Here is a 46,710-nt window from a genome sequence, read left to right as displayed (position 1 = left end):
GAACTAAGTCGCTGCGCGACGGCCTGCCAAGGCTGTGCGCAGCGTTTTTACTTTTAGAAAGGCGGTAGATAGTGACTCCTAAAAGGAGTATTGTTTAAGTTACCACACCAAAACAAAACCACTACTTCCGCCTATGAAAAGATTAACATTTTCTGTATTTCTTCACAACTCTTTACTGCTGAGAGTCCGCCCTCCTCCGGAAGAATGTTTTTTATCACTGAAAATATTTAATTCTGGAGGATTTTTAATGAATAACGAAATTAGAAAGCAACTCAAAGAGGAGTGCTTTATCAGAAACTTATCACCGCGAACCTGCAGTATATATGAGTATCATATCAGCAAATTTATCGCATGGAATGATTGCGAAAACATTGATGAGCTGACTATTTACAATGCCCGCGACTATATACTGGAGAAACGTAAGGATGGGAAAACGACGGGATATTGCAATGGTATTAATTCTGCGCTCACATTTTTTTATAAGCATATACTCCATCAGCCATGGAACCACGACATTGTTCCACGCATGAAGCTGGAATGGACTCTCCCACAAGTCTTAACCCGCTCTGAAATAGAAAAGCTTGTAAATACAGCCAAAAACACCCGAAACAAAGCAATCATTGCATTGATCTATTCATCTGGATTAAGGGTAGGTGAAGTTGTGAAGCTTGCTCCTGGTGATATATATATGTCCACTATGCAGATTCATGTCCGTAACAGCAAAAATCATGGTGATCATTGGAGCATTCTTTCAGAACGGACGCTTGAACTTCTAAAGCAATACTGGCATGAATGCCCGGAGGAAAGAGACACTCTATTTGTTACTCTTCGCAAGCCTCATAAGCCTTTGAAAACAGGCGGTATCGAGATCATGCTAAAAAGAATTGGTGCAGAAGCAGGGATTGATGTACACCCTCATATCCTACGCCATTCTTTTGCTACACATCTTATAGAAAATGAAACGCCCAGAGAGTATGTACAGACTCTGCTAGGACACAAATCTCCTTCGTCCACTGCCATTTACGTTCATGTGACGAATAAAGCAATTATGGGAGTCAAGAGTCCTTTTGATCTTCCAATAGAGGAAGATGCTTCAAAAGACAATGAGGGCAAAGGGGATGAATAACGTGACCATACAGGATGTATTTGAGCAGTTCCTGCCTATGGTCGCTGACAGATCATTTTCTGATGAGCAATTCAGAGCAATCCAGTGTATAAGATCCTGCCGCACTGCAGAAATGGGTGCGCATGTAAGTGAGTGTGAATCCTGTCATTCAAAGTTTATACATTACAACTCCTGCAAGAACAGGCACTGCCCCATGTGCCAGGCAATGGAAGTTGATGAGTGGATAGACCTTCGACGTGAAGATGTACTGGATGCGCCGTACTTCCATACTGTATTTACTGTGCCGGGGCTTTTGTATCCTTTGATCTACTCCAATCAGAAGCTTCTTTATGATGCACTCTACCATGCAACTAATAAGACTCTGTCCGAGCTTTCCAAAGATACCAAACATTTTGGCGCAAAGATAGGCTACATCTGTATTCTTCACACATGGGGATCCAAGCTTAATTATCATCCGCATATTCATACGATAGTTCTGGGTGGTGGACTTGATGCCAAGAATCATTGGAAGGACAAAGGAAATAAATTCTTCTTGCCAGTTAAGGTTATGTCAGCTGTCTTCAAAAGATACTATCTAGAAGAACTTAAATACCTTTATGAGTCCAAGAAGCTATCTTATACCGGTGGAGCTGAAAAGCTAAGGAATACCTATGAGTTCAAAAGTCTACTTGATAAGCTCTACGCCATGGATTGGGTTGTTTATTCCAAGCGAACATTCAAAGGAGCACAGGAAGTCTTTAAATACCTGGGTAAATATACTCACAGAATTGCTATAAGCAACAGTCGAATTCTAAGTATAGATTCTGAGAATGTAACCTTCGCGGCAAAGGACTACCGTGTAGATGGCAAGTACAGGCCTATGACTATCTCAGGAGAAAAGTTTGTGTCTCGCTTTCTTCTGCACATACTTCCTAAAGGATTTGTAAGAATACGCTACTATGGGTTACTTGCCTGCAGATGCAAAGCACAGAAAATGACTCTATGCAGGAATCTTCTTGGATGCGAGCAGTATCTTTCCAGGCTCAGAGGTAAGACAACTGCTGAAAAAATCAAGATTCTTTACAACCATGACATTTGCAAATGTTCCAAATGTGGTGAACCTCTCATCACTTTTCGCTTGGACGGCAGATATATGCTTTGTTGAATAAATGGATCTCATATCGATAGACAAGCCTTTTCACGAAGGCTTATTTTGCGTGGAATAAAGACTGTATTTGAGAATGACTGATGTCCTTTAGCCGGAAACAATGATAAGATTTATATAGATGGTGGCAGATTGAAATTCCACAGCCCCCCGGACGCGACTTAGTTCACTCTGATGAAAATCGGTCTGAAGCCCAAACAAAAGGACAGATTTAGGATATATGAAGTCTGTTTTTTTGTTTGGTCTTACACCGATTGTTCACGTTACTATATAATGGCTCACCATGTAAATATACTTTAAATACAGCAAATAATCTACGCTTATTTCTGTAGATACGCGAAAAAAGAAGCTCCCCAAAAAAAGGGAGCTTCCTGAAAAAACTATCAAACTGTTGAATAGCCGTATCCATTGCAGATCGCATCTACAGGAGTTCCTGCCTTGCAAAGTGGGCAGTTATCGTGGCTGTAACTAGCATAATCAGGAAAATCACGCAATGAAAACAGCGATCTGATTGCTACGTTCTCTATCTGTGTTGCAATTGAGAATACAGCGGAGATACCTGCTGGTTCTCCCTTATAAAATCTAATGGAATCAAGAGCCGTCTTAAGAGTTCCTCCAGTCGTTATAGAGTCTGTAAGGATCAGCACCTTTTTACCATCTATCATGTGCTTGTTATTCTCTCTGAACATCATCTGGCCATTAACATTAGTCTCCGGCTGGGTAATATACATGGTCTTATGGGAATTCATAGAAATTATCCCTGCCTGGGTAAGCTTGTTAGCAAGATAAGCGCCAACAACTTCCATTCCGTTAAGGCACAAGATAGTATCTATAACTTCTGATGCCAGATACATCTCAGCCAGCGCTTCACCTGTTGCCCTGGCTTCCTTCATTCTGGCCTTGGTATCGCACAGGTCCATATAGTAATTAACATGAGAATGTGGTGTTACAAAATGTCCTGGTGTAATCCTTAAAATAACATCACTGTGTCCTGAGTACTGAACCTTTTCGTAGTTCTGCATTATGCGTACCTCCCCATTTTTAGGTCCTAGACTATGTGTAACACATTAATCATATCATTATTTCGTATGCTTTACCACTTATATTCGCTCATTCTTTTTTGTCTGCCTCTCGAAGCTTCTTTATACCTTCAAGAGCTGTTTTATATATAAGCGCCATATGCCTTGATGCTGGATCACTCATGTCGCATTTACTCTGCATCAGCTTAAAATGCTGGATTGCTTCGTCGATGACTGATTTTGAAATAACATATCCGTCACAATATAAAGTACCAGTCTCAGGATCGTATCTTGACTCCTCAAATCTGGTTTTAGCGTAATCTCCAGCGCCCATACTGGCCGCAAGCTGATTGATTAAGTCTGATCTGCTATCTGCCATACCAAAATCTCCTTTCACAGGAAAATTTTATCATATATAAGTACGGCAAAACGTTAAATTTTTATAATATTTCTAGGGTTCAGATGCCTACTGACCTAACCCTTAACACGTCAACTTCTCCGCTTATTATCTTGATTCTCTTCTCAGACGCATTAAGGTCAAAATAGTTATCTGAGAGCAAAAGATCATCATTGCCATTGCGAATTTCAACGCTCTTTGCATAAGCATCTGAAGAGATGACGATTTCATCTCCTTCAAGCCTTGCCTTAAGGTGCGGATCAGCAAACTTAAAGTGCTTGGGTGGGCAAAAGAGCACAGTTCCCTCAGAGATGACATTGCCATCTTCGAGCAACTGATAGCTTACATAATTTTCATGAAGGTCAGCCTGATCCATGTTTATTTCATCAAGCCAGTTTGTAGAAAGAGCCGCAGCATAGAGCTCTTTTTTACCTTCTTCGATAACAGCTGCTTTTGAATCTCTGAGCTGCCATCTGACCTCAAGATCCTTTCCATCCATGGTTTCATTTTGGACATTTAGTTTAATAGATTTAACAATAGGATCCGCATCATCGTTGACAGATACTCTCTGATCAAGATAACCTCTTTCCTCACAGGAAATAAGTACTGGCGCAAAGAACCTCTTAGCATAGTACTGAAGTGCCTTCCATCTGCCCTCATAATCTATTGATGCCCAGGAAGCTACAGGCCAACAGTCATTGAGCTGCCAATATACTGTGCCCATGCATCTTCCCCTGTTTCTTCTAAAATGTTCAACCCCATATCTGATAGCATCTGCCTGCAAAAGCTGTGAATAATAGACAAGCTCATCAAGACTCTCAGGATAAAGATATGTCTGGCTCATATAGTTCATGATCTTGCCGTTAGCAGCGCTATTTCTCTGATGTTTCTCCATCACGTAGGAAAAGATATTTCTATCCTCAGGTTCTGTGAAGGTTTCAATAGTCTTTACAGCTGGGAAAGACTGGAATCCAAACTCAGAGAGATATCTGAAATGGAACTGGCGATAAGCTGTAAATGGCTGATTACCATGCCAAACCTCCCAATAGTGGGCATCTCCCCTATTCTCATCATTAGGATTATCAAATCCTCCACCAGATGAAGGGCTTGCTGGCCAGTAATAGGTCTGCGGATCCTCCTTTTTCAGAAGCTTAGGGAAAAGATATTCATACATCTTGACGTAGTCTGACTTTAAGGTAAATTTCGCTCCCCAATGCTCCTGGCCTACAAATAATTCCATCTCATTGTTACCACACCATAGTCCCAGACTTGCATGATGACGAAGTCTTCTCACATTATCAATGACCTCTGCTATGATATTCTCTTCAAAATCCTCTGACAGTCTGTATACAGCGCAGGCAAACATAAGATCCTGCCACACAACAAGGCCCAGCTCATCGCAGATATCATAGAATTCATCCTCTGGATAATATCCACCGCCCCAAACTCTTATGCAGTTAAAGTGAGAATTTTTGCAGTGAGTAAGAAGTGTCCTGGTTCTTTCTTTATTAACTCTGCTAAGGATATTGTCCTGAGGGATATAATCTGCTCCCATGGCAAATATCTTGACTCCATTTACAACATGGCAGAACTCTTCACCATACTCGTCCTTCTCCCTGGAGATAGTCATTGTCCTTAGACCAATTCTCTTTTCCCAGACATCAAGGACATCGCCCTTTGCATTTCGAAGACTAGCCTTAACAGTGTAAAGAGGCTGTTCTCCATAGCCATTTGGCCACCAGAGCTGAGGTGTTATAAGCTCTACTGTCTCGTTGGAATTGATCTCATCAGCAATAACCTTGCCCTGGGGATCTGTTACAGTAACAGTTGTTATATAATTATAATTTCCTTCATTTCTGGCATCAAATGACAGTGTAACACATCCATTATGATGATCCTGTCTGACATAGAAGGATTCAAATCTTGTCTCGTTAATTCCTACAAGTGACACTGGGCGCATTATTCCTGCATCAGGAATCCTTGGGCCCCAATCCCATCCGAACATATAATGAGCCTTGCGGATCTTAGGGAAGCCCTTAGAACAATCTTCTGAGCCCAGAACAGGGTCTTTCTTGAATTCTTCTCTTATAAATTTGTTAGGAGAATGAAATACAATCCTAAGGTCATTTTCAGCCTTTAAAAGCTCTTTTACGGCATATTCATATGTTCTATGCATATTGCATGGGTTTCCTAATAAAACGCCGTTAAAATAGACGTCTGCAATTGTATCAAGCATCTCAAAACGAAGAAGCACCTGGCTGCATAAAAAGAGTTCATCTGCTTCCTCAAGGGTAAAGCTCATCTTGTACTCATAGTCGTATTCCATAAGTGCAAGGGCCTTGTCCTCATTATCTCTATAATAGGGATCTTCCATCAATCCATTATTCATAAGATCTGTATAGACGGTTCCTGGCACAGTAGCTTTGTACCAGTTATCCTGGTCCATTCTGCGCATAGTCCAGTTATCATGTAGATTTCTTGTGATCATATCTTGTTCCTCTCTTTGGAATATATATATCAGAACTATTATACACACTAGTTGCGGTCTAAATCTATCCATTAATACTTCATTTTTGGTACAAAATAGGATAAGATATAGGTGTTTGTTATAAGGGGTATTTATCGGGAAAGGAAATATTTCTAAGCTATGGGAAAAAGATCGATCAGGGAGAACAAGAACATCTATTTCGAGAGCCGTGAAGCGGCTGGACTTACCAGAGCACAGGCCAGTGAACTTATTGGAACTATAAGTGAGAGCCGACTTGAGAAAATGGAGACTGGCAAGACTGCCATTTATCCAGAGGACGTTGTAGATATGGCTCTTGCCTACAAGAAACCTGAACTTTGCAACTACTACTGTACACATGAATGCAGGATTGGACAGGAAAATGTTCCTGAGGTTAAGCTTTCATCTCTTTCAGAGATTGTACTTGGCATGCTTTCTGCTCTTAATTCATTGGACAAGCAGAAGGAAAGACTTATCGACATTACTGCTGACGGCGAGATTTCAGAGGATGAGCTTCCTGATTTTGTAAATATACAGGAGCAGCTCAACCAGATTGACCTTACTGTAGAATCTTTAAAAATCTGGATGGCCAACACAATCGCAGAAGGCAAGATAGATAAGAACAAGTTAAAAGAAGCTGCAGAGAAGCGCAAACGCGCTCGCTGATTCTTTTAACAAATTTCATATTAGGGAATCTGAAAAATAAGAGCCTGGCTGATATTGTATGATCAGTCAGGCTTTTTTCTTTTATTGTATTAAATCATTCATTACTCATCATCAATGTCAAAGACTTTATTAACAGCAGTGATAACGTCAGAAGATGTAAAAGGCTTTATTATAAAGTCCTTGGCTCCGCGCTTTATTGCCATAACTATCATGTTCTCGTACTTTTGGTCAGAACACATGATAACATTGGCCTTAGAGTCATATTTTATGACCTCTGTAAGCGCATCAATGCCATTCATTTTGGGCATATTAATATCCAGGATCATAAGATCCGGCTTTTTCTCTTTATAATACTCCACAGCCATAGCTCCGTCTGTGGCTTCTCCAACGATCTGAAATTTCTCAGGATCAAGGGCTGATTTAAGCATTTCTCTCATAAATGTTGTATCGTCGGCCAGAAGTATTTTCCTCTTCATAAGAACTCTCCTTTACGAATTAACACAATGCCTAAATATATTATGACTACTATTACATCAAATTTACAAATAAAATATTGATAAATTAGTCTCCAATATCCTGAACCTTATATGTCACACCATCTACCACCACTTCAGTAACTTTTTCGTTAGAGCTAAAGAGCTTTTCATCTACATAGTTAAACTTATCAGGGGTCTCTCCCTTGACCAACGCATCCACCAGAGCCTTAACCCTTGGCCCATGCAGAGGATTACACTCAGCAATGCAGGAAATCTTACCATCCTTGGCATAATCGAGAGCCTCCTTGTTGACTCCGTCAAAGGAAACCACCATGATCTCGCCGTTTCTAATGTCTGAGCCAACCTTTTTACCGGCTTCTTCCAGGGCATCAATTGCGCCTATAGCTTCGTTATCGTTCTCGCAGTAGACAATATTGATATTGTCAAACCTCTCCAAAAGAGCTGCCATAACTTCATAGCCCTTGGTTTCAGTAAATTCACCGGATACTTCCGCCATAAGATCCCATCCGTGCTCTCTTGCTGCATTAGCAAGGCCTCTGCTCCTTCCAATCTGGGCTGTGGAGCCTATTGTTCCCTGAATATTCACGATATGAACATCAGAAGGAGCCATGTTGATACTCTTTGTATAGCTGTCTATCCATGCAGCCATCTTCTTGCCCTCAAGCTCAAAGTCTGAGCCCACCCAGCAGGAATAAAGAGATTTATCAGCCACATCCACTCTTCTGTCCACTAAAATTACAGGAATACCAGCATCTCTTGCCTCAGAGAGAACAGAATCCCAGCCGCTTTCGGTTACTGGTGCCAGGACAATATAATCCACTTCCTGCTGGATAAAGGTTCTGATAGCTGTTATTTGATTGGTCTGCTTCTGCTGGCCATTTTTGTATATGAGAGAGTATCCCTCCTCGGGGACAAAACTGCTCTGCATGGAAATAGTATTAGCACTTCTCCAGTCAGATTCAGCCCCGAGCTGTGAAAATCCAACAGTTATAAGGCCGCTATCCTCCGTGATCTCTTCAGTTACCTTATCTTCCCTAACAGTACTGCTCCCGCAGCTGGCTATTACAGCCACGCCCAGGAGCAGTGCCATTGCTATAGTAGCAACTTTTTTCATATAAGTATTATTCCCTCAACTCTTCAAGGCTTTTCTCTTCTGGATCATTACTACACTCTGGATCAGCAGGAATAAACAAAGCATTGCAGCATTTGTAATACCTGTCCACCATGCATCATCAAGTCCGGCTGTTGAAACGATTGTCTGGATAGTCTCAAGAGAGAGAACACCAAATAAGGTTCCAATAATGTTTCCAACACCGCCTGTAAGCATTGTTCCGCCAATGATTGAAGATGCGATCGCATTCATCTCATACCCCATAGCGTGGCTGGCAGAACCAGAACCTACATGAAGGAAGTAAACATATCCGCCGATACCTGCCAAAAGGCCACTGATAACATGAGACATGAACTTTGTTCTTCTGACATTTATTCCGAGCATAAGAGCACTCTGCTTGTTTCCACCTACTGCGTAGAAGTTTCTTCCAAGCTTTGTCCAGCGAAGTACCACAAACAATATTACCACAATAACGAGGGCAACGATTACACCAATTTCAATCTGAGCTGGAAGATAGTTACCTTTTTTGTTATAAACACCAAGACCTGGTACAACAATCTTTGTATCTTTCAGCGCTACAAGAACAGGATTCTGTACGTTATGAGGTGCTGTATGTACTTTTGTAGTCATACCTCTTGCAAAGAACATTCCCGCCAGCGTGACAATAAAGGGCTGAATATCGAAATAAGCTACAAGGAAGCCCTGAACAACACCAAAGGCAAGACCTATAGCCAGAGCAATTGCCATTGATACCCAGATGTTTCCGCCTGTCTCACTATCAAGATATACAGCGCAGCACATAGAAACCAGCGCCATTACGCCTCCAACGGAAATATCAATACCGCCAGTTATCATTACAATACTAAGTCCACAGGACACGATAATAAGTGATGAATAGGCATTTAAAATATCAAGGAATCTCTGGGGTTTGGTAAAACCTCCTCCCATGAATACAATTGCTCCAATGTACATTACAAAGAATACTACGATTGTGATTGTGAGCAGCAAGGTTGTGTCATTTACCCTTGTAAAAAATTTACCTTTTTCTACTTTAGTCTTTTTCATTTAAGCTGCCTCCTTTCTTGCTGGAGCCAGTTTTTTAAAGAATCTTCCAATTCCATCTCTTACTGTTGGAGCTGAGATTACTACAAGAGCAATAACAACCAGCGCCTTGTAAACTGATAACTCCTCAGAAGGAACATCAAGCTTGTAAAGTGTTGTTGTCAGGAACTGAATGATGTATGCGCCCAGGATTGAAGCCCACATATTAAACTTACCACCTGAAAGAGCATTACCACCAAGGGCAACCGCAAGAATTGCGTCCATCTCTATATCTTTTGCTATAACAGAGTAATTGATGGTTGAAAGTCTGCTGACCTTGATGAGAGCAGCAACTGCAACGCAAAGTCCCAGGATAACAAAAGCCAAAATCTTGATAAATACTGGATTAATGCCATTAAGTCTTGCTGACTTCTCATTGATACCAACAGACTGAGTATAAAGTCCAAGGTTGGTAAACTTGAGAAGCAACGCAATAATAAGCATACATCCAAGCATGATAAATACTGTAGTTGGAATCGGAATTCCAGGTATTACTCCGCCAAAGTATGAAAACTTGGGATCTGGAACGATTGGAAGCTCATTATGGTTGATCCAGGCTGCAATAGATCTTCCAGCTGTGAAAAGAATCAACGTAGCTACCATTGGCTGTATTTTGAAGACAGCTACCAAAACACCGTTAAACAGACCGCAGGCCATACCAACAAGGCAAGCCACTAAAAATGCAAGAAGTACTGAATGTGCATTTTCCTCTGGGTGAGCTACGCCTCCACAGATGATCCTGAGCATTGCTGAACCAGCAATGGCAATTGTTGCTCCAACAGAGATATCCTGTCCTCCTGAAGCAGCTGTAACAAGTGTCATACCTATAGCCAGAATACCAAGTTCTGAACCGAAGTCCAGAATAGTTATAAGGCTTCCTGAAAAAATAAAATTACCTGCGTTATTGTATCCAGGTGTGATCTTGAAGAACGCTGGGTCATGTACCAGGTTGATTATCACAAGGATTACTACCGCCAAAAGCGGGATAAAGAGCTGGTGTCTGACCACCCGCATTAAAAAGCCAAGCACTGTTGGCCAAATTTTCTTTTTCTGCTTACTCATACCTTACTCTCCCCTGCGATAGTGCTCATAATCTTATTCTGGGTCAGATCTTCGCCAGAAAGCTCGCCTACCACCTTTCTATCTCTCATAACAACGAGCCTTGAGCACGTTCTAAGCATTTCATCTGTCTCAGAAGAAATGAAGGTTACACTCATTCCCTCTTTTGCCAGTTCCAGAACAAGCTTCTGGATATCAACCTTGGTTCCTACGTCGATTCCTCTGGTAGGCTCATCAAGGATAAGATACTCAGGATGCATAAGGAGCCATCTTGCCAGAATAACTTTCTGCTGATTTCCACCTGACAAGGACTTTATAGGTGTATCTGCAGAAGCAGTCTTGATATTCAGCTTACTAATATATTCCTGAGCAAATTTGTTGGCCTGAGCCTTGCTAAATGGCTTGAAGAAACCGGTCATTACCTGCAAAGCCAGAATAATATTATCCCTTACGGAAAGATCTCCGATAATACCATCGTTCTTTCTGTCCTCCGGAAGATAAGCAATTCCGTTCTTCATGGCATCCTTAGGCTTGCCTATCCTGATCTCCTTGCCATGCATCTTTACTGTTCCGCCGATGACTCTGTCAGCGCCAAATATAGCTCTTACGCACTCACTTCGTCCGGAACCGAGAAGTCCGGTAAATCCGTTAACTTCTCCCTTTTTGATATGGAAATCGAAAGGCTTTATTCCAGCCACACTCTGCAGCTGTTTTGCCTCAAATACCATTAAATCCTTGTCCTTGCCGTCGTATGCGCCACCTTCGCCTTTGATGTCTGAGAGGTCATCCATCTCTTTTCCCAGCATCTTGGCAACCAGCTCTACTCGTGGAAGATCCTTGATCTCATATTCTCCAACAAGCTGACCGTTACGAAGAACTGTGATCTTGTCGCATACTTCATAAACCTGATCCAGGAAGTGGGTAACAAAGATGATTCCTACGCCCATGTCCTTAAGATCTCTCATAAGTCCAAAGAGCTTTTCAACTTCCTGCTCATCCAGTGAAGATGTAGGCTCATCAAGGATTAGAACCTTACAATCCATATCTACAGCTCTGGCAATGGCAACCATCTGCTGAACCGCGATCGAACAGTTTGCAAGCTGCATTGTTGCTGTTGCCGGAATGTCTAATTTCTTAAGAAGAAGCTCGGCTTCTCCGTTCATTTCTTTCCAATTGGTAAAAGCTCCCTTGCCTCTACCGATAAACATATTTTCTGCCACCGTCAGGTTTGGACACAGAGTAATTTCCTGATAAACAGTACTGATCCCCAATCTCTGAGCATCCTGAGGCGAATGTATCTGAACTTCCCCGTGATCTTGCAGGCTTATAGTTCCCCCATCCTTGGGATATACACCTGTAAGCACCTTTATAAGCGTGGATTTTCCAGCACCGTTTTCGCCCATAAGAGCATGTATTTCTCCTTTGTTCAAAGAAAAATCCACATTCTGGAGAGCTTTGACGCCAGGGAATTCCTTTTTTATGCCCCGCATTTCCAACACTCTTGATTCTTCCATAATTCCACCCTTTGCAAACTAGATTTCATTTAGAAAAATAGCGGTGCGGGGAGTCCGCACCGCTTTCGTTTTACTGCATATTAGATCCCATAGTTATCAACATCGTCCTGAGTAATTGTTGTTGCGTCGAAGCCCTTCTCGTCCATGATGATTGTCTTCTGTGAAAGTGTTCCGCCACTCTCAAGAGTCTTGATGATGTCATCAATGTAGCTAGCCTGGAAAGGATTGCATTGTCCATCATAGTTCCAGTTCTGTGCAAGAAGCTCTTCAAGTGCCCACTTGTTGCAGTCAAAGCCCATAACAACAACGTCTTTTCCAACACCGTGTGAGATACCAGCTGCGTCAAGAGCTGCTACAGCGCCCTTAGCCATATCGTCGTTCTCAGCATAGATTACGTTGAACTTTTCGCCAGAATCGATAACTGACTGAACGATCTGCTGTGCCTTCTCAGCGTTCCACTCAGCTGTCTGCTGCTTAACGATGTTCCAGTTAGCTTCTGCAGATGCCTTAGCATCAAGAGCACCACTACGTCCCTGCTGAGCAGCACTACCCATAACACCCTGGATATGGATTACGTTGTACTCAGAAAGGTTCTGGCTTGCAAGCCAGTCAACTGCTGTCTGGCCTTCCTTAGCCATATCTGAAACGATTGAAGCCTCATAGAGACTAGGATCAGCATCAATAGTACGGTCAAAAAGAATAACCTTTACGCCTGCATTCTGAGCATCCTTAAGAACTGAATCCCAGCCTGCTGTATCTGCTGCTGAAAGAAGAAGATAATCAACATCTTCCTGAATGAAGTTCTGAGCTGCCTGAATCTGCTCGTCGTTCTTTAAGCTGTAGGCAAAAGAAGCATCATAGCCGTTTGCCTCTGTAAATTTAGCCTTGAGGTCAGCGTCATTAGCTGTACGATAGCCAGACTCGTTAGGGTCGTTGTTGATAATACCAACCTTGATAAGTCCATTTGAAGCTGCGCCTTCACCAGAAGCTGCAGGTGCCTGTGATCCGCAAGCTACAAGGCTCAGTGTCATGGCTGATGCCATAAGAATTGACAACACTTTCTTCATCATAACAAATAATCCTCCTAAAAACTGTATTCTAGCCGGGCCTATTCCCTAGCTAAGAATAATTTTAGCCTTTAGGAGGAAAATTAACATGGAATTATAAATCAAAAATAGTTGATATTTTTATGATTTTTTAAGATGGTTTCATTTTTTTACGGAATCGGTTAAGATTTTCGGCAAATGGATAACAACATCGGTACCTTTTCCAAGTTTGCTGTCAACCGTAATTCCATATTCATCACCAAAATTAAGCCTTATACGCTCATTTACATTATAAAGCCCATAAATAGCAGTCTTATCAGGGTTATTCTTTATTATTCCTTCCCTGACTTCCTTAAGGCGCTCTTCATCCATACCTGCGCCATCATCATGTACCTGAATTGTGAGCTCATCTTTGTTTTCAACGCCTGTAATTGTTATCTTACCGCCGCCTCTTCTGTTCTTTATCCCATGATATAGAGCATTTTCAACTATTGGCTGAATAGTGATCTTGGGAATACAGTAATCATAGATATCCTTGGCCACATTGATTTCGTAAGTCAGAATATCCTGATACCTTACCTGCTGGATTTCCAGGTAACTTGTCACATGCTGAAGTTCCTCGCGGATAGTGACTATCTCTTTTCCCTTGTTAAGCGAAGCCCTGAAAAACTCGGACAGACTTCCCACCATGCTCACAACCTGCTTCTGATTGCCAGCTTCCGCAGACCAGACAATTGCATCAAGGGTATTATATAGAAAGTGCGGATTTATCTGGGCCTGTAAAAGTTCAAACTCCGCTTTTCTAAGCTGTTTCTGCTCCTCCTTGACCTGATCCTCGATTGGCTTGGTGATCCAATTAGGCATCCAGAAAGATATCAGAGCAATGGCTGTCAGGATAGCCGCAAAGATAACGAGTGATATTTCAATTGTCTTCTTGAAAAGCTCTCTATTTCTGCTTTGTGTCACCTGAAGCTGCCTGTTCTCATAATAGATATATTCGTTGATTGTTTCCTGCAAAAGACCTGTCACTATCTGAACATCATTCTCCCAAATAGTGATATTGGCCTCATACTTATTACCATATTCCAGGTTTTCTTTGATCCTGTCAGTATAAGTCTCAAGGTTATTTAAGTATTTCTCCGCACTGGCAAGTCTCTTTTGATTATCATGAGTATCCGTGTAATCCTTAAGACCATCAACCACTTTTCTTGCATCCTGTAGAAGCGTTGGAAGATTTGAATCTTCCCAGGTCACGTTGCCTACAATCAAAAGATATGTCTCATAATCAAAGTCCTCTTTAAAATCCAGACTGAACTCACTAGCCGCAACTACGCTGTTTAGCATATCCTTGTATCTTTCGTTAGTCATCCAGAGCCCATGGAAAACATATATCATAAAAATGATATTGGGCAAAAGAATCAAAAGATAGGATATACGTATCTTGGTGGCCAGTTTAGACTCATGTTCTCTAGCTCTTTTACCAAAAATCACTTTGCTGCCTCCATGCTCATCCCGCTTCTATACTGAGTTGTCGTAAGTCCCTGTGTTTTCTTGAACAAATATGAAAAATAGTGTGGATCCTTATAGCCCACGAGCATTGCAATCTCATTGCTCTTTTTGCTGGTGGTACTAAGAAGCTCTTTGGCCTGATCCATTCTATAATCCGTCAGATATTTTATAAAAGGCTGTCCTGTTTCCTGCTTAAATACAGCGCTTAGATGATTAGGAGAAAAATTCACGTGTTCTGCAAGGATATTAAGAGACAGATCTTCCTCGCCATAATGCTGATAGATGTAGGATATAGCCTCTTTTATCATGTCGTGATACTTGCCGGAATTATTATTGTCCCTTATTTCTATGGCCTTTTTCAAAGTATCTGTAAGATATTCCTTGGTCCTTGCCTCATCTGCCAGGATTTCAGGAGTGGGAACCTCCATTTCGCTTCCCAGATCACTCTTTGAAACTCCAAGCTCGTTCTCAACAAAGTCAGACACGCAAAAATACATGTCCATGGCTATATATTGCCTGAGCATAGTTGATCTAATGGCGCCAGGCCCCATACCATTAAAGAACTCCATGAGAAACACTTCTGTTTCTGAGCCGTCGCCTCTCCTTAAGAATTCTCTAATGTGCTTTCTATCTATATGTTTAGGATCGATTGCTGATAAAATCAGGTTCTCATTTACAGGCTGCAGAACCTCCTCTGATCCCATCAAAAATCCATTATCTGAAGTTAGATAGATGTGAGCGTAGGCTCTGCTGGCCCATCTAAAGGACTCAGGAATCTCAGTGATCCTGCCTGCGCACTGTCCCACTCCGCCAAAGTACCTGATGTGGCTATATTCAGATATCATGGACTTTATGTCATCGACACACTTTGCTATAGCTTCGTTTATTACCTTGTCAGACTCTCCCTTGAACAAAAGAGCTATGCCCTCGATGTTAAGGTCAAAGTAAACGGCGCCATATTTCTGCGCTATCTCACGTATTTTCTTTTCAATTTCTATTACACTGTCGGAATATTCAAAGGATTCATGTCTCGTTGACCAGAGCTTTAAAAGAACAAGATTGTAACAAGGGCCTGAAATATCGATACCAAGCTTTTTAGCCCCTTCAACCAATTCTGAGAAGCTCTTGCCGCCTTTTAACAGGTTTCTAAAGAACTCCTGCTTATCAAGCTCAGTCCTTTCCTGCATTTCTGCTTCATAGCGCTTGGTTGCTTCTCTCTCCTGCTTCTTTTCCATAGCTCTTTGAGCCAGGGTGTCAACTTCCTTTAAAAGATTATCCCCACTTATGGGTTTACTAAGATAGCAAGAGACGCCTATTTTAATAGCCTCTCTTGCAAACTGAAAGTCCTCATATCCAGTTAAAAGAATTATCTCAATCCATGGAAATTCTGCCTTGATCAGGCGGCTAAGTGAAAGGCCGTCCATAAAAGGCATTTTGATATCGGTTATCACAATATCAGGCTGAGCCTTCTGTATCATGGAGTATGCAACCTCTCCATCAGAGGCCTCTCCACAAAAGTCATAGCCATGCGATTCCCAATCAATATTATTCTTGATCCCCTCACGAACAACAAACTCGTCCTCAACAAGAAATACTTTAGTCATAACGCTGCCCCGCTTCAAAAAGTCCCCCTCAGAACTCTAAAGGTTATTTTATCACACCCTGACGGATTTACGACAGTCTTTTATTGCTAACTATTATGATTCTTCTAATATCTTCATGCCGGTAATAAAGGCAAAGGGATAGACGAAAATCTTCTCCTTGCCAGAGTCAAACTCTACAGTAAACTTGGTGGGAATTTCATCATCATCATAGCTGACATCAGCGATCACGCCGGCGCCATATTTTTCTTGAAATACCCTCTCCCCGATTATTAACTGCTTAGGCACATTCCCAGAAGCCGTCTTTTTGGCTTCTGGTTTAACAAAAAGCGGCGAAGCCGCGATTTTTGGCGGATTTTTTTGCTTTTGCGTAACGCTTGTTTTCTTATCTTTACCTGTTAGTTCTTTTACAAATGTAGATCCTTTATCATCATATTTAAAGATTGTGAGCCTGTCTTTTGCCCTGGTCATTCCAACGTAAAAGATTCTGCGTTCTTCCTCAAAGTCCCTGATATCCTGAGGACTGGCCTTATCCGCCTTTTTTACAACCTTACTTGGGAAAACTCCGTTCACAACATCCATCAGTATCACATTATCGTACTCAAGGCCCTTACTGGAGTGAATTGTTGACAGGATGAATTTTGCGCCATAATCCGGCTCTTTTTCCGATATGATAAGTCGCAGTTCCTCCAATCTATCAAGGAAGGACTTTATGCTATCCTCTTTTTTGGCCAGCATTTTCAGTATAAAGAGCTTATTGGTGTCAATATTGTTGGTTTTTAGATACTCTCCATAGCCCATAAACTTATCAAGTCTGTTTATTGCTTTATATGGAGATTCTGTAGCCATATTCTTAAAATGCGTGCGCAAAGAGCGCAGATTACCTAACACTCTTTTATTTATGTCAATTTGTTCAGCCGCATCCAGGATCCCGCAATGGCTATTATCCGCTATATAGCACATGGATTCAGCCTCTGGCTTCCTAAGATAGGTCTGAAACTTGAAATATATCTTCATGAAAAGCTCTGGATCAGCCGGTCTTAGTGCAAACTCCAGCATATTAGTCACATCAACTACAACTCTGTGGGTAAAAAAGCCCATGTCTGCGCTCTTGATCCTATATGATATCCCTTCTCTCTCAAGAATATCCACAAGAGGAAGGGCACTTTCATTATCTCTATATAGTACAGCAGTCTGGGAGTCCACATCCTGCGCCACTTTCAGAAGGTAGCTGTACTGCGCTTCACGGCTACTCATAGAAACAAGTCTGATATCACTTTCAGGTGCCTTAGTAGCGCACATATGCTTCTCATGCCTACTCTTATTATTCTGGATAAAATAGTCTGCCGCCTGAACAATCTTGGCATTGGACCTGTAGTTCTTGTCCATTACAAGGACCTTGGCGCCTGAATGCTCTTTTTCAAAGTTTAGTAGCGCATCAGGATATGCCGCACGGAATCCGTAAATACTCTGATCCTCGTCGCCTACCATAAAAAGATTCCCATTCCTTCCTGATAGAAGAGCAATTATCATGTGCTGGATCTTGGAAGTATCCTGGGCTTCATCAACGCAGATATATCTGTATTCGTTCTGGTAGTAAGAAAGAAGATCTTTTGACCCCTTCAGCATTCTGTAAGCGTAGATCATCTGATCATCGTAGTCCATGAGGCTTCTTAGCTTAAGCTCATTGTTATATAACTCATATATCTTATTAAGATCAATTCCCTGCTCTTTTCCTAAATCTTTTATCTCTTTTTCTGTAAGGCACATGTTCTTACAGTAGGTTATAAGCGTGCGGATAGCCTTAATATCACTCTCTGTCGGGTACTCTTTTACCACCTTAAGATAAATGTCAGTCAGGATCTTGCCTGTGATCTTCTCATCTGTAACCAGTTCAAAAGAGCTCTTTCCTATTAGTCTTCCATAATGGGCTATAATTTTAGCACAGATGCCGTTTATGGTACGAAATTCAAGCCTTCCGCCAAATTCACCGCCAAAAAGCTTTTCAAATCTTGCAGCCATATCCCTTGTAGCCGCAACCGTGTATGTTAATGTCAAAATGTGCTCTGGTGCTATTTCCTTACAATAAAGCATATAACCAAGCCTATTGACCAAAACTGTTGTCTTGCCGCTTCCTGGAACCGCCAGTAAAAGAACTGGTCCTTCCACTGTCTGCACTGCCTCTAACTGCTGATCATTCAACCTCTGCCCGTATTTTGTAAAAAATTCTTTATCTGTCATAACTACTTATTTCCTTGAAGATGATGCTCTGCGCATGCCCTTTATGTCTTTGCCTGCTGCATCACAGTTTACTACAAACAATCGTTTCCGGGCAAATCTATAAAATCATATCGCGTTTTTTGTTTTTAGGATATTTTAAGGTTCTATTGGTATTCTTCATTCAACAAGATCCACAAAACCTTTTGAATCGAGGAGTAAAAAATGAAGAGAATCGAAATAAAGAAGCTAATTCCATACGTATCTATAACACTTATGTGCATGTCACTTTCGGCTTGCAGCCAGAACACAACAGCGACAGAAGTAAGTAGTGAAGTGGTTTCAGACGCAAACTCACAGGAGGAATCATCTCAGGAACAGGCCGAAGCACCAGAAAAGCCCGATGGAGAAGCTCCTGACGGGGAAGCCCCAGGGGAGCCACCTAGTGGAGAAAAGCCTGACGGAGCACCTGGAGATGCGCCAGGAGGCGGATTTGGCGGCGGTGGAATGAGCAGCGCTGACATAGATTACTCTGGAGCTGTAGAAATCACAAGCAGTGATTCACAGGACGGTCAGACCTATGAGAGCACAACTGCTGATGAAAGCGCACTTTTAATTGCAACAAGTGATGATGTGACAATTACAAATGCAACAGTTACCAAGACAGGTGATTCTGACGGAGGCGACAACTGCAATTTCTACGGACTTAATGCTACAGTCCTTGTAAAAGACGGATCTACAACAACTATTACAGATGCAAACATTACATCTGATGCAGATGGCGCAAACGGTGTATTTTCATATGGTGGAAATGGTGGCCAGAATGGGGCATCAGGAGATGGAACAACAGTCATCATCTCAGATTCAACAATCACTACAACGGGTGATGGCTCAGGCGGTATCATGACAACTGGTGGCGGAATCACAAAGGCATCAAATCTTACAGTAGAAACCAGCGGCCAGTCATCTGCAGCTATCCGTACAGACCGCGGCGGCGGAACAGTTACTGTTGATGGCGGAACTTATACAACAAATGGCCTCGGCTCACCTTCAATCTACTCAACAGCTGATATTACAGTTTCTAACGCAACACTGGTTTCAAACTTATCAGAAGCTGTATGTATTGAAGGAATGAACTCTATCACACTTACAGACTGTGATATGACTGCCAACAACACAAAAATGAATGGAAACGCTACTTTCCTTGACTCTATCATGATCTATCAGTCCATGTCAGGTGATGCAGATAGCGGTACTTCATCTTTTGATATGACTGGCGGCAGCCTTACCAGTGAAAATGGCCATGTGTTCCATGTAACAAACACAAATGCTGTTATCAGCTTAAACAACGTTAAGATCACCAACAAGGATTCAGAAAATATCCTTCTCTCTGTCTGCGATGACGGATGGAGTGGCGCCGACAATATCGCAACTGTTAATGCTGTAAACCAGACCCTTGAAGGAACAATCCTTGTAGGCAGCAATTCAACCCTTACACTTAACCTCACAGAGGGATCTTCCTTTACCGGCTCTATCAGTGGTGAGATCACAAATGCCAAAGGAGACACTGTTTCCACAGAAGTTGGCGAAGTTAATGTAACTCTGGATGATGACAGCACCTGGACTCTGACCGCAGATACCTATATCACATCCTTTGATGGAGATATTTCAAATGTAGATAGCAATGGTTACACCCTCTATGTAAATGGAACAGCGATTAACTAAACCGCATAGAAATACGGCTCAGCCTGCAAATAGGCTGAGCCGCTTCACTTTATCCTATTTTACGAGAACACCATTTTCATCAAAGGTATATCTCTTTCCCCATTTCAATATAGTTTCTGATTTGGCCAGTTTTCCGTCAGACTTGGTATAATATTTATCGGTACCAACTGTTATCCATGTACTCTTCGTAAGCCTTCCGTCTGCCTTGAAGTAGTATGTATTGCCTTCAATATCAGTAAACCCTGTCGCCATCACGCCATTTTCATCAAAGTAGTAAGTTGCAGACCACTTATCCTTCCAACCTGTTACCCTCTTACCATCTTTTCCAAAATAATATGTCTTGCCATTTTCTTCATAGAACACATTACTCTGAAGTGTGCCTCTATCGCTGAAAAGATAATAGTCTTCTCCAATCTTTTGAACGCCGGTAAGCTTATCTCCATCTTCTGTCTCGTAGTATGTAGCGCCCCACTTTGTCTTCCATGTGCCCTTAGGCTCTTCTGGATCGGGATTTGGATCTATAGGCTCATCTCCAATTGTAAATACAGGCGACAAGAAATATCTACCCGATCCATTAGACATTTTCTCATCAATGGTCCATTCCTTACCATCAACAAAAAGCTTTATCTCTTCTGAAAGCTCATGCGTATATTGGTATTTATTATCTATAAATACCAATACTTCGTATCTATACTGTCCCTCTGAGAAATAATCCTTGTCATCAGATCTAACCGGTATATACTGCTCATGCAAGAACTTAAGCCAATTGATATTAACAAATTTTATAGCAGTAGGTCCAATGAATGTTGGATCTTTATACTTCTCACCATCTACGAATATTTCTGCAATATCCGATGTGGTTTCGATAGTCGTAATCTTCTTTTTGCCCTCAGGTGGCAAATTGTTGTATGTAATGTAAAGTGTCGTTTCATCTGTCATTGGCCACAAATCAGCATCTACAGCTCTGATAGATACCATATATGATCCAAAAGGCAAATCCTTTTCATAAAATACTTTTATAGCATTAAAAGAAGTTTCCTCTGTATAATAAGAATCTCCTTGGATTTTTATTTCATATTTGCTTGCTCCTCTAAATGGATCATAATATATTATTCCATCATACGCTCTTATTCTGGAAACATGTCTTCCATCCGAATACTTTGAATAATAATCAGGAGTATTAAAAATCAGTTTAGTGCCATCAGGAGTATTCTCCTTTGATACAAATTCGCACTCCCTATTCAAGTCATAATAGCATTTAACATTTTCATCAAATTCATATTGATCAGCATATTCAGACTCAATTTCTATAGAAAACTGTGCTTTATAATAGCCAACATTGAATCTTTCCTCGTTGTAGTCTTCCCAATTACCATCATCAGTCTTTTGCAGCCATTTTATGAAATCTGCCTTAACACCCACAGTATCTGCTCTAAAAGCGACTGCTTTAGTAAAACCATAATCAACAATTGTAAAGGTAAGTGCCGTGTCAGTATTTACTAGCACTTCGCTAATAGCTGTTTTCTGAGGTTCTTCATAATTTACATAATATTCATTAGAAACGAAGATAAGACTAGTTATGTCACTATTATCAGGAATAACACCTACAGGAATAAGATTCCATGCTTCTCCATTTACAAAAAGTTTAAAATCAGGGTTGAAAGCATAGTTAGGATATTCATCAGAAATACTAACCGATAAAACAGCTCTATAATATCCTGAAGCAAAAAATGAAGATACAGACATCCATCCATCATGAAATCGAGAATCATCCAGATTCTTTGTTTCTAATTGCCATCCCTCGAAAGTATACTCTATTTCGGGGGTTTCGCTGGAGAATGCCGGACTTACACACTCCTTGCCATAACCAGGCACCGAGTCTATATCACTACTGGAAACATAATCTTCACTGAAATATATTATCTTCGGTAGAGGTCCTGGATCTGGCTCTGGATCTGGTTCTACATTATATTCATATGTAAATTCATATGGCAGAGAAATGGTCTCATAGCCACTGCCAACATAATTAACAGCTGTTAAAATGAGAGTATATGAACCAGGCGCAATATTAAATGCTACAAAAGCCTCAGCAAGATTAATTTCCTCACTTTCAAAGACCATAGAATCATCAATATCAGCTATTTCGATACGGTACAAACACCCTTCAGCATAAGGATCTAAAGTTAGTATACCATTCTCAATCTTTACATTTGTAAGTGGCAAAAGCTCAATAGGCGCACTTAAAATAACGCTCTTTTCTTCTACAGGGACTACTTCGGCTACTTTTTCTACTACTTCTTCCGGCGCTTTTTCTAAAGCAGCTTCTTCTGAAACTCCTTCAGCCACTTTTTCCACAGCAGTTTCTTCTACCACTTCTTCCGTGACTGGAGTGTCTGCATAAGCAGTTACAGGCTGTAAGATAAGCCCTGCGCACATAGTAAGTGCAAGTAATTTTGTCAAAAACTTTTTACTCATCTAATCCCACCTTTCTCATAAGAAACGATTTACCACTGACGTCTTTAGTGGCGTCATCATTTAAAATTTTAAGATGGTTTAAAAAGAAAAAATACTAACCTTTGGTTAGTATTTTTCCGGAAATTATAAATTTTAATTATCTCATCTTAGAAATTATGTTCATCTGTTCTGACAGCGCTGACGATAAGCCTTCTATCCTCCTTCGATGTACAAGTAGCAAGTGTTATTATATGGTCTCCTTCAGTAGGATTTACGCCTGTCTTACGGTATGAGCCTTGCTCTATCTCTTTTAACAATGTATCCATTCCCTCGGGTTCCTGTCCATAAACCCAGAATACATCATGACTATCTGGAACTTCTTCATAGGCAAATATCTGATATCTATAGACTCCATCCTTGGTAAACACCTGAAAATACTGATGTTCATCATAATATGAAGCATCTGTCTTGTAGAATTTCAGGCGTCCAAACATTGACAGATCTCTCATATTATGGCCATAGATAAGGCTATGGGGGTCAGAAAAATCAGGTGTGGACTCACCATCGATAAATATGGCACCTGCCCTGGCTTTTTGGCCGGTGTAAGCTGTGCCAAGGTACTTGGAATTGTCGCCTGAATACATGATAGGATAGCTGATGTCCTCATTCTCAAAGTATATCCACCCTACCACATCAGGATACTCTGCAGAAAGCCCTGCTACATCAACGCTTGCATCCTTCCACCAGATGTCTTCTGCATTAGTGGCACTACTTGTTCCATCCTCTGCATTTACCACTTCATCTGCGTTTTCTCTATTCTCATCCACATATTCATCATTGACATCTATGTAGATTTCCTCTGATCTGCGGTACTCAAAGCAAGTACTCACCAAAGTGACCACAGAAATAAGTATCAGAACCGCGCTTGCAGCCAGCATACATTCATACTTGCGCTGTTTTATCTTTTTTATCAGGAACTTAACTACTGTTGAAACTACAATTCCGACGAGCAGTATCATTCTCTTTAGCTTACTCATCTTCGCTCCGGCTTTGGTTTCGCCGCCTTTTGCCTTAAATCTCTCATAGAATGCGTAGCCAAAAGAACTAACTCCTGCAATCAGCACCAATACCCACAACCATACTATCGGCAGACTATCGTTGGTTCCAGGTGCACGAGCACCATTTACATCCCCGTCATCAGCATTTTTCTCTTTAGTATCCTTGGTGGAAGTCCAACCTGCGTTCAACACAATATTAGCTGTGATCGGCGTTTCAAAATCAAACGCATCTGTGGCAGAAACCTTGCTACTAGAGGATGACGATGTTGTAGAACTACTAGCCAAAGTCGTCGACTTAAACCAGCCAACAAATGTATACCCCTCTTTTACTGGATCTGTAGGCCTTGCCACCTTCTCCCCGGCTTTTACCTTGACTGAGTTTGTGTTAGTGCCATCCTTGAAGGTTACGGTGTAGTAAACTTCTGGCTTGTAGGCAACAGCGTAAGTTGAAAACTTCTTGGTGTATATATAGATCTTGCCATTGTCTTTATCTATCCTGCAGGTTCCTTCCGCACCTGAATCGTCTTGCTTTAACTCACTGGCCCCATTATGGTCCCTGTAGACCTTTATGTTCTCTTTGTTCTCAAAGTTGTAATTAACCTCGATCACAACCTTATCATTGATTTCATCAACAGTTATTCCTGAAGTGCTTCCATTCTTATAATTCTTGACATTTACATCAAAGTAATCTGCTGAATATGGCGTAGTGCTAGAATTACTGTTACTATTAGTTCCTGATGCATTCGATGTTGTAGTCGTAGTAGTTGTTTTTGCATACGTTGGAAGTATATTACTTATTGCCGTTTTTCCATTTGATGAACCACTGTTGAACCTTAGCTCAATCTTAACGGTATCATTTATGCCACCTGCCTGGTCACTCTTGGCATAGGAATCAAGCGGTGCATCACTGGAAAGCTTTAAGGTCTTTACATTTGAATTAAGTGAATAGGACTTTGAGTCTCCAGTCTTAGAAACAGGCACTAGAGCATTTGTCTCGGACACTCCGCCTACAGCAATGTCAAATTCAGCTTTGCCTGTAAGTCCTGTCCAGCCAAAGGCTATACCTATATTGCTGTCAGTATACTCAGTTGTAGGATTATAACCTGTTGGATCATGGTACGGCTTAATTGCATTATTTGCACCTACAAAATATCTAGAGAAATTATTGCCTGAAGGGGTTATAACAACTGAAGCTATTCCATTTGTTCCGTTGTTTACTTCTTTCTGAGCAGCCTCTTTAGTTCCTCCAATGACTGCCATATTGGTTAAGCACTTGCTAGAATCTGCTTTGGCTATTGCAAGGTTACTTGATGTAGAACCCACCTTGCATTGCGCACCAAAAGCCAGATTGTCATAAGCGCCTGATAGTTTAGATTGAGCTGTTACATGAAGCTTGTGATCCTCAGTAAAAGAGAAATACATGTAATCCATATTGTATGAATCACCAGTCCATCCTATATTTGCCAATGATTCTGGAGATGATGGAGTAAGATTACTAAAGATTCTCCACCCCTCGCCGCCATTGGTAGTAGACATCATCTTCTTGGTAGTACCATCCTGAAAATCACCAACAATGTCAAAGATTTTTTTACTAGGATCAGCTGCTGTTCCACTTGTAGTGCAAATAGTGTAGGCAATCTTTCCATCACTTACATAGCACTGGTCACTTGAGCCATATGGAGCAGTCCAGGTTCTCGAATCGCCTCCTGGTGTAACTATCTGGATTTCTTTACTTGGCACGCCATTAACAGTGCACCTTAGCCAATAACCTTCATATTCGAAATTTGTTGAATTAGCATAGTGATACTTTCCAGTGTTGGCCAATGGAATATCTGTCCACTCACTATCTGCAGGTCCCTTTTTCTCCCACTGATATAGCGCTCCGCCATTTATAGTTGACATAGGCATTTCCAGAGTAATGGCTTTGGCGCCTAGTTCGGTAGCTGTTGGATAATTGTAATTATCCATAGCTGATTCCACATTGCTGGTGTCCTTAATTGTTACAGGATATTCTGTTTCTGTAGTGCCTGATGACGTTTTAGTTTTATATGAAACCTTTATTTCTATTCCTTCTGGAAAAATCTTGCCAAATGGCCTTCTTACTATCAGGAAATATTCATATGATCCTTCAGTAATTGATCCTTCACTATAGAGTCCATCAGCGTTAGTATTAGCAATATGGTGACCACTGTTTACTGAATAATTTAATATTCCTTTGTAAATATATGAATCATATTTAGAATCGAATGAGACTGAAGTGACAGTTCCCATTGTATTATCACTGTCAGGACTATGTTCTGCATCAAATAATTCTTCTAAACTAATTGGCGAATAGCTTATTTCCGCTGTAATAGAATTTGTAAGTTTAAATAGTAGCGTATACGTCGAGAATCCAAATGTCTCCACCTCAATTGCCTGGCCTTCATCCACTTCAACAACCTCAGGCTCAAGCTTCTCGACAAACAAGACCACGTCGTCAGAGTAGATTATGTTACCTCTTTCTCCGCCAAGTTCGCTCTCTTCAACATCAAATTCCACATCTTCATCGCCGATTTCAATATCGCCTGCTTCGTTTTCTTTTGGCTCTGCTTCTGCATTTTCATCTATGCTCTCCACAAAATGGTACACTTCTGCGCTGAGGCTCTCATCTGCAACTTCTTCCGTCTCAAAGGACACGAAAACGCGGCCCTTGTCAGTGTCTGGCTCTACTTCATTGCCATCTCTGTCAAGAACAGTGATATCAAAGGTATATTCCTTAACGATACTCTCGGTATCTACTTCTACCTGTTCATCAAAAGCTGCCTGAATCTTTTCCTGGTCCTCTGAAGCAAGCTTTCTGGCAAAAACACTAGCTCCCTCAGGAAATACGCCCTTATCTGCGCGAACGCGGATAGTGACGTCATCTACTTCCACTGCCTCATCAAAAGCAAAATACTCATCAGATACAATAACAGTGATTATTGGAAGTTCGTCCTCAATATAGTAATTATCAGGTATTAGCAGCACTGGAGTGAAAAGATAAATCTGTCCATCCTGATCCGGACTAAAGAAATCAACTCCATCATTGTATTCTGCTTCAAGCACCCACTCTATTCCTGAAATGCGCTCTATGCTGGGCTCTGATGTCTGCTCTGTCTTTTCATTTTCAGAAATATCTAAATCATCTTTAGATTCCTCTTTATCCTCCTTGGAATCGTCCGCCGCATAAACTCTTACACTTCTAAATGCATCAAGAATTCTTCCAATAAGGCCATTCTCTGATGTATTCTCAGCACCAGGAGTCTCCATAGAATTTCCCTGGTCAGAACTGTTTTCTGCTCCATCGCCTTCATTTCCTATATTTTCATCTTCAGAACCTGGCTCTTTCTCATCGACTTGTTCTTCTGTAATTCCCTCTCCTGTTCCAATAGAATCAGCACTCTCTTCAGTACCTGAAGCAGGCTCAGAAGGGGCAATTGTACTATCTGTAGCTGGCGCATCTGTTATAGTTTCTTCAATAGTCTTATCTTTTTCTGTTTCTTCCTGACTTAGCTCGCTTGCATCATCTATCTGCTCACCATCATCAAAGATAATGATTTCTTCCTCGTCCTCGTCAAAAGAACTGCCTTCTGAAGCCGCTTCGTCTGCTTCATCACTGCTAGCGCTTGATGCAGCCTCTGCTTCCTCAAGCTCTTTTTCTTTTCTGATGCGCTCCCTTTCCTGTGCAAGCTTTCTCATAATCCTGTCCTCGCGGTCAAGATCAGGTTCTACCTTCACTTCAAGGCTATCTGGAAAATCAATATCCTCTATTCTTGCTCCTATTCTTACCTTTTGCTGCGAAATATTTTCGGGCAGAGCAGTAAAATCAGTTATCTTGTAATAACTGATTTCCTCTTCTTCAGATATATCAAGGGCCTTTTCGTTTTCTTTTTCCCCATCTTCCTGTGAACTTACATCCGCTCCTGATGCATCCTGCTCTCGTTCAACCGCAAATGAGGTCATCCCAATATTTGAAAAGAAAAGAACTCCTGCTAAAAAGATTGATAAAAGACTCTTCTTCATACTTTTTCTCCGCATTTTCAACTAAATTAAAGTCAAATACTCATATATATTTTATCGATATTTACATATAAAAATATTAGTTTTGTCCGAAATTTAATAGACTTAATAGATATTTAATGATATAGGAACCAAAGAAATAAAATCCTGATTTAATTATCTTTTTGCAATTGTTTATCAATTTTTAATTGGTTGACGTTGCCCTTCGCGCGATAATAATTGTATGACATTTCGTATTATTTTGTGTGCATTGTGCACAATTTAGTTCTTTTTTACTTTAGAAAGGATGCTGCCATGAAAAAACTATGTAGTTATCTAATCTGTACAATGCTCTTTTTGTGTGCAATCTTAAGCGGTTGCGGACAAAAGGCAGAAACAGAAGAAGTATCTGCGGATGTTCCATTCACTGGAACTCTACGTCTTCTGAATATCAAAAGCGAAGTCAATGATCAAATAAATGAGCTAGCTAAAAAATATCAGCAAGAGACAGGAATTACTGTTGAGGTTATACTTCTTCCTGCTGGTGTAGACGCTCAGGCTACGCTAAAAGGCTACTACTTGTCAGATCAGATGCCAGACATTATTGCCTGTGAGGCTTCCGGTTTTGGAAACTGGGAGGGTCTTCTAGAAGACATGAGTGATCAGGATTGGGTCAGCCGCACAGATGCTGCATACGTTGATAATACCTACGGAACTCTAGGCTTTCCTTACACCACAGAGGCTATCGGGCTAGCTTATAATGCAGATATTCTCAGCAAATGCGGTGTTGACCCAGCATCAATCACCGGACCTTCGTCCTTAAAGGCTGCCATAGAAGCTGTAGATGCCAAAAAGGATCAGCTAGGGTTAAAAGCTGTTGTTGGCTACTGCGCTGAGCCAGAAAACCTGGGTTGGTCCAGTGGTAATCACATTTTTGGAGTCTACATAGATTCTGGTCTTTCCAGAACTGACACAACCTACATAGATCTTTTAAACGATGGAGGAAAACTTGATACTGAGCGTTTTACAGATTTTGCCAAGATGATGGATCTTTTTATCCAGTATTCTGATCCTGATCTTGTTGCAGAAGGTGCTTACAACGATCAGGTTCTTAACTTTGCTTCAGGCAAATATGCATTCATCACTCAGGGTTCCTGGATTGGCGCTACTCTGACAGGTGATGCTGCCAGTGAATACGCTGCTGCAGGAAATTTTGAAGTAGGCATGGTTCCATATGCCTTCCAGGACGGCATGGATACTATTCTTACCAGCGCTCCATCCTGGTGGGCTGTACCAAAAGAAGGAAATGCAGAAGAAGCAAAAGCCTTCCTCCAGTGGTGCTCTGAGGACTCTGCGCAGCAGATACTCGTAGAAAAGGCTGGATTTATCAGTCCATTTAAAGATAGTAAATATGTGGCCTCAGACCCATTTGCGCCAGTTATTTCTCAGTATATTTCAGCCGGCAAGACCTCCAGTTGGCATTGGATGGATATGCCAGAAAACCTCGGACAGAAGGGTATCGCCTTTGCCTTCCATAAACTTGCCACCGGAGAAGTAGATGTGGATGGATTTGTAAAAGAGGTACAGAAGATCACCACAGAGTGGTATCAGAAATTATAAGGAGGAGGTAGCATCGTGAACGAAAAGAAAAAAATCAAGATACGCACAAAAGATTCTATTGTTTTTCAGCTATCTGCCCTTAATCTTTTAATGCTGGTAGCTTTTACCGTAGTGATGGCGCTGGTCATTCAGTCCATGAAAACTTCTACAAACAATAGTATTTCCCTGTTTGATCATATGATGGACCTTACTACACATGAAGCTGCTTTAAAAAGCGATGTAATGTCACTATATGACCAGACAACGGGATATATCTCTGCTGGCGCTAAAGAGACTCAGGAAGCTCTCTTGCCACAGATTGAAATCGCAAAAAGCACCATCAAGGATGATATAGCAACTCTTAAAGCAGATTTTGCATCCTACGATGATGAAAATGTGCATCAGCAATTAGCTGAAATTTCAGCTCAATATGAGCGAATGATCAGCCTTATAGATTCAGCTATTGCTAAGTGCGACGCTGGTGATCAGACCAGTGCCTATACAATATTATTTGATAAAGCTGAGATCCAGAAAATTGCTATATTCCACTCCACAAAAACTCTGGATAATGCAATTTCAAATTCAGCAGCAGCAACTACTCTTCAGATGAACGCCCTATTACAGTCAGGAAATTACACTGCCTTAATAGGAACAATTGTTATTTTATTCCTCATTATAGTTAATTTCCTTATCTGCTATAAAAACATTGTCCGAAAGATCAGATCTATTAGTGATGAAGTTAATGGCATGATCACTAATATTGAGGAAGGAAACGGAGATCTTACCACCAGGGTGAACACCCGGACCAAGTCTGAACTTTTATATATCACAACTGGTATCAATCACTTTATTGAAACTCTTCAAGGCATCATGAAAGATGTCAAAAATGGATCTTTAGTCCTTACTAGTGCTTCCGAAGAGGTTTCTTCACAGCTAAGGCTTGCAGATGACAATGTTACAAACACTTCTGCAGCTCTTGAAGAGCTCTCTGCAAATATGGAAACCCTTTCTGGTACTGTTTCTTCAATCAATGACAGGGTTGATGATGTTCGATCTGCTGCTCAGGCTATTACTGATCAGGCTTTGTCCGGCACTGATACTGCTGTTTCTATCAAGCAGGAGGCACAAGAGCTCAAGGAAAAAGTAAATCAGAAGAAGTCCGACGCTGTAGACCAGGTTTCTCAGCTTTCGGATGTTCTTTCCAAATCTGTACAGGATTCCGAAAAAGTCAGCCAGATTGGAGAACTCACTAACGTTATTCTTGAAATTGCTTCACAGACTAACCTCCTTGCTCTTAACGCATCTATTGAGGCCGCAAGAGCCGGAGAAGCTGGCAAAGGCTTTGCTGTCGTTGCATCAGAGATCAGTGCTCTGGCAGATAATTCCAGACAAACTGCTGGAAATATTCAGGTTATCAGTAACGAAGTTACAGAGGCAGTTAATAAACTTGCCCAAAATGCTCAGACAGCCCTTGACTATATTAATGGAACCGTTCTGGGTGATTACGACGAATTCGTTACTACAGGCGAAAAATATGAACATACCGCTGATATCATGGATGATATGCTTCATGAATTTGATGATAAAGCAGAACACCTTAATTCCATCATGCAAGAAATGGTTCAGTCTGTGCAAATGATCACTGACTCCATTCGTGAGAGCAGTACAGCTATTACTTCTTCTGCAGAGAACTCAACAGAAATTGTTAGTGGTATCAAGAAAATCTCTAAAGCCATCGATAAGAACAACGAAATTACTGAACAGCTCAGCGAAACCACCCAGAGATTTAAGTCATTGTAATCACTTTTTTACGTACAAAATAGTAAAAGAGCCAGAAAAGGTAATTAAATGCCTTTTCTGGCTCTTTTAAATTTTTACATCTTGTTTATCATTATTCTTTTAAAACTCGAATTTTAGCCCTAAATTTTTAGTTATGGCACTATTGTTTTTATGACTTCTACGTTTCCTTCAACGCTATACTTGCCAGCTCCAGCAGTTATAAAAACAGAGTCTCCTTTTTTAACCTCTAGAGTTTCTCCCTCTGCGCTAATCCTTCCCTCTCCTCCTATTACCAGAAGACTGACAAAAGAGCTATCATCAGCAACATCTTCATAGGCCTTATCATTGGCTTTTATCCTGTCTACGCAAAAGAAATCACAATTAACCATATGTTCATCTAAAGACTTGTATTTAACAGGCTTTTCAATCTTTGTAACATCCAAAGACTGCTGAATATGGAGCTGTCTTGGCTTGCCATCTGCGCCCACTCTTCCAAAGTCATATATTCTGTAGGTAACATTTGAACTCTGCTGTATTTCTGCTATGAGAAGACCAGCTCCTATCGAATGCAGTGTTCCAGGAGTTATAAAGATCACATCTCCGCGCTTTACATATTCCTTGTGAAGAACCTCTGTGAGAGTATTCTCCTTGATTCTTTTCTCAAATTCCTCTTTTGATATTTCTTTTTCAAAGCCTTGATATAAATATGCGCCTTCCTCTGCCTCTAAGACGTACCACATTTCTGTCTTTCCATACTGATTCTCATGGCTAAGAGCATATTCATCATCTGGATGAACCTGAATTGAAAGAGGCTTTTTAGCGTCTATAAACTTAATTAGTATAGGAAAATCTTTATATTTTTCGCAGTTTTTTCCTAATATTTCTCTTCCCTTTTCTTCAATAACCGCAGACAGTGTCTTATCTTTTTCGATACCATTTGCTATTATTGAATTGCCATCTTTATGACAAGACATTACCCATGCCTCTGCACATACATCGCCATCATATTCCACGTTATATTCGTCTACTAATTTATGTCCTCCCCACAAATAGTCCTTACATGCAGGTTTTAACAAGTACATTCCCATATTTTCTCTCCTTTACAACACAAAAGATTATAATCATATTATTCTTTTTTAACAACAACATTCCGTGCTAGAATTTTATTATAGGTTATTCTGCTTCTAGAATTGACCGTTGTATCATGCTATACTTTTTCTTCGTATTGTCAATTTTATGTGTAAAGGAATAAGTATGAACAAAGAAAACAAAATGGGCATTATGCCCGTAAAACAACTGATCATTTCTATGTCTCTGCCCATGATGATCTCTATGCTGGTTCAAGCATTGTACAATGTTGTAGATAGTATCTTCGTCTCAAGGATCAGCGAGAGTGCTCTTTCTGCTGTTACACTGGCTTTTCCAATGCAGAACCTCATGATCGCGCTTGGTTCCGGAACAGGTGTCGGTATTAACGCTCTTTTATCCAGATCTCTTGGTGAAAAGAACTTCCATAACGCTGATAGTGCTGCAAATACAGGACTTTTATTAACAGTATTTAACTATATTGTTTTTCTTTTTATTGGCCTTTTTGTAACTGTCCCTTTCATTTCAGCTCAGGAAACTGATCCTATTATTAGGGAATATGGAATTCAGTATCTTTCCATAATTTGTTTTCTTTCATTTGGTGTATTTTTCCAGATTACCTTCGAAAGGCTCTTGCAGTCTACTGGAAAAACATTTTTTAGTATGATTTCACAAGCTACTGGCGCACTGATCAACATTATTTTTGATCCACTCCTTATATTTGGAATCGGACCTTTCCCAGAGCTTGGTGTAGCTGGTGCTGCCTATGCAACAATTTTCGGACAGGTTATAGGTGCATCTATTGGTCTTTTCTGTAATCTTAAATTCAACAACGAGATACATTTAAGCTTTAAAAAGATCTTTGCTCCTTCTGCCAGAATCATAAAAGACATTTATTATGTCGGAGTTCCATCTATCCTTATGATGTCTATTGGCTCTGTTATGACTTTCCTTATGAACCTTATTCTCGGTGCATTTAGTTCAACTGCTGTAGCTGTATTTGGAGTTTATTTCAAGCTTCAGAGTTTCTTCTTTATGCCTGTATTTGGCCTTAATAATGGCCTTATTCCTGTTCTTGCTTACAATTATGGTGCACGCAATAAAGACAGGATAAAAGAGGCTTTAAAGTTCGCTATGACGCTGGCCGTTTCCATAATGATCATTGGTACAATATGCTTTTTATCAATCCCGGATACTCTTCTTTCATTTTTTGATGCATCTGAGGATATGATTGCAATAGGAAGACCCGCTCTTAGGATCATAAGCTTGTCCTTCCCTCTTGCAGGATTCTGTATTGCTATGGGCTCTATTTTCCAGGCTTTTTCCAAGAGTTTCTACTCTCTTATTGTTTCTGTTGGAAGACAGCTAGTTGTTCTCATTCCTGCAGCATGGTTACTTGCTCAGACCGGCGTTCTGGCCAATGTTTGGTGGGCATTCCCTATAGCAGAGATTGCCTCCTTGTGTCTTTCAAGTTTCTATTTTAAGAAACTATATACAACAACTGTATCTACGATGTAGTTTTACAAAAGAGTCTTGTTATTTGCGGTTTTTCAGAATAGTGCACTAAAAAATATTACAATTTTTGGCACTTTTTCGCATCAAATGTCTTGTAAGGCGCATAAAATGGGTGTAAAATTTTATTTGTAGTTAAAAATTCTCATTTTGAGGGAGGTATTATCCATGAATAAGACAGAACTTGTTGATGCTATCGCAAAGGAAACTGGTCTTTCTAAGAAGGATTCAGAGAAGGCTGTTAAAGCTTTCACAGAAGCTGTTTCTAAAGAGCTTAAGAAGAAAGGCAAAGTTCAGCTTGTAGGATTTGGTACATTTGAGACTGCTAAGAGAGCAGCTAGAACAGGTAAGAATCCTCAGACTGGCGCAGCTATCAAGATTCCTGCAGCTACAGTTCCTAAGTTCAAAGCTGGTAAGGCTCTTAAGGATGCTGTAAACGGCAAGAAGAAATAATTTTAGATTTTTAAAAAGCTCCTGAACTCGTTCAGGAGCTTTTTTATTGCATCATCTTCTGCCCTTTAATGTCTCTTCAAGCTGTTTGTGAGCCATATAAATATCCATGTTTCTCTTCATATCTTGGTCTATTAGACTTCTGATATACTTTGTAGCAGACATATTGGAAGCCTTAGCCATATGCTCTACATAATCTCTATATCCTCTGATATCAAGCAGAAGGAATTTCTCTTTCTCGTACCTGCTCTTTTCCTGTTTGGTCTGAGGTTCTGTTCGCTTAGGCTCTGTGTACGCGGGAACTGTACTCTGCTGCATCATAACAGGCTGCTGGTAACTGGCTACAGGTTGATTATATACAGGAGCCTGTACTGCAGGTTGCTGATACTGATTTATAGGAATCTGATTCATAGTATTCTGCACTGGAGCCTGTGTTTGTACCTGATTCTGTACTGGGGCCTGATATGTCTGTGGTGCTACTGGTTCACTATAAACTGGCTGCTGAGGTTCAGGATCTGCAATAACTACCTTTTCTTCGACTTCTGGCTCTACTTCCTGTGAAACAACAGGCTCAACAACTACTTCTTCCTCAACCTTTTCTTCTACAGGTTTTGAAACCTTTTTAGTCTCAGCCGCTGGCTTTTTTTCTTCTGTCTTCTTGGCTTCTTGTTTCTTACTATCCTGTTCATCACTAAGGCGTGTCATTCCTGCAAATAATCCACTAGATGCCTTATTTGCACCGTTTTTTAACATACTTGCCTTACTAGCCATCACTTATCCTCCTCTAAGAATTCATCAATAAAATCATCGTAATCTCTTGCAGCAGAAGATCCGCCTGCGTATTCAAACAGGTCCATCTTCATAGTCTGTGCTTCCTCTACAGAAACATTAAGTCTGATCTTGGATTTATATACCTTTGTATTAAGAAGTTCAGCCTTCTCCTCTATATCTCCAATCCAAATCTTAGCATTTGCTGTATTTCTCACCTTGGTTACCAGGATTCCATCTACCTTAAGCTTATCATTAGTGTAATCATGGATTTGATCAATAAACTTATATAGTCTTGATAATCCCTGCAATGAATAAGCACCTGGCTCCAAAGGAATAATTACTTCATCTGCAACTGTAAGTATATTCATCAAAACTACGCCAAGAGCAGGGCTACAATCAAAGACGCAGAAATCATAATCCTTCTCAATTCCTGCAAAAGCCTCTTTTATAAGTCTCTCTCTTCCTAGTCCGGAAAACGTCATATCTGCTGATGCCAGATCTATTCCGCCTACAATAAGGTCAAGATTCTCACCAATAGGTATTATTGCCTTATTAATGTCCTTTTTCTTGGCCATTACCTCAAATAATTTAGCTGGTACATTTTCATAGAAATATTCCTGCTGCTCTTCAGTAAGCTGCTCAATATCCTCTGGATCTGGATCAATTTCATTTAAATTGATTCCAGCTGACATAGAAAGATTCTCCTGTGGATCTGCATCCACTACAAGAACCTTATAACCTCTTTTAGACAGGCCTACGGCCATTGCATAGCTAGATGTAGTCTTAGCCACGCCCCCCTTTTGGTTGCTGAATGCAATAATACGCATAACTCCTCCTAAATATATATCCTATATCCTTTATTATTTAATACTCATCCTTTGATATTATATTCTATTACATATCTAGATTCAATAATGAATATTAAAAATATATATCATTAAATGCATATATTATATCTCTGTTATATCTATTGCATATTATATCTATGTTATATATCGCATATATCCTGCTTAATTATCATTTTATACATTGTTAAATCACATAAATATGTTATATATACTATATTGTTTCTATACTTGCTATAGGTCCAAAGCATAAATATGTTATATAATCTATACATTTGCTATATTATATATCTAACATACAATTCTTTCAAAGTACTATATATGTTATATATCTTCTATTTAACATTTAATTTATATTTCCGGCCTTATTTTTCCATGATATATATCTTATATAATATCTATATGTTATATCTTATGCTCTCGTTTTTTGATAATTTATCTATGTTATATATCTTCTATATTATATTCATCGCAGATCTATCTGTTCATTTTTTTTTATTTTCAAATTGATATATAACACATATAGCTATTTATAGTTTGATTAGTAATAAATATTTGATCCTTATACTATTAAATTCTAGCCTGTGCAAATAGAAACTAATCGCTCTACACACAAATATATTTATGTATATGTTATATATGTATTAAAAATGTCAATCTCTGTAAATGCGCTATACTGCGTCTTTCTAGCTCTTTATATAACATCGTACTAATTGGAATTATATATAACATATATATTGTGTTATGTATAAATTCACAAGTATAACGCTCAATAACAGAAATACTTATTTTCTTTTTACCAGATCTTATTCCATATCTGGATATACATTTTATAATCACTATATAAATTTTATTATATATATCATATATATTTTCTATATTTCATACCCTATCTATCTTTATTTCTCTTTATATAGAATGTATATTCTATATACATATTATATATTTTATATTATTCGTTACTTGGCTCTCAATATATGTTATATATTTACAATATATTATATTTATTACATAGCATTATATTCTATATTTATGTTATATTCTATATATATCTTCTGTGTATTCAATTTCTATATATTGTCTATGTTATATAATATATTAATCAAATAGATATGTTATATATGTTTTATCATGTATCTATTCTATATATTTATATTAAGTATATATGTTCTATGATATATTTAGGAATTATATTATATACATCTAATATATTGTAAATGTATTTCATATATTTAATATTGATTATATATAATATATTTGCTATAATATATTAGATGGATATTATGTATATATGTAATGTATTATAGATATTAGATATATATACATTAATAAATATATATAATATATTCGATATATATTATATGAAATATATTCCACAGAGGCCTTTAAATAATTATAAAAAAGCTGAAATAACAACCTGCAATCATTCCAGTCCAACACAGATCCTGGATAACAAGAAAAAATGCAAAAAAGCATTAATTTACATCAAGTATTGCAGTGATTTTAATCATTATTCAATTTATCGCTTTTTAATATAGGGTAATGAACAGAATATAAATGAATAAGAATAAAAATAGAATTTAAAATTTCTAAAAAAACAATAAAATTTCGAATCATAAAGATGCAATATTTAAAATTTCATAGTGCAAGTTATTAAACCAGATAAATTCAAGGGTTTTAAGCTGTATAGTCAGAAAATGACAATAAAATAATTAATGATTGCTAGAAAAATTGTAAAATTCTAAAATCAATGAATTTTTCTTTATGACATACAGATCAAAAATATACAGAGAAATCAAGCAGAAAATAAAGTAATTAAATGATGAATTGATAATTAATGTTATTGTTTAATAATCTAAAAATATAAATGGCAGATATTGAGCATATGAGTCAATGAAAAATTAGAAGATCTATAATAAACAGTTGAAATGATTTCAAAAAAATAATCCTGGTAAATAACAACAAATGGTAATTGAATGCAATATATTATAAATAGAAATTAAGTGAAATGAGAAATCATTACGGAATTTAGGCATAAGTGAGAATTATTAATATATAAATTAATTATACATATCAAAAGCTATAAATTTAACCTGGCAGAATATAAACATCTAATAATTAATGTTATTAAAGATAAAATGTTATATCGTAGTATTATAAAAACTAGAATTTTACTTTTAAGTCTAACAATACAGAAAAAATTCCTATAATCTATTGAAATTTAATAAAGATATCTATATAGATATATCTTTAATTCTTTAGCTCTTAAATTCCAGGTATCAAAAAAATCTATCTATAATTTTCAAAAATAAAAAAGAATCATGTTATTCTTATTAAAGAGCACCTCTTTGTGTTCTTTAAGTTTTTATAAACTACAATTTGTTATTAATTAAATGCACAAGAAAAGCTGATGTTTACTGGAGTTGTAGGGATTTGGGTGACTAAAAAGGGCACTATGAGTGTGTAAAAAGGGAATTAGAGGTGTATATAAAGGGAATAGATAGTTAAATAAAAGGGAACTTGCGTATATGATCTATGGTGAAGCTTTTAGGGATAAAAGGGTATGCTTTTTGGAATAAAAGGTGATCTAAAAGGGAATGAGTACTGAATAGTATAATGTACAAAGTAATAAACCTATAACTATGGCTAGAAATCGAGTAAAAATGCGATTTCTGGCCATTCTTTTATTTCAATCTATTATTTAAGGTGACCAAAAAGGGAACATTAAAGTGACTAAAAAGGGAATGTAAATAATTACAAATAATATGACTGCAATACTAACTCGTAAAACCAGTGAAATAAAGAAAATTGAATAAAAAATTTTAATTAAGAATAAGTTAATAGGAAAAGATCAAAAAATAAAAAGGTGACTAAAAAGGGAACAATCTTTAATGATAAGTTTTAAACCTTAGGATAAGTTTTATTAGAACAAGAAGCTAGAAATAGCATAATTACGGGCTTTTTGCAGATACTAAAATCTACAGGTGACTAAAAAGGGAATAGAAAAGTGTACAAAAAGGGAATAAAAATAGGATACCTATAATATTCAGGTAAAAATAATTTTTGGGGTGTAAAAGATATAAAAAGGGTATCAAAAGTGACTAAAAAGGGATTGAAAATGACCGCTTTAGATAAACCGAATGAGTCAAAGGATAACAAAAGGGGCGCACAATATCCAAAAAGTGCACAAAAAGGGAATATGAAATATTGACTATAACGGTCACCTAAATCTGGTATAAGATATTTGACAAACGCGCAAAATATAGGCAAAATAAGCTTGCAAGTGATAAAAAAGGGAATATAATAAATATAAAAGTAAACAAAAAGGGAATGTTATTTATTCTCAATGTAACTGAAAGGTGCATAGAAAGGGAATTCGTTATAGTTTCAAAGGTGTACAAAAAAGGAATCTGTACATTATGGGGGTATTATGGCAGATAAAAAAAGAGAGCAGCTTATAGTCAGTAAGAGCTATAAAAAATCCAATGAGCTCATAAATGCTATGGGTAAGGGCACTGCGCTTAGCCAGAAGCTGTTCGCTATAGGAATGCAGAATATTACGGTAGACAACACTAATAATGTTGTAGCTACTATTTATGGATCAGAGCTTCGTAAGATGTTTAAATCCACATCTGGATCTTTATATGAGCATATAGAGGCTTTATGCGACAGACAGATCAAGGGAGCAACCATTTTTGACTGGAATCTTCTTATGAAGGACAAGGAAAATGGGAAGATTGAAGCGCACCAGGTTGTAACAGACGCTTCTTTTAAGGATGGAACACTTACACTCAGATATAACAACTCATTAACAGATAAAATTGTTAATCTGCAGAAAAATTATACTGTGCTGAGCCTTGCAGATACGCTTAGTCTAAAGAGTGTATATTCTCTGCGGTTATATGAGATGCTAAAATCAGCATATGATTACAAGAAGGCTATTTCTAAGGAAGATGGAGAAATGGCTTTTGAATATGACCTGACTGAGCTTAAACTGGAGCTTGGTATTATCAATTCAGGTGGTAGCAAGGAAATCAAGAACGAGCTTGAGAAGGATCTTCCTGATTATGATAAGATAGATGAACTTGCTGAGAAAACTGGCCAGAATAAGTACAAGGAATTTAAGATCTTCAATAGAAACGTTCTTAGTAAGGCCAAGGATGAGCTTAACAAGAAAACTAGCCTTGAGGTTGATTACGAACCAATTAAACGTGGACGTAAGACCGCTGGAATAAGGTTCTTTGTAAACCAGAAGGAAGGAGTAAAGAGCAAGGAGAAACTTCCGGTTATCAACAAGGATGAGGTTTTGGATGAGCTTATTGATCTTTTACATGATGATTTCAAGATTAAAGAGATCAGGGAGATTGCTGAGACAGCAGAATATGATCTTGAAAAGATTACTAAGGCTTATAATTACATGCTGTCTTATGAGAAACAGATTGATATTCCTATAGCTTTTTTGAAGGAATGTATCAAGAATGAATATTATGCTCAAAAGAGCAAACCAATGTATTTTAAGAAGAATACATTTAATAGCTATGAGCAGAATCAGATTGATAATTTTGAAGAGCTGGAGAAGAAACTTTTGGACAACTAATATATAGGCGATATATGTTATATAACATATATCGCCTATTGATATAAAAGGGAGAAATGTAATGGAAAGAATAGTATCTAAACTGCTTATGTATGGGGATATGCCTGAAGATACAATATTAATGCAACTTAGTAAAGTGTGTAAGGAACTGCATTCAGGCAGCTTTAGCAAGGAGGATCTTACTTCGAGAGTATACAAGCAAATAAAAAGGCTGCTGATACTTGGAACTTCTTGTGCTTTTGATAAGAATCTTTGGCATAATTATCTGACATATCTTTTGATCATGGATGAGAATCCATTTAGCCTTACATGTGAAAAAGTGGGAAGCAAGGATGGAAGTGTAAATCACTTTGCTAAAAGTGATTTTAAAGCCTTTAAAGAGCTGTTTGACTATGATTTTAGTGAGATTGAGGCAGCTCTTGATGTGGACTGTTTTTCGTGCATAACAAATTACAAGGCTATTGATAAGCCAGAACTTATGTACAATGGGAACGTGAGCGAAAAAGTAAGAAGTTTAAGCGAAGAGTTGGAAAAGACTCAAAACGAGGAAGCTTTTTTTGATTGTATTACCAGATTTTACAAAGAAATAGGAGTTGGCGCTTTTGGACTAAATAAAGCTTTCAGGATCCATGAAATCCAAGGTGGACGAGTAGAATTTAATCCAATAAATAACATGGATTCAGTAGTTTTAGATGATCTTATAGGTTATGAGCTTCAGAAGAAGAAGCTAATTGCTAACACAAAGGCTTTTGTAGAAGGTAAAAAAGCCAATAATGTTCTTTTGTTTGGAGACAGTGGAACTGGTAAATCCACTAGCATCAAGGCCATAGTAAATGAGTTTTATAAAGACGGCCTTAGAATGATAGAGATTTACAAATATCAGTTCAGGCTTTTGTCACAGCTAATTTCACAGATAAAGAACAGAAATTATAAATTTATAATTTATATGGATGATCTTTCTTTTGAAGAAGATGAATCAGATTATAAGTTCCTAAAGGCAGTAATAGAGGGTGGCGTAGAAACAAAGCCTGATAACATACTAATTTATGCTACTTCGAATAGAAGACATTTGATAAAAGAGACGTGGAAAGATAGACGAGATGTAGAGCAGGACGGAGATATCCACAGATCTGATACAATGGAAGAAAAACTCTCTTTGGCGAATCGTTTCGGCGTAACTATAGGCTATTACAAGCCATCAAGACAGGAATATTACAATATCGTAACGGAGCTTGCAAACAAAGAAAACCTCAATATTACTAGCGAAGAGCTTCTCAAAGAGGCTGACAGGTGGGAATTAAATCATGGAGGAATTTCAGGTAGATGTGCAAGACAGTTTATTAATCACATGATTGGGGAACAGTAAAAGAAATTAAGGATTCCATTTTAGGTTTGGGCAATCGTTGGCACAACCCTGAAGAGAATTGTTTCTAACTTCGCAGGAGGCATTTCTGCACTCTCTGCAGCGGAAAGTATAGTGATACGAATAGCGAAGCTTGCATGCCTTGCAACAAAAAGGCATGCTGCTATTTCTTGCTATAAATGTACGCCCGCATCCGATACAGGTTTTTTCAATATTATGTGCCATAAGCACTCCTTCTGGTAAAGAAAACACTTCGACAATAATATTATTGGGCGAAAGATATTCATAATCAATTAAAATAGCATAAAATCAAAATAAAATAATAGGATGTTAGTTAGAAATGAGATAAAATACAATTAAATTTTACAAAGCAGGTTGGTTTATAAATGCATGAAATGAGTTATATCGCCAAAATGGTCAACATGGCAGAAGATGTGGCGAGAGAGAATAAGGCACGTTCAGTCAAAAAAATAGTTGTAGAAATAGGAAAAACAAGCGGGGTAATGCCCTATTACATGCACAAGTATTATCCAGACGCAGTAAAAGGAACACTATTGGAAAATGCAGAACTCGAATGCCTGGAAGTACCAGTAAAGGCGTTATGTGAGGAATGTGGCAATGAGTATCTGCCAAATAGAGAGAACCGATATTTGTGCCCTGTTTGTGGAGGAAGAAAAGCACATATAATCGAGGGCAAAGGCGTTGTTTTAAGGAATGTCATTGTGGAAGACTAATTAGTAGAGAGCTGGAAGATAAAAAGATAATTAAATATGTTATATAACAAATATAAGTACCATATGTGATATATGTAATATGTGTTTTTGCAAGCTAAAGGCAGTTTATTTGGAGGTAATTATGAAGACCTTATACATCGAATGCAAAATGGGAGTTGCTGGAGATATGCTTGGTGCCGCCCTGTTGGATCTGTTAGACGAACAGGAAGAAGTGCTGGCAGAGCTAAATGAAATTGGAATAAAAGGTGTTGAATTTAAGCTTACTGACACAGAAAAATGTGGGATTAAGAGCAAACATTTAAGAGTCTTGATCAATGGTCAGGAAGAGATTCCGGAATACATTGCCTCCGATGAGAGGCTAGATGACCACGAGCATCATGAACATGAACATAATCATATCCACAGAACTCTTTATGACATAGAAGACATAATTGAGGCTATGACAGTATCCAAAGACATTAAAAGCGATGTCAGAGAAATCTATGAGCTACTTGCAGAAGCAGAGAGCCAGGCCCATGGCGTGCCTGTAGATAGGATTCATTTCCATGAAGTTGGAAACTTGGATGCAATAGCAGATATTACGGCGTCTTGTTATCTTATACACAAATTGGAACCAGAGAAGATAATAGTATCTCCTATAAATGTAGGAGGTGGCATGGTGAAGACTGCACATGGTGTGCTTCCTGTTCCGGCGCCAGCCACAGCCACATTGTTAAAAGGAATTCCAAGCTATGAAAGTGAATATGTAAGGTCAGAGCTTTGTACTCCTACAGGAGCTGCTTTGATCAAGTACTTTGCAGATGAATTTAAGCCTCAGCCTTTAATGGCAGTTGAAAAAATAGGTTATGGGGCAGGAAACAAGGATTTCGCGCAGGCAAATGTAGTGAGAGCAGTGTTGGGAGAGACCACAGACGAAATAGAAAACGTTATTGAGCTGGCATGTAACATAGATGACATGACAGCAGAAGAGATTGGTTTTGCTACGGAGATGCTTTTTGAAGCAGGAGCATTGGAGGTTTATACAATAGCAGCTGATATGAAAAAGAACCGTCCTGGAACACTTCTTTATTGCGTGTGCAAGCTGGATAAGAGAGACCTGATAGTACAGACTATTTTTAAACATACAACAACATTAGGAATACGTGAGAATATCTGTAATAGATATGTTCTTTCAAGAGAAATACAGAAAATAGACACTCCTTATGGAGAAGTAAGGAAAAAAGTATCCTCAGGCTATAATGTGTCCAGATTTAAGCTTGAGTATGATGATATAGCAGGCATTGCCAAGAGGACAGGGAAATCTATCCTGGACCTAAAAAAAGAACTTGAAGAATGCTAAAATTTTGCCTCTAATTTCGATTTTTTAGCAGGGAGTGGATAAATTGATCAAGCTAGACTTAATAACAGGATTTTTGGGCTCTGGAAAGACGACATTTATAAAAAGATATGCGGAGTATCTTTTAGCAGAGGGAGAAAAAATCTGTATTATAGAAAATGACTTTGGAGCCATAAACGTAGATATGGTTTTGCTCAAGGAATTAGAAAGTGAAAAATGCAGCCTTGAAATGGTAGTTGGTGGCGACGGAAAAGAGGCTCACAAAAGGCGACTAAAGACAAAACTTATATCTATGGGTATGCTTGGGTATGACAGAGTGATAATTGAGCCTTCAGGGATATATGATGTGGATGAATTTTTTGACCTTGTATATGAGGAGCCATTGGATAGGTGGTATGAAATTGGCAACTGTATAGTTATCATAAATCCCAAAATGAATCAGGAATTATCTAGAGAATCAAGATATATCATAATGTCTGAGATAGCAGTAGCTGGCGTAACTATCATGAGCAGAGCAGATGAAGCGACAAAGCAGGACAAAGAAAAGATAGTAAAAGAAATAAATTCTGCTATGGCAGAGTTTGGCTGTAAGGAAGTAATCGATGATAAAAAGATAATAGAAAAGGCAATATATGATCTGGATAAGCAGGACTTATGCCGGATAAGGAATGCAGGATATCATAGAACAAGCCACATGAAAATACCAGTTGATCAGGAAACACAGTACCAGACAGTTTTTTATTTTAATTATGCCAAGGACAAAAAAGAATTATCAGAGCTTATTTCAACGATATTTCAGGATTCTGAATGTGGAAATGTGCACAGGATAAAGGGAATGGTCCAAGATACGGACGGAACGACCTATGAAATAAATAGCACATGTGATGAAATAAAAACTAAAATGGTTACTACTGAGAAACCTGTACTTATCGTTATTGGAGAGAACCTAAATAAGAATAAGCTCGCCAGATACCTTGGTGAGCCAACATTATAAATCGAATACTGTTTATATTACAACGCTTTTGTGATAAAATATTCTGTGTAAGTTTCTGTTGTCAGCCTAATTGGAGTAAACGATTATGGAATCAAAGAGCAACGAAGGTAAGATTGGCTATTCACCTATGGTAGAGTTTAGTCCCAGCGATATTCTTTATATGCTCAAGGACCTACCGGATGCATGTTGTATTTTTAAAGTTCTAACAGATCCTTTTGGAACTGTTAAGGATATGTTGTTTCTTTTTGCCAATGACAAGTACGGCCAGCTTGTTGGGAAACCAGCAGCTGAGCTTGTGGGATGCACATATCATTCCACAGTAAATAATAGAGATGAAGACTGGATTGGATACAGTTATCAGGCTGCAATTCTGCGCCAATCCAGCATTTCCAGGACATATAATTCTAATTTCGACAAATGGTTCGAATTCTGGGCAGTCCCTGTTTTTCAGAAGGGATTCTGTGCATTTATTATTCATGATGTTACTGCAGTTAAAAAGAGTGAGGAATCAACAGCACTTGCGTCAAACACTAATCAGCTTGTCATAGATTGTGCCACAGCTGTTTCTTCGGCTGAGTTTGGTAAGGGAGTAAAGAAGGTTTTAAAACTTTTAGGACAGGCAATTGAAGCGGATAGAGTGTACATTGTTCCTACCAAGGACAGCATTATCAAGGATGTGTATATGTGGCTAAACAGTGCTAGAAATTCAAATTTGCCAGATAAAAAGGCATTTGAAAGATACGATGTCAAAGCCCTTTGGGAGAAACAGCTAAACGGAAAAAACATTGTTGTTATCAATGATACAGCGACATTGATAGAAGAAAATGAAGAGATGTACAACAATATTATGGCTGGTGCTTTATACAGATATATAGTTGTCCCTTTGATGGATAAAAAGGAGAAGCTGGGATATCTGGTTGCTGACAATTATTCTAATGAACTTGATGTCAACATTGTTGATGTAATGGAATCTGTGGCTATTTTTATTGCTGCTGAGATGAGAAATAAGGCACTTACAGATGACCTTTTATATTTGGGAAGTCATGACAGCTTAACAGGCCTTGGAAACAGGCATGCTCTTAACCAGACACTAATGCTTCTTGTTGATATGTCTACTACTGTTGGTGTGTGTTATTCAGATATCAATGGACTAAAAACTGTTAATGATGAGCAAGGGCATGAGGCGGGTGATGAGCTTCTAAAAAATACGGCTGATATTTTTGCATCGGTATTTAAAAAGAAACACTGTTACAGAATAGGCGGCGACGAGTTTATCGTAATCATGCCAGAAGTTGATGAAGATATTTTTGAGACTATGGTACACAAGCTAAAGACCAAGCTTAAAACTATTTCTGTATCCATAGGATATATCTGGTCTTCTGATTCTAAAAACATAAAGAATATAGTAAGAGAAGCAGACGAGGCTATGTACGGAAGTAAAGCGGAATACTATAAGACCCACGAGCGTAGGCATAATACGTAATGATCCGTTTTATGAGGAAGGCGGAGGCAACTATTGTTGAATGCGCATGAATATGAATTTAATACGATCAAGATAAAAAAAGAGCATGAGAATGCCCTTAAGACATTGCGCTCTTTATATGATCATATTAATTTTCTGGATGTAAGTAGTTTAACGATAAAGAGGCTGTACACAAGTGATGGAATGATCCTCGATTCTGAGGAAAAGAGCTTTATAGATTATGTAGAAGATTATTCAAGAGAATATATACATCCGGATGACATAGCTGAGTACAAGAAGTATGCGGATCCTAAACAGATAGTTAAACGCCTGGAGAAAGAAGGAAAATCTTTTTCTATGGCCTATTTTAGGACAAGGATAGGCGAAGAACTATATATCTGGAAAGCATATATCG

General features: G+C 38.8%; 32 protein-coding genes (1 of these 32 cut by a window edge). 15 read left to right on the top strand and 17 right to left on the bottom strand.

Going from position 1 to position 46,710, the window contains the following annotated elements:
• The first annotated feature begins 247 nt into the window (after nucleotides 1-247).
• Nucleotides 248-1,126: a tyrosine-type recombinase/integrase gene (locus tag G631_RS0112230; RefSeq protein ID WP_026489411.1), complete on the top strand. Its 879-nt coding sequence runs from the start codon at nucleotides 248-250 to the stop codon at nucleotides 1,124-1,126.
• A complete protein-coding gene (locus G631_RS0112225; protein WP_026489412.1) occupies nucleotides 1,119-2,270 on the top strand; it encodes an IS91 family transposase in 1,152 nt (383 codons plus the stop codon). Before G631_RS0112230 ends, G631_RS0112225 begins: the two co-directional genes overlap by 8 nt.
• 383 nt (nucleotides 2,271-2,653) lie before the next feature.
• On the opposite strand, the gene G631_RS0112220 is transcribed toward G631_RS0112225, so the two are convergent.
• The 3 genes from G631_RS0112220 to G631_RS0112210 form a co-directional block, all read right to left on the bottom strand.
• Complete coding sequence (locus G631_RS0112220; protein WP_026489695.1) at nucleotides 2,654-3,292, bottom strand: phosphoribosyltransferase family protein; 639 nt, start codon at nucleotides 3,290-3,292, stop codon at nucleotides 2,654-2,656.
• Between the two features lie 88 nt (nucleotides 3,293-3,380).
• Nucleotides 3,381-3,668 (bottom strand): hypothetical protein, encoded by a 288-nt coding sequence (locus tag G631_RS0112215; protein WP_026489694.1) that lies wholly within the window; start codon nucleotides 3,666-3,668, stop codon nucleotides 3,381-3,383.
• Between the two features lie 79 nt (nucleotides 3,669-3,747).
• A complete protein-coding gene (locus G631_RS0112210; RefSeq protein WP_026489693.1) occupies nucleotides 3,748-6,174 on the bottom strand; it encodes a beta-mannosidase in 2,427 nt (808 codons plus the stop codon).
• Nucleotides 6,175-6,333: 159 nt separating this feature from the next.
• Between G631_RS0112210 and G631_RS0112205 the strand changes: the two genes are divergently transcribed.
• Nucleotides 6,334-6,858 (top strand): helix-turn-helix domain-containing protein, encoded by a 525-nt coding sequence (locus G631_RS0112205; RefSeq protein ID WP_026489692.1) that lies wholly within the window; start codon nucleotides 6,334-6,336, stop codon nucleotides 6,856-6,858.
• 101 nt (nucleotides 6,859-6,959) lie between these two features.
• On the opposite strand, the gene G631_RS0112200 is transcribed toward G631_RS0112205, so the two are convergent.
• The 9 genes from G631_RS0112200 to G631_RS0112160 all read right to left on the bottom strand — a co-directional run bounded on the left by G631_RS0112200 (nucleotide 6,960) and on the right by G631_RS0112160 (nucleotide 18,537).
• Nucleotides 6,960-7,334 (bottom strand): response regulator, encoded by a 375-nt coding sequence (locus tag G631_RS0112200; RefSeq protein ID WP_026489691.1) that lies wholly within the window; start codon nucleotides 7,332-7,334, stop codon nucleotides 6,960-6,962.
• A gap of 85 nt (nucleotides 7,335-7,419) precedes the next feature.
• A complete protein-coding gene (locus G631_RS0112195; RefSeq protein WP_026489690.1) occupies nucleotides 7,420-8,469 on the bottom strand; it encodes an ABC transporter substrate-binding protein in 1,050 nt (349 codons plus the stop codon).
• 15 nt (nucleotides 8,470-8,484) lie between these two features.
• The gene (locus G631_RS0112190) at nucleotides 8,485-9,531 is read right to left on the bottom strand and encodes an ABC transporter permease subunit (protein ID WP_026489689.1); all 1,047 of its coding nucleotides are present in this window, start codon (nucleotides 9,529-9,531) and stop codon (nucleotides 8,485-8,487) included.
• A complete protein-coding gene (locus tag G631_RS0112185; RefSeq protein ID WP_026489688.1) occupies nucleotides 9,532-10,629 on the bottom strand; it encodes an ABC transporter permease in 1,098 nt (365 codons plus the stop codon).
• Complete coding sequence (locus tag G631_RS0112180) at nucleotides 10,626-12,140, bottom strand: sugar ABC transporter ATP-binding protein (RefSeq protein ID WP_026489687.1); 1,515 nt, start codon at nucleotides 12,138-12,140, stop codon at nucleotides 10,626-10,628. The genes G631_RS0112185 and G631_RS0112180 overlap by 4 nt, the downstream gene beginning before the upstream one ends.
• Before the next feature lie 80 nt (nucleotides 12,141-12,220).
• Complete coding sequence (locus G631_RS0112175; protein ID WP_026489686.1) at nucleotides 12,221-13,210, bottom strand: ABC transporter substrate-binding protein; 990 nt, start codon at nucleotides 13,208-13,210, stop codon at nucleotides 12,221-12,223.
• A gap of 138 nt (nucleotides 13,211-13,348) precedes the next feature.
• Nucleotides 13,349-14,677 carry a sensor histidine kinase gene (locus G631_RS0112170; RefSeq protein ID WP_026489685.1) on the bottom strand — a complete coding sequence of 443 codons (1,329 nt, stop codon included), beginning with the start codon at nucleotides 14,675-14,677 and terminating at the stop codon, nucleotides 13,349-13,351.
• A complete protein-coding gene (locus tag G631_RS0112165; RefSeq protein ID WP_026489684.1) occupies nucleotides 14,674-16,299 on the bottom strand; it encodes a response regulator in 1,626 nt (541 codons plus the stop codon). Before G631_RS0112165 ends, G631_RS0112170 begins: the two co-directional genes overlap by 4 nt.
• Nucleotides 16,300-16,392: 93 nt before the next feature.
• Entirely contained in the window at nucleotides 16,393-18,537 is a 2,145-nt protein-coding gene (locus G631_RS0112160; protein WP_026489683.1) for an ATP-dependent helicase, read from the bottom strand.
• A gap of 201 nt (nucleotides 18,538-18,738) precedes the next feature.
• On the opposite strand from G631_RS0112160, the gene G631_RS0112155 reads away from it, so the two are divergent.
• Nucleotides 18,739-20,238 carry a hypothetical protein gene (locus G631_RS0112155; RefSeq protein ID WP_026489682.1) on the top strand — a complete coding sequence of 500 codons (1,500 nt, stop codon included), beginning with the start codon at nucleotides 18,739-18,741 and terminating at the stop codon, nucleotides 20,236-20,238.
• Between the two features lie 54 nt (nucleotides 20,239-20,292).
• Here the strand turns inward: G631_RS0112155 and G631_RS0112150 are convergent, their stop codons facing one another.
• A complete protein-coding gene (locus tag G631_RS0112150; RefSeq protein ID WP_026489681.1) occupies nucleotides 20,293-22,713 on the bottom strand; it encodes an N-acetylmuramoyl-L-alanine amidase family protein in 2,421 nt (806 codons plus the stop codon).
• Nucleotides 22,714-22,859: 146 nt separating this feature from the next.
• Nucleotides 22,860-27,791 (bottom strand): class B sortase, encoded by a 4,932-nt coding sequence (locus G631_RS20310; protein ID WP_051197211.1) that lies wholly within the window; start codon nucleotides 27,789-27,791, stop codon nucleotides 22,860-22,862.
• 291 nt (nucleotides 27,792-28,082) lie between these two features.
• Between G631_RS20310 and G631_RS0112140 the strand changes: the two genes are divergently transcribed.
• On the top strand, nucleotides 28,083-29,387 hold the full coding sequence (locus G631_RS0112140) for an ABC transporter substrate-binding protein (RefSeq protein WP_026489679.1): 1,305 nt from the start codon (nucleotides 28,083-28,085) through the stop codon (nucleotides 29,385-29,387).
• A 15-nt stretch (nucleotides 29,388-29,402) separates the two neighbouring features.
• Complete coding sequence (locus G631_RS0112135; RefSeq protein WP_026489678.1) at nucleotides 29,403-31,166, top strand: methyl-accepting chemotaxis protein; 1,764 nt, start codon at nucleotides 29,403-29,405, stop codon at nucleotides 31,164-31,166.
• A gap of 131 nt (nucleotides 31,167-31,297) precedes the next feature.
• On the opposite strand, the gene G631_RS0112130 is transcribed toward G631_RS0112135, so the two are convergent.
• Nucleotides 31,298-32,233, bottom strand: a complete 936-nt coding sequence (locus G631_RS0112130) for a type I phosphomannose isomerase catalytic subunit (RefSeq protein ID WP_026489677.1) — start codon at nucleotides 32,231-32,233, stop codon at nucleotides 31,298-31,300.
• A 166-nt stretch (nucleotides 32,234-32,399) separates the two neighbouring features.
• Here G631_RS0112130 and G631_RS0112125 point away from each other — a divergent pair, with 166 nt between their 5' ends.
• Both G631_RS0112125 and G631_RS0112120 read left to right on the top strand, forming a co-directional pair.
• Nucleotides 32,400-33,749: an MATE family efflux transporter gene (locus G631_RS0112125; RefSeq protein WP_242829101.1), complete on the top strand. Its 1,350-nt coding sequence runs from the start codon at nucleotides 32,400-32,402 to the stop codon at nucleotides 33,747-33,749.
• Between the two features lie 162 nt (nucleotides 33,750-33,911).
• Complete coding sequence (locus G631_RS0112120) at nucleotides 33,912-34,196, top strand: HU family DNA-binding protein (protein WP_013282588.1); 285 nt, start codon at nucleotides 33,912-33,914, stop codon at nucleotides 34,194-34,196.
• Between the two features lie 51 nt (nucleotides 34,197-34,247).
• On the opposite strand, the gene G631_RS0112115 is transcribed toward G631_RS0112120, so the two are convergent.
• Both G631_RS0112115 and G631_RS0112110 read right to left on the bottom strand, forming a co-directional pair.
• Complete coding sequence (locus G631_RS0112115) at nucleotides 34,248-34,964, bottom strand: hypothetical protein (RefSeq protein WP_026489675.1); 717 nt, start codon at nucleotides 34,962-34,964, stop codon at nucleotides 34,248-34,250.
• Nucleotides 34,964-35,791, bottom strand: coding sequence for a ParA family protein (locus G631_RS0112110; protein ID WP_026489674.1), 828 nt, complete (start codon nucleotides 35,789-35,791; stop codon nucleotides 34,964-34,966). The genes G631_RS0112115 and G631_RS0112110 overlap by 1 nt, the downstream gene beginning before the upstream one ends.
• 3,448 nt (nucleotides 35,792-39,239) lie before the next feature.
• Here G631_RS0112110 and G631_RS0112100 point away from each other — a divergent pair.
• From G631_RS0112100 to G631_RS0112070, 7 genes are all read left to right on the top strand, one after another.
• Nucleotides 39,240-40,406 (top strand): replication initiation protein, encoded by a 1,167-nt coding sequence (locus G631_RS0112100; RefSeq protein WP_026489673.1) that lies wholly within the window; start codon nucleotides 39,240-39,242, stop codon nucleotides 40,404-40,406.
• 61 nt (nucleotides 40,407-40,467) lie between these two features.
• Nucleotides 40,468-41,772, top strand: coding sequence for an ATP-binding protein (locus G631_RS0112095; RefSeq protein ID WP_026489672.1), 1,305 nt, complete (start codon nucleotides 40,468-40,470; stop codon nucleotides 41,770-41,772).
• Between the two features lie 383 nt (nucleotides 41,773-42,155).
• Nucleotides 42,156-42,503, top strand: coding sequence for a hydrogenase maturation nickel metallochaperone HypA/HybF (locus tag G631_RS0112090; RefSeq protein ID WP_255345419.1), 348 nt, complete (start codon nucleotides 42,156-42,158; stop codon nucleotides 42,501-42,503).
• A 121-nt stretch (nucleotides 42,504-42,624) separates the two neighbouring features.
• The gene (gene larC / locus G631_RS0112085) at nucleotides 42,625-43,842 is read left to right on the top strand and encodes a nickel pincer cofactor biosynthesis protein LarC (RefSeq protein ID WP_026489670.1); all 1,218 of its coding nucleotides are present in this window, start codon (nucleotides 42,625-42,627) and stop codon (nucleotides 43,840-43,842) included.
• A 43-nt stretch (nucleotides 43,843-43,885) separates the two neighbouring features.
• Entirely contained in the window at nucleotides 43,886-44,833 is a 948-nt protein-coding gene (locus tag G631_RS0112080) for a GTP-binding protein (RefSeq protein ID WP_026489669.1), read from the top strand.
• Nucleotides 44,834-44,918: 85 nt separating this feature from the next.
• A complete protein-coding gene (locus G631_RS0112075; RefSeq protein WP_242829099.1) occupies nucleotides 44,919-46,316 on the top strand; it encodes a sensor domain-containing diguanylate cyclase in 1,398 nt (465 codons plus the stop codon).
• Nucleotides 46,317-46,352: 36 nt separating this feature from the next.
• Nucleotides 46,353-46,710, top strand: partial view of a sensor domain-containing diguanylate cyclase gene (locus tag G631_RS0112070; RefSeq protein WP_026489667.1) — the start only. The gene runs 1,442 nt beyond the window's last position; 358 of the gene's 1,800 nt are visible here — the first part of the coding sequence; it begins with the start codon at nucleotides 46,353-46,355; the stop codon falls past the right edge of the window.

Origin of the sequence: Butyrivibrio sp. XBB1001 (assembly GCF_000424505.1) — a bacterium.
Classification (GTDB): domain Bacteria; phylum Bacillota; class Clostridia; order Lachnospirales; family Lachnospiraceae; genus Butyrivibrio.
This window is presented reverse-complemented; position numbering and strand designations above follow the sequence as displayed.

Bases quoted from the DNA above. Each gene is read 5' to 3' on its own strand.
- G631_RS0112165 (WP_026489684.1), bottom strand. From the start codon at position 16,299: ATGACTAAAGTATTTCTTGTTGAGGACGAGTTTGTTGTTCGTGAGGGG.
- G631_RS0112200 (WP_026489691.1), bottom strand. From the start codon at position 7,334: ATGAAGAGGAAAATACTTCTGGCCGACGATACAACATTTATGAGAGAA.
- G631_RS0112215 (WP_026489694.1), bottom strand. From the start codon at position 3,668: ATGGCAGATAGCAGATCAGACTTAATCAATCAGCTTGCGGCCAGTATG.
- G631_RS0112180 (WP_026489687.1), bottom strand. From the start codon at position 12,140: ATGGAAGAATCAAGAGTGTTGGAAATGCGGGGCATAAAAAAGGAATTC.
- G631_RS0112190 (WP_026489689.1), bottom strand. From the start codon at position 9,531: ATGAAAAAGACTAAAGTAGAAAAAGGTAAATTTTTTACAAGGGTAAAT.
- G631_RS0112150 (WP_026489681.1), bottom strand. From the start codon at position 22,713: ATGAGTAAAAAGTTTTTGACAAAATTACTTGCACTTACTATGTGCGCA.
- G631_RS0112220 (WP_026489695.1), bottom strand. From the start codon at position 3,292: ATGCAGAACTACGAAAAGGTTCAGTACTCAGGACACAGTGATGTTATT.
- G631_RS0112225 (WP_026489412.1), top strand. From the start codon at position 1,119: ATGAATAACGTGACCATACAGGATGTATTTGAGCAGTTCCTGCCTATG.
- G631_RS0112130 (WP_026489677.1), bottom strand. From the start codon at position 32,233: ATGGGAATGTACTTGTTAAAACCTGCATGTAAGGACTATTTGTGGGGA.
- G631_RS0112205 (WP_026489692.1), top strand. From the start codon at position 6,334: ATGGGAAAAAGATCGATCAGGGAGAACAAGAACATCTATTTCGAGAGC.
- G631_RS0112115 (WP_026489675.1), bottom strand. From the start codon at position 34,964: ATGGCTAGTAAGGCAAGTATGTTAAAAAACGGTGCAAATAAGGCATCT.
- G631_RS0112090 (WP_255345419.1), top strand. From the start codon at position 42,156: ATGCATGAAATGAGTTATATCGCCAAAATGGTCAACATGGCAGAAGAT.
- G631_RS0112140 (WP_026489679.1), top strand. From the start codon at position 28,083: ATGAAAAAACTATGTAGTTATCTAATCTGTACAATGCTCTTTTTGTGT.
- G631_RS20310 (WP_051197211.1), bottom strand. From the start codon at position 27,791: ATGAAGAAGAGTCTTTTATCAATCTTTTTAGCAGGAGTTCTTTTCTTT.
- G631_RS0112185 (WP_026489688.1), bottom strand. From the start codon at position 10,629: ATGAGTAAGCAGAAAAAGAAAATTTGGCCAACAGTGCTTGGCTTTTTA.
- G631_RS0112120 (WP_013282588.1), top strand. From the start codon at position 33,912: ATGAATAAGACAGAACTTGTTGATGCTATCGCAAAGGAAACTGGTCTT.
- G631_RS0112100 (WP_026489673.1), top strand. From the start codon at position 39,240: ATGGCAGATAAAAAAAGAGAGCAGCTTATAGTCAGTAAGAGCTATAAA.
- G631_RS0112125 (WP_242829101.1), top strand. From the start codon at position 32,400: ATGAACAAAGAAAACAAAATGGGCATTATGCCCGTAAAACAACTGATC.
- G631_RS0112210 (WP_026489693.1), bottom strand. From the start codon at position 6,174: ATGATCACAAGAAATCTACATGATAACTGGACTATGCGCAGAATGGAC.
- G631_RS0112110 (WP_026489674.1), bottom strand. From the start codon at position 35,791: ATGCGTATTATTGCATTCAGCAACCAAAAGGGGGGCGTGGCTAAGACT.
- G631_RS0112230 (WP_026489411.1), top strand. From the start codon at position 248: ATGAATAACGAAATTAGAAAGCAACTCAAAGAGGAGTGCTTTATCAGA.
- larC (WP_026489670.1), top strand. From the start codon at position 42,625: ATGAAGACCTTATACATCGAATGCAAAATGGGAGTTGCTGGAGATATG.
- G631_RS0112155 (WP_026489682.1), top strand. From the start codon at position 18,739: ATGAAGAGAATCGAAATAAAGAAGCTAATTCCATACGTATCTATAACA.
- G631_RS0112175 (WP_026489686.1), bottom strand. From the start codon at position 13,210: ATGATGAAGAAAGTGTTGTCAATTCTTATGGCATCAGCCATGACACTG.
- G631_RS0112195 (WP_026489690.1), bottom strand. From the start codon at position 8,469: ATGAAAAAAGTTGCTACTATAGCAATGGCACTGCTCCTGGGCGTGGCT.
- G631_RS0112095 (WP_026489672.1), top strand. From the start codon at position 40,468: ATGGAAAGAATAGTATCTAAACTGCTTATGTATGGGGATATGCCTGAA.
- G631_RS0112075 (WP_242829099.1), top strand. From the start codon at position 44,919: ATGGAATCAAAGAGCAACGAAGGTAAGATTGGCTATTCACCTATGGTA.
- G631_RS0112160 (WP_026489683.1), bottom strand. From the start codon at position 18,537: ATGACAGATAAAGAATTTTTTACAAAATACGGGCAGAGGTTGAATGAT.